53 protein-coding genes and 1 pseudogene (1 of these 54 cut by a window edge) are annotated in these 55,846 nt (G+C 72.9%); 25 read left to right on the plus strand and 29 right to left on the minus strand.

Features of this window, described 5'->3' with window-relative positions; genetic code table 11:
- Positions 1–727: 727 nt before the first annotated feature.
- The 16 genes from AB0D29_RS02485 to AB0D29_RS02560 form a co-directional block, all read right to left on the minus strand.
- A complete protein-coding gene (locus AB0D29_RS02485) occupies positions 728–1,300 on the minus strand; it encodes a phage tail protein (protein ID WP_362851807.1) in 573 nt (190 codons plus the stop codon).
- Positions 1,297–3,267, minus strand: coding sequence for a putative baseplate assembly protein (locus AB0D29_RS02490; protein ID WP_362851808.1), 1,971 nt, complete (start codon positions 3,265–3,267; stop codon positions 1,297–1,299). The genes AB0D29_RS02485 and AB0D29_RS02490 overlap by 4 nt, the downstream gene beginning before the upstream one ends.
- On the minus strand, positions 3,267–3,689 hold the full coding sequence (locus AB0D29_RS02495) for a GPW/gp25 family protein (protein WP_030388067.1): 423 nt from the start codon (positions 3,687–3,689) through the stop codon (positions 3,267–3,269). The genes AB0D29_RS02490 and AB0D29_RS02495 overlap by 1 nt, the downstream gene beginning before the upstream one ends.
- Positions 3,689–4,006 (minus strand): PAAR domain-containing protein, encoded by a 318-nt coding sequence (locus AB0D29_RS02500; RefSeq protein WP_362851809.1) that lies wholly within the window; start codon positions 4,004–4,006, stop codon positions 3,689–3,691. The genes AB0D29_RS02495 and AB0D29_RS02500 overlap by 1 nt, the downstream gene beginning before the upstream one ends.
- Positions 4,007–4,070: 64 nt before the next feature.
- Complete coding sequence (locus AB0D29_RS02505) at positions 4,071–5,888, minus strand: VgrG-related protein (RefSeq protein WP_362851810.1); 1,818 nt, start codon at positions 5,886–5,888, stop codon at positions 4,071–4,073.
- Positions 5,885–6,610: a LysM peptidoglycan-binding domain-containing protein gene (locus AB0D29_RS02510; protein ID WP_362851811.1), complete on the minus strand. Its 726-nt coding sequence runs from the start codon at positions 6,608–6,610 to the stop codon at positions 5,885–5,887. Before AB0D29_RS02510 ends, AB0D29_RS02505 begins: the two co-directional genes overlap by 4 nt.
- Positions 6,611–6,707: 97 nt before the next feature.
- On the minus strand, positions 6,708–7,133 hold the full coding sequence (locus AB0D29_RS02515) for a phage tail protein (protein ID WP_362851812.1): 426 nt from the start codon (positions 7,131–7,133) through the stop codon (positions 6,708–6,710).
- Positions 7,134–7,167: 34 nt separating this feature from the next.
- Positions 7,168–10,545: a hypothetical protein gene (locus AB0D29_RS02520; protein ID WP_362851813.1), complete on the minus strand. Its 3,378-nt coding sequence runs from the start codon at positions 10,543–10,545 to the stop codon at positions 7,168–7,170.
- Positions 10,546–10,549: 4 nt separating this feature from the next.
- Entirely contained in the window at positions 10,550–10,708 is a 159-nt protein-coding gene (locus tag AB0D29_RS02525; protein WP_167739575.1) for a DUF6760 family protein, read from the minus strand.
- The gene (locus AB0D29_RS02530) at positions 10,705–11,202 is read right to left on the minus strand and encodes a hypothetical protein (RefSeq protein ID WP_362807430.1); all 498 of its coding nucleotides are present in this window, start codon (positions 11,200–11,202) and stop codon (positions 10,705–10,707) included. The genes AB0D29_RS02525 and AB0D29_RS02530 overlap by 4 nt, the downstream gene beginning before the upstream one ends.
- A complete protein-coding gene (locus tag AB0D29_RS02535) occupies positions 11,199–11,639 on the minus strand; it encodes a phage tail protein (RefSeq protein ID WP_030031999.1) in 441 nt (146 codons plus the stop codon). The genes AB0D29_RS02530 and AB0D29_RS02535 overlap by 4 nt, the downstream gene beginning before the upstream one ends.
- Before the next feature lie 55 nt (positions 11,640–11,694).
- The gene (locus AB0D29_RS02540; protein ID WP_362851814.1) at positions 11,695–13,254 is read right to left on the minus strand and encodes a phage tail sheath family protein; all 1,560 of its coding nucleotides are present in this window, start codon (positions 13,252–13,254) and stop codon (positions 11,695–11,697) included.
- A gap of 157 nt (positions 13,255–13,411) precedes the next feature.
- Entirely contained in the window at positions 13,412–15,505 is a 2,094-nt protein-coding gene (locus AB0D29_RS02545; RefSeq protein WP_362851815.1) for an ATP-binding protein, read from the minus strand.
- Positions 15,502–16,266 (minus strand): DUF4255 domain-containing protein, encoded by a 765-nt coding sequence (locus AB0D29_RS02550; RefSeq protein WP_362851816.1) that lies wholly within the window; start codon positions 16,264–16,266, stop codon positions 15,502–15,504. The genes AB0D29_RS02545 and AB0D29_RS02550 overlap by 4 nt, the downstream gene beginning before the upstream one ends.
- Positions 16,263–19,445 (minus strand): hypothetical protein, encoded by a 3,183-nt coding sequence (locus AB0D29_RS02555; RefSeq protein ID WP_362851817.1) that lies wholly within the window; start codon positions 19,443–19,445, stop codon positions 16,263–16,265. The genes AB0D29_RS02550 and AB0D29_RS02555 overlap by 4 nt, the downstream gene beginning before the upstream one ends.
- Positions 19,446–19,622: 177 nt before the next feature.
- Complete coding sequence (locus AB0D29_RS02560) at positions 19,623–20,294, minus strand: response regulator transcription factor (protein WP_362851818.1); 672 nt, start codon at positions 20,292–20,294, stop codon at positions 19,623–19,625.
- Between the two features lie 170 nt (positions 20,295–20,464).
- On the opposite strand from AB0D29_RS02560, the gene AB0D29_RS02565 reads away from it, so the two are divergent.
- Positions 20,465–21,862, plus strand: coding sequence for a hydrolytic protein (locus AB0D29_RS02565; protein WP_362851819.1), 1,398 nt, complete (start codon positions 20,465–20,467; stop codon positions 21,860–21,862).
- 1,712 nt (positions 21,863–23,574) lie between these two features.
- Here AB0D29_RS02565 and AB0D29_RS02570 read toward each other — a convergent pair.
- Positions 23,575–23,983: pseudogene (locus tag AB0D29_RS02570) on the minus strand (DUF4157 domain-containing protein); the annotation flags it as partial.
- 445 nt (positions 23,984–24,428) lie between these two features.
- Here AB0D29_RS02570 and AB0D29_RS02575 point away from each other — a divergent pair.
- Positions 24,429–25,310 (plus strand): helix-turn-helix transcriptional regulator, encoded by an 882-nt coding sequence (locus AB0D29_RS02575; protein ID WP_362851820.1) that lies wholly within the window; start codon positions 24,429–24,431, stop codon positions 25,308–25,310.
- Between the two features lie 76 nt (positions 25,311–25,386).
- Here AB0D29_RS02575 and AB0D29_RS02580 read toward each other — a convergent pair whose 3' ends face one another.
- On the minus strand, positions 25,387–27,132 hold the full coding sequence (locus tag AB0D29_RS02580; protein WP_362851821.1) for an ice-binding family protein: 1,746 nt from the start codon (positions 27,130–27,132) through the stop codon (positions 25,387–25,389).
- 412 nt (positions 27,133–27,544) lie between these two features.
- Positions 27,545–28,153, minus strand: a complete 609-nt coding sequence (locus AB0D29_RS02585) for a hypothetical protein (protein ID WP_362851822.1) — start codon at positions 28,151–28,153, stop codon at positions 27,545–27,547.
- A 134-nt stretch (positions 28,154–28,287) separates the two neighbouring features.
- On the opposite strand from AB0D29_RS02585, the gene hemL reads away from it, so the two are divergent.
- The 8 genes from hemL to AB0D29_RS02625 all read left to right on the plus strand — a co-directional run bounded on the left by hemL (position 28,288) and on the right by AB0D29_RS02625 (position 36,621).
- Complete coding sequence (hemL, locus tag AB0D29_RS02590; protein ID WP_078892852.1) at positions 28,288–29,610, plus strand: glutamate-1-semialdehyde 2,1-aminomutase; 1,323 nt, start codon at positions 28,288–28,290, stop codon at positions 29,608–29,610.
- Positions 29,607–30,287, plus strand: a complete 681-nt coding sequence (locus AB0D29_RS02595) for a histidine phosphatase family protein (protein ID WP_362851823.1) — start codon at positions 29,607–29,609, stop codon at positions 30,285–30,287. Before hemL ends, AB0D29_RS02595 begins: the two co-directional genes overlap by 4 nt.
- A 173-nt stretch (positions 30,288–30,460) precedes the next feature.
- Positions 30,461–31,687: a hypothetical protein gene (locus AB0D29_RS02600; RefSeq protein WP_362851824.1), complete on the plus strand. Its 1,227-nt coding sequence runs from the start codon at positions 30,461–30,463 to the stop codon at positions 31,685–31,687.
- 132 nt (positions 31,688–31,819) lie between these two features.
- Positions 31,820–32,458: a TlpA disulfide reductase family protein gene (locus AB0D29_RS02605; protein WP_362851825.1), complete on the plus strand. Its 639-nt coding sequence runs from the start codon at positions 31,820–31,822 to the stop codon at positions 32,456–32,458.
- A 4-nt stretch (positions 32,459–32,462) separates the two neighbouring features.
- Complete coding sequence (locus AB0D29_RS02610; protein ID WP_362851826.1) at positions 32,463–33,236, plus strand: cytochrome c biogenesis protein CcdA; 774 nt, start codon at positions 32,463–32,465, stop codon at positions 33,234–33,236.
- Positions 33,237–33,249: 13 nt separating this feature from the next.
- The gene (locus AB0D29_RS02615; RefSeq protein WP_362851827.1) at positions 33,250–35,004 is read left to right on the plus strand and encodes a cytochrome c biogenesis protein ResB; all 1,755 of its coding nucleotides are present in this window, start codon (positions 33,250–33,252) and stop codon (positions 35,002–35,004) included.
- A complete protein-coding gene (gene ccsB, locus AB0D29_RS02620; protein WP_362851828.1) occupies positions 35,001–36,092 on the plus strand; it encodes a c-type cytochrome biogenesis protein CcsB in 1,092 nt (363 codons plus the stop codon). Before AB0D29_RS02615 ends, ccsB begins: the two co-directional genes overlap by 4 nt.
- A 25-nt stretch (positions 36,093–36,117) precedes the next feature.
- Positions 36,118–36,621, plus strand: a complete 504-nt coding sequence (locus tag AB0D29_RS02625) for an SRPBCC domain-containing protein (RefSeq protein ID WP_362851829.1) — start codon at positions 36,118–36,120, stop codon at positions 36,619–36,621.
- Positions 36,622–36,681: 60 nt separating this feature from the next.
- Here AB0D29_RS02625 and AB0D29_RS02630 read toward each other — a convergent pair whose 3' ends face one another.
- On the minus strand, positions 36,682–37,146 hold the full coding sequence (locus tag AB0D29_RS02630) for a MarR family transcriptional regulator (protein ID WP_362851830.1): 465 nt from the start codon (positions 37,144–37,146) through the stop codon (positions 36,682–36,684).
- Between the two features lie 95 nt (positions 37,147–37,241).
- On the opposite strand from AB0D29_RS02630, the gene AB0D29_RS02635 reads away from it, so the two are divergent.
- Entirely contained in the window at positions 37,242–37,610 is a 369-nt protein-coding gene (locus AB0D29_RS02635) for a cupin (protein ID WP_362851831.1), read from the plus strand.
- A gap of 10 nt (positions 37,611–37,620) precedes the next feature.
- Here AB0D29_RS02635 and AB0D29_RS02640 read toward each other — a convergent pair whose 3' ends face one another.
- The gene (locus tag AB0D29_RS02640; protein ID WP_362851832.1) at positions 37,621–39,075 is read right to left on the minus strand and encodes an MFS transporter; all 1,455 of its coding nucleotides are present in this window, start codon (positions 39,073–39,075) and stop codon (positions 37,621–37,623) included.
- 64 nt (positions 39,076–39,139) lie between these two features.
- On the opposite strand from AB0D29_RS02640, the gene AB0D29_RS02645 reads away from it, so the two are divergent.
- Entirely contained in the window at positions 39,140–40,054 is a 915-nt protein-coding gene (locus AB0D29_RS02645; protein WP_362851833.1) for a LysR family transcriptional regulator, read from the plus strand.
- Positions 40,055–40,096: 42 nt separating this feature from the next.
- On the opposite strand, the gene AB0D29_RS02650 is transcribed toward AB0D29_RS02645, so the two are convergent.
- A complete protein-coding gene (locus AB0D29_RS02650; RefSeq protein ID WP_362851834.1) occupies positions 40,097–40,420 on the minus strand; it encodes a PLD nuclease N-terminal domain-containing protein in 324 nt (107 codons plus the stop codon).
- A gap of 89 nt (positions 40,421–40,509) precedes the next feature.
- On the opposite strand from AB0D29_RS02650, the gene AB0D29_RS02655 reads away from it, so the two are divergent.
- The 3 genes from AB0D29_RS02655 to mqnP are packed head-to-tail and all read left to right on the plus strand — an operon-like array spanning position 40,510 to position 43,366.
- On the plus strand, positions 40,510–41,967 hold the full coding sequence (locus AB0D29_RS02655; RefSeq protein WP_362851835.1) for a menaquinone biosynthesis decarboxylase: 1,458 nt from the start codon (positions 40,510–40,512) through the stop codon (positions 41,965–41,967).
- Positions 41,964–42,446 carry a hypothetical protein gene (locus AB0D29_RS02660; RefSeq protein ID WP_362851836.1) on the plus strand — a complete coding sequence of 161 codons (483 nt, stop codon included), beginning with the start codon at positions 41,964–41,966 and terminating at the stop codon, positions 42,444–42,446. Before AB0D29_RS02655 ends, AB0D29_RS02660 begins: the two co-directional genes overlap by 4 nt.
- Entirely contained in the window at positions 42,446–43,366 is a 921-nt protein-coding gene (gene mqnP, locus AB0D29_RS02665) for a menaquinone biosynthesis prenyltransferase MqnP (protein ID WP_362852141.1), read from the plus strand. Before AB0D29_RS02660 ends, mqnP begins: the two co-directional genes overlap by 1 nt.
- A gap of 22 nt (positions 43,367–43,388) precedes the next feature.
- On the opposite strand, the gene AB0D29_RS02670 is transcribed toward mqnP, so the two are convergent.
- Complete coding sequence (locus tag AB0D29_RS02670; protein ID WP_362851837.1) at positions 43,389–44,009, minus strand: rhomboid family intramembrane serine protease; 621 nt, start codon at positions 44,007–44,009, stop codon at positions 43,389–43,391.
- A 90-nt stretch (positions 44,010–44,099) separates the two neighbouring features.
- On the opposite strand from AB0D29_RS02670, the gene AB0D29_RS02675 reads away from it, so the two are divergent.
- Positions 44,100–44,789: a UbiX family flavin prenyltransferase gene (locus AB0D29_RS02675; RefSeq protein WP_362851838.1), complete on the plus strand. Its 690-nt coding sequence runs from the start codon at positions 44,100–44,102 to the stop codon at positions 44,787–44,789.
- Here the strand turns inward: AB0D29_RS02675 and AB0D29_RS02680 are convergent.
- Positions 44,786–44,920: a hypothetical protein gene (locus tag AB0D29_RS02680; RefSeq protein WP_267884487.1), complete on the minus strand. Its 135-nt coding sequence runs from the start codon at positions 44,918–44,920 to the stop codon at positions 44,786–44,788. The two genes, AB0D29_RS02675 and AB0D29_RS02680, sit on opposite strands and share 4 nt — an antisense overlap.
- A 122-nt stretch (positions 44,921–45,042) precedes the next feature.
- Between AB0D29_RS02680 and AB0D29_RS02685 the strand changes: the two genes are divergently transcribed.
- From AB0D29_RS02685 to AB0D29_RS02705, 5 genes are all read left to right on the plus strand, one after another.
- The gene (locus AB0D29_RS02685) at positions 45,043–45,498 is read left to right on the plus strand and encodes an Lrp/AsnC family transcriptional regulator (protein WP_030710106.1); all 456 of its coding nucleotides are present in this window, start codon (positions 45,043–45,045) and stop codon (positions 45,496–45,498) included.
- A gap of 60 nt (positions 45,499–45,558) precedes the next feature.
- Positions 45,559–46,722, plus strand: a complete 1,164-nt coding sequence (gene mqnE, locus AB0D29_RS02690; RefSeq protein ID WP_030710107.1) for an aminofutalosine synthase MqnE — start codon at positions 45,559–45,561, stop codon at positions 46,720–46,722.
- 109 nt (positions 46,723–46,831) lie between these two features.
- Positions 46,832–47,356 carry a GNAT family N-acetyltransferase gene (locus AB0D29_RS02695; RefSeq protein ID WP_362851839.1) on the plus strand — a complete coding sequence of 175 codons (525 nt, stop codon included), beginning with the start codon at positions 46,832–46,834 and terminating at the stop codon, positions 47,354–47,356.
- Positions 47,357–47,450: 94 nt separating this feature from the next.
- Positions 47,451–47,762 carry a DUF4229 domain-containing protein gene (locus AB0D29_RS02700; protein ID WP_362851840.1) on the plus strand — a complete coding sequence of 104 codons (312 nt, stop codon included), beginning with the start codon at positions 47,451–47,453 and terminating at the stop codon, positions 47,760–47,762.
- A 372-nt stretch (positions 47,763–48,134) separates the two neighbouring features.
- On the plus strand, positions 48,135–49,457 hold the full coding sequence (locus tag AB0D29_RS02705; RefSeq protein ID WP_362851841.1) for a dicarboxylate/amino acid:cation symporter: 1,323 nt from the start codon (positions 48,135–48,137) through the stop codon (positions 49,455–49,457).
- A gap of 112 nt (positions 49,458–49,569) precedes the next feature.
- Here the strand turns inward: AB0D29_RS02705 and AB0D29_RS02710 are convergent, their stop codons facing one another.
- The 4 genes from AB0D29_RS02710 to AB0D29_RS02725 are packed head-to-tail and all read right to left on the minus strand — an operon-like array spanning position 49,570 to position 52,023.
- On the minus strand, positions 49,570–49,884 hold the full coding sequence (locus AB0D29_RS02710; RefSeq protein ID WP_362851842.1) for a hypothetical protein: 315 nt from the start codon (positions 49,882–49,884) through the stop codon (positions 49,570–49,572).
- Positions 49,881–50,201 carry a hypothetical protein gene (locus AB0D29_RS02715; RefSeq protein ID WP_362851843.1) on the minus strand — a complete coding sequence of 107 codons (321 nt, stop codon included), beginning with the start codon at positions 50,199–50,201 and terminating at the stop codon, positions 49,881–49,883. The genes AB0D29_RS02710 and AB0D29_RS02715 overlap by 4 nt, the downstream gene beginning before the upstream one ends.
- The gene (locus tag AB0D29_RS02720; RefSeq protein ID WP_362851844.1) at positions 50,198–51,586 is read right to left on the minus strand and encodes a hypothetical protein; all 1,389 of its coding nucleotides are present in this window, start codon (positions 51,584–51,586) and stop codon (positions 50,198–50,200) included. Before AB0D29_RS02720 ends, AB0D29_RS02715 begins: the two co-directional genes overlap by 4 nt.
- Positions 51,583–52,023: a hypothetical protein gene (locus AB0D29_RS02725; protein ID WP_362851845.1), complete on the minus strand. Its 441-nt coding sequence runs from the start codon at positions 52,021–52,023 to the stop codon at positions 51,583–51,585. The genes AB0D29_RS02720 and AB0D29_RS02725 overlap by 4 nt, the downstream gene beginning before the upstream one ends.
- A 494-nt stretch (positions 52,024–52,517) precedes the next feature.
- On the opposite strand from AB0D29_RS02725, the gene AB0D29_RS02730 reads away from it, so the two are divergent.
- Entirely contained in the window at positions 52,518–53,117 is a 600-nt protein-coding gene (locus AB0D29_RS02730; protein WP_362851846.1) for a helix-turn-helix domain-containing protein, read from the plus strand.
- 3 nt (positions 53,118–53,120) lie between these two features.
- Here AB0D29_RS02730 and AB0D29_RS02735 read toward each other — a convergent pair whose 3' ends face one another.
- Positions 53,121–53,549, minus strand: a complete 429-nt coding sequence (locus tag AB0D29_RS02735) for a MarR family transcriptional regulator (protein ID WP_362851847.1) — start codon at positions 53,547–53,549, stop codon at positions 53,121–53,123.
- 134 nt (positions 53,550–53,683) lie between these two features.
- Here AB0D29_RS02735 and AB0D29_RS02740 point away from each other — a divergent pair, with 134 nt between their 5' ends.
- The 3 genes in view from AB0D29_RS02740 to AB0D29_RS02750 are tightly spaced (at most 53 nt apart) and all read left to right on the plus strand, a layout consistent with a single transcriptional unit that may run on beyond the window.
- Positions 53,684–54,574 carry an MBL fold metallo-hydrolase gene (locus tag AB0D29_RS02740; protein ID WP_362851848.1) on the plus strand — a complete coding sequence of 297 codons (891 nt, stop codon included), beginning with the start codon at positions 53,684–53,686 and terminating at the stop codon, positions 54,572–54,574.
- Between the two features lie 43 nt (positions 54,575–54,617).
- Positions 54,618–54,965, plus strand: a complete 348-nt coding sequence (locus AB0D29_RS02745; protein WP_362851849.1) for a GntR family transcriptional regulator — start codon at positions 54,618–54,620, stop codon at positions 54,963–54,965.
- A 53-nt stretch (positions 54,966–55,018) separates the two neighbouring features.
- A protein-coding gene (locus AB0D29_RS02750) for a DUF1648 domain-containing protein (RefSeq protein ID WP_362851850.1) crosses the window boundary here: on the plus strand, positions 55,019–55,846 show its 5' portion. It continues 96 nt past the right edge of the window; only the first 828 of its 924 coding nucleotides appear in the window; its start codon is at positions 55,019–55,021; the stop codon falls past the right edge of the window.

Raw genomic sequence — 55,846 nt, forward strand, 5'->3', positions numbered from 1 at the left:
AGCGGACCGGCGCCCGCACCGGCGGTCCGTCCCGCCCGATGACCGCGGTCCGTACGTACGGGTGGGTGGGACTGCGCACCGGTGGGCGCGGAAGGGGCCGGCCCCGCCCTGGTGGGCGTGGGCGCGCCGGGCTCCATCCCGGCGGGCGGGCCGGACTCCGTACGTACGGGCGGGTGGGACTGCGCACCGGTGGGCGCAGAAGGGGCCGGCCCCGCCCTGGTGGGCGTGGGCGCGCCGGGCTCCATCCCGGCGGGCGGGCCGGACTCCGTACGTACGGGTGGGTGGGACTGCGCACCGGTGGGCGCAGAAGGGGCCGGCTCCGCCCTGGTGGGCGTGGGCGCGCCGGGCTCCATCCCGGCGGGCGGGCCGGACTCCGTACGTACGGGCGGGCGGGACTGCGCACCGGTGGGCGCAGAAGGGGCCGGCTCCGCCCTGGTGGGCGTGGGCGCGCCGGACTCCGCGCCGGCTGGCGGGCGGGACTCCGTACCGGCGGGCGCGCCGGACTCCGCACCGGTGGGCGGGTGCGACTCGGCGCCGGTGGGCGCGGGTTCCGGGCCTGCGGGTGGGTGTGGCTCCGCGTCGGGCGGTGGACCGGACTCTGTGCCCGCCGGTGCCGGGCGTCGGGGTGGGGTGGGGTCCGACCAGCCGAGGTAGGCGCCGCAGTTGCCGCAGAAGTCGTCCGTCGCGCCGTTGGACGCTCCGCACACGGGACACGCACGCATCGTCGTCACCTTCCTTCACCCGCGGGCGGCCCCGGCAGGACCTCGACGCGGCAGACCGTGTGGACGGGGCACAGGGTGCGGACGAGGGCGCGGACCCGGTCCGCGTCGACCTCGTACGCCGCTCCCTCGCGCTGCGGCCACACCCGGATCAGGACCTCGTCGGCCGGCGGCGGGGGCAGGTCCGCGCCCGCCGTACGGGACCAGGTGGCCCCGCCGTCCCCGCTGACCTCGGCGGACACGCCCAGGACCAGCCGCAGGGCCTCGGTCAGGCCGCGCTTGGTGCCGCGCCAGCGGTGCAGTTCCACCGCGCGCGCCACCGCCTCGCGCCGCAGCGCGGTCGGCCACCGGGGGTCGTCGATGCCGCCCACCCAGGAGGCCAGCCAGGGCAGGAAGTCGGCCGGGGCGAGCCGGGGGTCGAAGTAGGAGGGCAGGTTGTCGAGGGTGGTGAACACCGGGGCCAGGACCGTGTCCAGGCCCGCCGTGAACCGCTGGGCGAAGTCGTCGTCGGCGTACAGCGCGGGCAGCTGTTCGCCGATCGGGTGCGGGCTGGGCAGCCCGGGGACGGCGGCCCGGCTCATCCGCGCACCCCCGGCTCCGGCTCGGTCACGACGACCTGGTGCTGGTAGGAGAAGACGAGCGCGCCCGCGCCGATGTCGAGCCGGTCGACGGGGGCGCCGCGCCGCCCGGTGATCGGGTCGGCGGCGAACATGCGGATGTCCTCCACCAGGACGTCCCCGATGGCGCGTTGCACCACGCCGAACACCTCGCCGTACTGCACGGGCCGCCCGAACGGCCAGCCGGCGCCGTCGGGTCCGCCGTGCAGCGGGTTGAGGTGGCGGAACAGCGCGGCGAGCGCCGCCTCGCGCACGCGGTCGGCGTCCGCGGCGGGCGCCGACAGCCGGGCGACGACGGTGACGCCCTGGTAGACGGGCGGTTCGACGACGAGGCGCGTGCCGATCAGGCGCCGTTCGTCGAGGGTGGTGGTGATCGCGGTGAGCACCTGGTCGGAGGGGATCAGCTGCTCGAAGCGGAGCCGGTCGTCGCCCTCGTCGGCCACCGCGTCCGGCACCACCAGGACGCGCACCGCGCCCGCGCCGGCGGAGCCGTCCGCGGCGGGCAGGCAGCGGACCCGGCGTACCGAGGGCGCCGCCTGGCGGGCGATGATCTCGTAGTCCTCGGCGGTCACCGCGCGCTCCTGCATGCGCAGGGTCTCCGGTGCCCGCAGCTTGGCGTTGTCGATGGTCTCCCCGGCGACGCCGCCGCGCGCGGCCTCCCGGTTGGTGACGCGGGCGACGTAGGGGACGGAGCTGCGCAGTACGGAGATCGCGCCGCGGGAGACGTTGCCCGCGGGGCCGCCGCCGGTGCGGTAGTGGGCCACGCGGACCTGGGAGCCCTTGGGCGGTACGGCGCCGCAGGCGCGCAGGGTGCCGTCGGCCTCGCGGAGCACCGGCGGGAAGCCGAACTCGCCGGTGGTGGCGTTCACGCGGACGTGCCGGTCGTCGGGGGCGGAGCGGCCGAAGTGGTCCACCACCTCCCAGCGCTGCCATCCCTCGGGCGAGGACACCTCCACCACCGGGGGTTCCCCGTCGAGGAGTACGGGCGGGCGGCCGAGCCGGAAGGTCTGCCCCGCCACCCCCTCCGAGGCGCCGAGCGGTACGTCGGTCACGCGCTCGGCGTGTTCCACGGTCATCGTGCCGCCGACGGTGAAGACGGCGGCCTCGCGCACGGTCGGGGACTCCGAGTAGAACGGCTGGCCGGGCTCGGGCTCGGTGACCCGGCAGCGCAGCCAGCCCGCGCGGGTGCCGCTGATCAGCGACGCGGTGTGTCCGGCCGGTACGTACACGATGATCTCGCCGGGCCGGTTGAGGCCGCCGGTGCTGTCGGAGTCGGTCTCGCAGTGCTGCCAGCGGCCGCCGTCCCACGCCTCCCACACCAGCGGGGGCTGGCGGGGGTCGACGCCGACGCCTTCGACGCGGCTGTCGAGGCGGACCGCGACCACGCAGCGCGGTACCGCCGTCGGCAGGCCGAACAGCAGGGCGTCGCCGGGTTCGGGCGTCGCCTGGAAGCACGGTATGTCGCGGCCCTCGGCGAGGGCGCCGGTGCGGTCGGTCTGGTCGCCGGTGCGCGGTGCGGTGACCAGGCGGGTCAACTCGCTGGGCACGATGCGCAGATCGTCGGTGGTCGCGAAGACCACGGCTTCCTCGGTCTCGCCGGCGGCGGTCGTCACCTCGGTGCCCGCGGGCAGCGTGAGCGTCTCGGGCTGTGGGGCGGACAGCCAGAAGTCGACGTCTGCGACGGCGGCCGAGGGCGGGTACAGCTGGATGTCCAACAGGTCCAGGAACGCCAGGTAGTTCTTGTCCGGGACCCGGTTCAGCCGGTACAGCAGCTGGTCCACGAGGTAGGCGAACGTCTCGATCAGGGTGACGCCCGGGTCGGAGACGTTGTGGTCGGTCCATTCCGGGGCGCGCTGCTGCACGTAGCGCTTCGCCTCGTCGACGAGTTGCTGGAACCGGCGGTCGTCCAGGTTGGGGGAGGGCAGGGCCATCAGTCCGCGACCATTTCCTCGGCCCCCTCCTCGGAGGGGATCGTGTAGAAGGGGAAGACCAGGTTGCGCCGGTCGTTGGTGGTGCGCACCGTGTAGTGCACATCGATGTAGAGGGTGCCCGCGTCGACGGCGTCGAAGGCCACGACGACCTCGTCGACCGCGATCCGGGGCTCCCAGCGCTCCAGGGCCTCGCGCACCTGCTGGGCGACCCGCCCGGCGGTGTCGCCGTCGCCGGGGGCGAAGACGTACTCGTGGATGCCGCAGCCGAATTCGGGGCGCATGGGCCGTTCGCCGGGGGCGGTGCCGAGGACCAGCCGGATGGCTTCTTCGAGCTCCCGTTCCCGTTCGACCATGGCGATCCCGCCGGTGGGTCCGACCCGCAGGGGGAACGCCCAGCCGCGTCCGATGAACCGTTCGCTCATCACACACCGCCGATCAGGACGGTGGGGGCGCCGGTGAGGATCATCGCGCCGCACGTGGTCTGGTCGCGGGCCCGGGCGGCGGGCAGCCCGCCGATGAGCACCGTGCCCGCGGCGAGCGCGGCCGGGTTCGGCATGATGACGTTGCCCGGGCCCAGCGCGGCGTGCGGCGGGACCACGCAGACGTGCAGGCTGCCGACGACGGCGGCGGGTTGGCCGCCGATCAGCACCGTCGCCACCGACGCGGCGGCGCCGGGTGGTGGCGTGGCGATCCGGCCACCGTGGTTGGTGGGGTCGCCGGTACGGGCTGCGGCTGGCATCGGTTCCTCCTCGGGAAGCGGTCGTGGTCCACGTGGCCGTGGTTCAAGCGGCTGTCGATGTACGTCAGTTGAGGCGGATGAGCCGGGCCTTGAGGGTGGCGAGCAGGCCGCCGTTGACGGTGACGTCCGCGGTTCCGTTCACCTTCACCGAGCGGCCGCCGATGCTGACCCCGGCGGTGCCGTCGATGTCCACCTGGCGGCCGGACACCTTCACCGTGCCCCGCCGGGCGTCCAGCGTGATGCCGGTCTTGTCCAGCAGGACCGAGGTCAGCGGGCGCCCCCGCCCCGCGTACACGGTGAGCTCGATGCGGTCCCGGCGGTCGTCCATGCGTACTTCGAGCCGTTCGTCCCCGGTCACCAGCCGCAGCCCGGAGGGGCCGGGCGCCGCCGCGTCGAGCAGCTCCACCCGGTGGCCCGAGCGCGACACGACCGACCGGCGGTTGACCTTCCCGCTGGTCTTGTCGATCAGCGGCACGTCGTGCGGGGAGGGCTGGTCCACACCGTTGTAGAGCCCGCCGATGACGTACGGGCTGTCGAGCAGACCCTGCTCGAAGCCGACGAGCACCTCGTCGTTGACCTCGGGGCTCACCACGCCGCCGCCGCCCTTGCCGCCCCACTGGACGGTGCGCACCCAGTCGGTGACGTACGTGTCGTCGAGCCAGGGGAACTTCAGCCGCACCGCCCCGCGCTGGGAGCCGTTCGGTTCGCGCACGTCGGTGACCACGCCGATCGCGAGACCCGGGATGCGCGGGCCGCGCCCCGGCGCGTTGGCGCCGGTCACCAGGCCGGCCAGGGAACGGTCGGGGCTGGAGCTGACCCACACGGTGGTGCGGTAGCCGCCGTGCGGCTCCAGGACGTGCTGTACGGCCGTCGCCGTGTAGCGGCCGGAGAACGCCTGCCCCACGTTGCCGAGCGCGATGGCCTTGCCGGCGCGCAGCAGCGGGTTCCCCTCGGCGACGGCCTCCAGCTCGCCGAAGCCGGAGCTGACCTCGTCCGCCGCCGCCTTCGCGACCGCGGTGGTCTCGGCCTGCGTACGGTACGGAGTGTCGGTGACGGCCACGGTCGACTTGCCGAAGCGGGCGGCGAGCTGGGGGCTGAGGCCCGGCACCACCGTGTCGCTGACCACGGACGGCTGCTCGGCGACCAGCGGCCGCTTGGTGGTCACGTCCCAGCCGCGCACCTGCACCTTGGAGGCGCCGTCGGCGGCCGACAGCGCGGCCCGCAGGGCGAGGAGGTTCCTCCCGTACTCCAGGACCATCGGATTGCGCACGGCCGACGTCGACGGGGCGGGCGCCCCGGACGCCTTCACGGGCCGGGTGAACTGGAGCAGCCCCTTGTCGTCGACGCGCACCTGCGCGCCGCTCTCGCCCGCGAGGAACTGGAGGAAGTCCCAGTCGGAGACGTTCGCCTGGGACAGCTGCTTGTACGTCACCGGCGCCGCCTCCACCTTCCCCACGGCGAGGCCCGCTCCGGCGGCCACCTTGCGGACGATGGCGGCGGCCGTCATGTTCCGGTACGCCACGACCTTGCGGCCGCGCTGGAGCCGGTGCGCCTTGGAGTAGGCGCGCACGACGGTGAACGAGCCGGTGCGGTCCCGGTCGATCTCCAGGGCCGTGACCTCGCCGTTGAACAGCCGTTCCCGCGCCTGCCCCTTCACGGTCATCACCGACACCCGCAGCGGGGAGCCGATGGTGATGCCGGTGGCGCGCAGGAACTCGTGGTCGGGGTCGCGGTAGGTGAGCACCGCGGTGTCCGGCAGGCCCACGTTCTCGTCGACCACGCAGTTCACCAGCTGAGCCGCCCAGATCTGCGGCAGTTCGCCGGGCGCTTCCACGATCGGGTCGGCCGCGAACGACCGGCCTCCGGATTCTGATCCGCTCACCGCTGCTCCTCCTCGCCGTGCTGGTCCTGCAGGGCCGGCACCACGAGTTCGGTGCCGGGGACGAGCGCGATCGGGTCGTCGATCCGGTTGGCCTCCGCGATGGCCCGCCAGGCCGTCGCGTCGCCGTACTCGCGCCAGGCGAGCATCGCCAGGCTGTCGCCCGCCACGACGATGTGCGTGCTGCGGGCGGTGCGTGCGCCGGAGGTCGGGTTCTGGCCCGGCGGGTCGACGCTCGCCTCCTCGATGGACAGCGAGCAGGTGGCCCGTAGCGGCTTGCCGTCCACGTCGAAGAGCGTGTACGACACCGACAGGTTCGACAGGACCCCGTCGAACGACGTCGTCCGCGCGCTGCCCCACTCGAAGCGCACCCAGGGGCTCGCCGGCTTCTTGCGGCCGAGGCTGGCCGGGGTCGGCACGCACGCCTTCATCAGCTTCTCCACCGCCTGCTCGACGGAGTTGTCGTGGGTGGCGGTGGCGTCCAGGAACACCTCCAGGCTCAGCGTGCGCGGACCGCTGCCCACGAACTCGGGCAGCGCCGACTGCCCGGCCATCCGGGACGGGGAGCGCCGCCACTCGGTGGTCTTGCCCAGTTGCAGGGTCGACGGGTTGAACTGGAGGTCGAGCTTCGCGATCGTCCCGCCCGGCTTGGCGCCGACCGAGGTCGGCGGCTCCTTGAGGGTGAGCTGGGCCCTGGCGCGGCTGGCGCGTGCCGATGAGGCCATGGCGTGGGCTCCCTTCCGGAGCGGGGACGAAGGACGGGACGGATACGGGCGGGCGGGTGCGGGTCGGTGCGGACGGGGGCGGGGCGGGGCGGGGCGGTCAGGAGGGCAGCAGGCCCTGGTGGGCGATCTCCAACGTCTCCACCGCGGCCGCGGAGTTGGCGGGGTCGAAGGAGGGCCCCTGCCACCGCACCGGGACGATCCCGAACACCTGCCAGCTGATGATCCGGCTCAGGTCGGGCCGCAGGGCCACGATCTCCCCGTCCTTCGGCTCGACCTTGCGCAGCGTCTCGTCCAGCCAGCGGCCGATCTTCGCCGTGTCGGCGGTGACGGGCCGGGTGAGGGTGATGTTCGACCAGGTCACGCGGCCCGGCAGCTGCCACGTGAAGCCGTTGTTGCCGCCCTCGGCGTAGCTCTCCATCTCGACTTCGGCGCCCATGCCGGAGCAGGTGTGGAAGGCGCCCAGGTCGTTGCCGCCGATCGCCAGCCGGAAGAACACGCTGGTCGCGAAGATGTTGTCGGTCATCGGTCCGTCGTCCGTTTCTCGTGCGTACGTGTTCTCAGCGACGGCCGTCGAAGGGCCGGCCCGCGCGTTCCCGGCCGCGCCGCAACTCGGTGCGCAGCAGGCGGGAGACCGGATCCAGCAGACGGCGCGCGAGATCGTCCAGATCGGCGTCGGGGACCTGCGGGGCGGTGTGCCGGTCGGCCGGGGCGGACCGGGAGCCGCCGCCACTGCCGCCCGGGCCGGAGCTGGTCGGCCCGGGGCCGGTCCGGGTGCCGCCCGGGGCGCGCTGCACCGGCGGCGGGCCCGCCGGCGCGGGGCCGGGCGGTGCCGGGGTGGGGGCGGCGGGGGCCGGTGTCCTCGGGCGTACGACGGGTACGGGCTGCGCCGGAGAAGCGGCCGGGGCCGGCTGCACCACGACCGGCGGTGCCTGCGGGCTCGTCACGGGGAGCGGAGTCGCCGCGGCGCGGGCGGGCGCCGAAGCGGGCGCGGGACGCGGGCCGGGCTCCGGGCGCACGACGTGCGGCGGGCGCGGGCCGTGGCCGCCGCGCGGCCCGTCCACCGCGGCGCGCTGGACCTGCTGCGGTGCGCCGGACGGGGCGGGCCAGCGCGCCGCCACCACGGGACGGCTCGCCGGGCGGGGAGCGGGCGCGGCCGCGCTCCCCATGTCACGGGTTCCGAGGGGCAGGGGCCGCGCCGCCAGGAGCTGGAGGGTCCGGGGCGCGGAGGGCGCTGCCGCGGCTTCGCCCGCGGTCTTGCCGGTGACCGAGCGGGCGACGACCAGCGGAACCGGGGCTGCCGCGGACCCGGAGGGCGCGGCGGGCGTGCCGCGCGTGGCGGATGTGGCAGTACGGCGCTGTACGGCGCCCGCCCCCAGCACGGGCGCCTGGCCGGCCGGAGCCGAGGCCGCCCCTTGCGCGAGTACGCGCTGGATGTCGGCGTTGGACATGGGCCGAGCCGCCGCCCGGGCCCGGGACGAGGGAGACACGGGCGGAGCCGCGCTCGGCGGCAGCGCGGCCAGCGGCGCGCCCAGCCCGGTGCGTACCCGCCGCGCGGAACGCCCCGCGGGCTCGGCGCCGGCCGAGGGCTCGGCCTGGCGCTGGACCATGGGCAAGGCCGGGGCGGGCGCGGGAGCCGGCGCGGGTCGGCCCGACGGGGTGGCCGTGGGCGGCAGCTCGGTGAGGGGAGCGCCGAGCGGCGCGCGGCTGCGCGCCCGCTGCACGGGCGTGTCGGGGCCGGCTGCGGGCTCCGCCTGGCGCTGCGGGGCGGGCCTCGGCCCTGCGCCGTCGGGCTCGGCCTGGCGCTGGACGATGGGCATCGCCGGGGCGGGCGCGGGGGTCTCCGACGGAGTGGCGGTGGGCGGGAGTTCCGTGCGCGGGGCGCCGAGCGGCGGGCGGGTTCCTGCACGCTGCACGGGCGTGTCCGAGGTGGCCGTGGGCTCGGCCTGCTTCGTCCCCGCGCTGTCGGAATCGGCCTGGCGCTGGACGATGGGCAGGGCCGGGGCAGGCGCAGGCGCCTGAGCTGCCGCCGGACGGTCCGACAGGGACGCCGTGGAGGGGAGTTCGGCGCGCGGGGCGCCGAGCGGCGAGCGGCTCTCCGCACGCTGCACGCCGGGCTTCGCCGGGGCGCCGGCCTTCTCCGGGCGGTGCTGCGGGGCGGGCGACGGCCGCGCGCTGTCGGGCTCGGCCTGGCGCTGGACCATGGGCATCGCTCGGGCAGGCGTGGGGGCCGCTGCGGGGCGGTCCGACGGCGTGGCCGTGGGCGGGAGTTCGGCGTGGGGGGCGCCGAGCGGCGGGCGGCTTCCCGCACGCTGCGCGGGCGCGTCCGAGGTGGCCGTGGGCTCGGCCCGGCGCTGCACGTTGGGCTTCGCCGGGGCGGCGGCCTTCTCCGTACGCTGCGCGGGCGTGTCCGAGGTGGCCGTGGCCTCGGCCTGGCGCTGCACCATCGGCATCCCCGGGGCGGGCGCGGGGGCCGTTGCCGGGCGCTCCGACGGGCGGGCCGTGGGCGGGAGTTCGGTGAGCGGGGCGCCGAGCGGCGGGCGGCTTCCCGTGCGCTGCACGGGCGTGTCGGGGCCGGCTGTGGGCTCCGTCTGGCGTTGCGCGCCGGGCTTCGGTCCTGCGCTGTCGGGCTCGGCCTGGCGCTGGACGATGGGCATGGCCGGGGTGGGCGCGGGGGCCGCTCCGGGGCGGTCCGACGGGCTTGCAGTGGGCGGGAGTTCGGCGTGGCGCTCACCGAGCGGCGCGCGGCTTCCCGCGCGCTGCACGGGCGTGTCGGGGCCGGCTGTGGGCTCCGTCTGGCGTTGCGCGCCGGGCTTCGGTCCTGCGCTGTCGGGCTCCGCCTGGCGCTGGACCATGGGCATCGCCGGGGTGGGCGCGGGGGACGCTCCGGGGCGGTCCGACGGGCTTGCAGTGGGCGGGAGTTCGGCGTGGGGGGCGCCGAGCGGCGCGCGGCCTCCCGCGCGCTGTACGGGCGTGTCCGAGGCGGCCGCAGCCGTGACCGGGGTCGGGGCCGGGGCCGTGGGTACGGGGGCCGGGAGGACGGCGGGCACGCGGCGCCTGGGTGTGGCGGGGACCCGGGCGACGGTCAGCGTGCGGCCGACGGCGCGCGGCCGGACCGCGGCGGGCGGCTCCTCGCCGGTGCGGCCGGGACGGGCCCCCGCGGCCGCCGGGGCGGACACGGACCGCTGGACGGGCGGACCCGACGGGGCCGGGGACGGGGCGGCACCTGCGGCCGACGCTCCCCGGGTCGCCGATGCGGCGGGGACCACCGCGATACGGCGGATCAGCGGGAACCGAGGGGGCGTCGGCGCACGATCGGGCGCGGCCGGGGGAACGGCCGCGCCGCCGCCCGTCGCCGCGGCCCGCTGTACGGCGGGAGCGGGCGTGCCGAGTGCGGCTGCGGAGTGCGCGGACGCGCCGCGCGTGCCGCGGCCGCCCGGACGGGACGACGTGGCACCGGACGGCGACGGGGCGTCGGGTCGGACGCGGCGCGCGATCCGCGGGGTGTCGCCCGCAGCGGGCGGCTCCGTTTCCTGCGGCTGCCGCAGCGCCCGCAGCAGCAGCGGGCCGCCGCCACTGGCGGTGGGCGCGGGGCCGGCTCCGGCCGGGCGGGTGACCCCGCGTACGAGACCGGCCGGGGCGGACGGCAGCACGGCGTGGCCGAGCCCGGTGTCGAACGACGGGTCGCGCCACGCGGCCAGGCCGGACCGGAAGGCCATCCCGTCGCTGACGCCGATGGCCGCGCGGGACACGGTCAGTACGGGCTGCGCCGTCATGCGCCAGCCGCCGTCCCAGTCGCCGGGTACACCGGTCTCCGGTGCGCCGCCGGCGTCCGGTGCGGCGGCCGCGCCGCCGGAGGGCGTGGACGGCTCCGCTGCCCGGCCGCTCGCGGCCTCCGGCACGGCGGTGCGCCGACGCAGCCTGTCCCGCCATGCCATGCGTTCAACCGCCTTCGTTCACACGGGTGTTGATTCGAGCTATCTCGGTGACCCATTCCTGGCGCTCGCCGTGGGTCAGGTCGAGGATCTCGTCGCGTTGCCAGTGGAAGTGGTAGGCGATGTACGCGATCTCCTCCCTGAGCCGGGGGAGGGCGTACGTCACGATTCCCCCAGGCGCCCACCGGACAGGTCGACCTCGAAGCCGCCTTCGCAGTGCGGGCAGGTGACCGCCGCGCGGGTGTGCCCCTCGCTGTTGACGCGCCGGTAGAAGTCCTGGAGGAACGCGACGTCGGTCGCGTACATCCGCTCGACGATCCCGGCGTGCACGTCGGTGATGGTGCCGAGCCGGGTGATCACCTGGCTGAGCAGCACCACGCTCAGGTACGCCGGGTTCTCCTTGACCCGCAGGTCGATCTGCGGGCGCAGTTCGTCGCGGGCGGTGGCCAGGCGCATCGAGCCGTGCCGGTGCACCGTGCCCGCTTCGTCCACGTACCCGCGCGGCAGCTCGAACTCGAACTCCGTCCGCAGGCCGTGGTCCTCGCGCGCCGCCGGAGCGGCGGCGGCCGGGGGCGCCGCCGCCTGCTCCGGGGCCGTCGTGGGCGCCGTGACCTGGAGGATCTCCTCCAGGCTTCCTGCCGTCACCGTACGACGTCTCATTCGACGATGATCTCCTCGAACACGATGGTCACGGACTCGGTGGCCGCGGCGGACTCGCCGGCCTTGAGGGAGGGGCCCTCCCACTTGGAGGCCCAGCCCTGCATCAGCTGGATGCGGCGGATGGTCGCGCCCGTGGAGTCCTTGATCTCGATGGTGAGGTTCTGCCGCGCGGTGTCGACGGCCCCGTTGTTCAGGGTCTCCTTGATCCACTTGGTGAACTCGCTGCTCTTGTCGAGTCCCCGGGTGATCGTGACCTCGCCGGCCTGGCGGGCGCCGGGCTGCTTGCGGATGATCTGCTTGCCCTCCGCGCTGACCTGGCGGACCTCGACGACCTCTTCCTCGACGGTCAGGCCGCTGATCTCCTGGATCGATTCGACCAGGTAACCACCGAGCTGGACGCCGAAGATATGGGTGGAAAGAGCATCGCCCTCTGCCATGACTGTCCTTCACCTTTCCTTGCTGCTGCGCTGCTGGTGCCGCTGACCGGCAGGGTCACTCGTCGACGAGGCTGGTGCTGTCGGAGAACTGGGCCAGCCGGAAGACCACGAACTCGGCGGGCTTGACCGGCGACACGCCGATCTCGCAGACCACGCGGCCCTGGTCGATCGACTCCTGCGGGTTGTTGTCGCGGTCGCACTTGACGTAGAACGCCTCCGCGGCCGTGCGGCCGAACAGCGCGCCGCGGCGCCACTCCTCGGTGAGGAACGCGGTGACGTTGCGCCGGATGCTGGACCAGAGCCGGTCGTCGTTGGGCTCGAAGACCACCCACTGGGTACCCAGGAGGATGGACTCCTCCAGGTAGTTGAAGAGGCGGCGCACGTTCAGGTAGCGCCAGGCCGGGTCGGAGGAGAGGGTGCGGGCGCCCCAGATCCGGATGCCCCGGCCGGGGAAGGCCCGTACGCAGTTCACGCCGATCGGGTTGAGCAGGTCCTGCTCGCCCTTGCTCAGGCGCAGTTCCAGGTCCACGGCGCCGCGGATCACCTCGTTGGCGGGGGCCTTGTGCACGCCGCGCTCGGCGTCGCTGCGCGCCCACACACCGGCGACGTGGCCGCTCGGCGGGACCGTCGTGTTGCGCCCGGCGGCCGGGTCGAAGACCTTCACCCACGGGTAGTAGAGGGTGGCGTAGCGGGAGTCGTAGCCCGCCTCGTCGTTGCGCCAGGTGCGCACCTGCTGGGCGGAGAGCCCGGGCGGGGTGTCCAGGACCGCCACGCGGTCGCCCATCTGCTCGCAGTGCGAGATCACCGCGAGCTGTACGGTGCGCACGCCCTCGGAGTCGATGTCGCCGCGCTGGTAGGCGCTCATCAGGTCCGGGACCGCGACCATGGTGATCTCGTCGATGGTCTCCAGGCCGGCGAACCCGGTGCGGGCGGCGGAGTCGCCGACGTACTCGGCGGGGTCGAGCCGGGCCACGCCGCCGCGGCCGGCCGGAGCGGGCGAGGTGGCGGGGGCGTCGGGCACGGCGACGGTCTGCCCGGCGGGCCGGGTCTGGGCCGCGCCCCGCTGCTCGGTGACCTCGATCAGCTTCGAGGCGCGGGCCTGGGTGACGAGGTAGCCCTTGACGTTCTTGCGGGCGGACACCTCGTAGGTCTCGGCCACCTGATCGCCCTGGCGGACCAGGACCTTGAAGCGGTCCTCGGGCGGGTTCTCGCCGTCCGAGTCGGTGATCTCCACGGACACGCCGGTGATGCCCGGCCGGGCGGTGATGACGAAGCCGCCGAGCTCGACGGGCTCCACGGCGCGGGGCTGGGGGGCGGAGCCCGCGGCGGCCGGTGCGGAGGAGTCCTGGGCCTGCCCGCCGATGCGGACGACGTAGGCGGCGCCGCCGCCGTTGGCGAAGTACCCGTAGACGGCGTGGGGCAGGTAGGTGCCCTCGGAGAAGCCGCCGAACCGCTGGGAGTACTGGTCCCAGCTGGTGACCAGAGTCGGCTCGTGGAACGGGCCGCTCTGGGCGAAGCCCACGAACGCGGCGACGGCGGTGCCGACCCCTTCGATCGGGCGAGCACCGGACTGCACCTCCTCCACGTACACGCCCGGGGTGAGGTACGTCGGCATGCTCGCTCCTTCGGGTTACGGCTCTGTGATCAGGCCTGATCAGGTCTGTCCACAGCCTTTCCGGAGGTCGCCCTCGTGGGCAGAGACGTTCGGCCCTGGCCGGGGGCAAGTGCGCTGCCCTCCTGGTCGCCCCCGCCGGACCGGCCAGGCAGCGCGCTCACACCTCCGTGATCTGCCCCAGGTACGGACCGAATTCGCTCTCCAGGACCAGGCGGCCGAGCTTGCGGTACTCCTGGGCGACCGCCGTCACCACCTGGCCCATGGTCAGCGGTTCGCCCGACGCGGCCGCGAAATAGGCGGCCGTCACGGCGCAGGCCCGGATCGAGCCTCCGGCCAGTTCGAAGCGGTCGGCGCAGAAGGCGAGGTCGAGGTCGCCGGCCCGGGGCAGCCGCCCGCCCAGGCACCGCTCCCAGAGGGCCAGGCGCTGGGCGGCGTCGGGCACGGGGAAGTCCGCGACCACGTCGAGGCGGCGGGTGAACGCCTCGTCGAGGTTGGCGCGCAGGTTGGTGGTGAGGATGGCGATGCCGTCGAAGGACTCCATCCGCTGGAGCAGGTACGCCGACTCCATGTTGGCGTGCTTGTCGTGGGCGTCCTTCACCTCCGAGCGCTTGCCGAAGATCGCGTCGGCCTCGTCGAACAGCAGGACCGCGTTGACGGCCGACGCCTCGGTGAAGATCCGCTCCAGGTTCTTCTCGGTCTCGCCGACGTACTTGTCCACAACGGTGGACAGGTCCACCACGTACAGGTCCATGCCCAGGTCGGCGGCCACCACCTCGGCGGACATGGTCTTGCCGGTGCCGGAGGACCCGGCGAACAGCGCGATCACCCCGCGGCCGCGCCCGCCGCCGGGCCGCATGCCCCACTGGCCGAGGACCTGGTCGCGGTGGCGGGCGCGCACCGCGAGTTCCCGCAGCCGGCGGTGGGTGGGGGCGGGCAGCACCAGGTCGTCCCAGCCGACCGCGGGCTCCACCCGGCGGGCGAGGCGGGCGAGCCCCGCGCCGTTCTGGGCCCGTACGGCGGTGCGCAGGTCGTCGGGGGAGACCGGGCGGCCGTCGAGTGCGGCGGTGCGTACCGCGGTGTCGGCGGCGCGCCGCAGCTGCCCGGCGTCGAGGCGGTGCGCGGACACGGACCGGGCGAGCGCGTCGGCGTCGCCGCCCGCGCCGTGTTCTCCGGCGGCCCGCTCCAGCGCGTGCCGCCAGCGGGTGGCGTGCCGGTCGGGGGTGGGGGCCGCCACCGTCAGGGTGACGGGGGTGGCGGCCGCCCAGGCGGGTTCCCAGCCGCTCGTTCCGTACGTGAACAGCGGGATGCCGCGCAGCACGGTGCACAGGGTGCGCAGCACGCGGGCCCGCTCGTCGGGTGGGTCGGGCAGTTCCTCCAGCGGCCCGAGCAGCACACCGGCGCCCGTCAGGCGGGCCTCGCGGGCTACGGCGCGGGCGAGTTCGGGCAGGGCGCGGGCGTGGTGGGCCAGTGCCCCCGCGTCCAGGGCCAGGGGGTTGCGCCCGCAGGCGTGCAGTGCGGCGACCGCGAGGCCCGCGGGATCGCCGCCGCGGGCCCGCAGGTGGACGTGGCGGGTGCCGTTGCCGGCCGCGGCGACGGCCCGGTCCAGCTCGGCCGGTTCGACGGCCGGGTCGTCGGCGGCCACGGCGAGCACGTCGGCGAGCCGCGGGTCGGGCGAGGCGTCGCCGAGCAGGTGGGCGGTGACCCGGTCCGGGACGGCCAGCACCCGTGACAGGGGCGGCCGTTCGGGTTCGGTGACCTCCAGCAGGCCGCCCGCGACGAGGGGTGCGGTGGGGGAGAGGCGGAACCGTGCGGTCGCCACGCCGGCACGGCCGCACAGTTCGAGGGCGAGGCCGACGGTGGGCCGGCGGCGCGTCAGGTCGTCGTTGAGGTAGCCGTAGAGCCGTTCGAAGCGGGCGTCCAGGTCGGGCGCCATGGCCACCAGGAGCAGGTCCACGTCGAGGGGCTCCAGCGCGAAGCGGGTGGCGAGGACGTCGAGCGGCGAGCCGGGTGGCGGCGTGTCCGGGGCGAGCGCGGGCAGGCCGGGGCCGTGCGGGCCGTCCAGGACGCGGGCGGCCGCGTCGGGCGTGAGGTACTGGCCCAGGTAGGGGTCGTCGGGGTCGGGATCGACGGCCCGGCGAAGCTCCACGGCCCGCCGTACCCGCTCCTCGACGAGCTGGAGCCGGGTCCACAGGTGGGGGGTGGTGTCGGCCGGGGCCGCGGGCGCGGCCTCCGGCGGGACGGTGTGCGTCACGGCTGGCGTTCTCCCCGTCGGCGGCGCGCGGGTACGTTCGGCCGGGGCCGGGAGCCGCCGAAGCCCTCCGGTCCCGGCTCGTTCAGCCCGACGTAGCGCAGGCGGCGCCGGCCCTCGGTCCCGTCCGGGTCGGACGTGTCCGCTGCGGTCCCCTCCGCCGCGGTCCCGTCCGCTTCGGACCGGTCCGGATCGACCTGCGGTACGGAATTCACGACGAGCCCCTCGGTGACCGGCGGGGCCGTGATCGTGCTGATGCCGGCCAGCGGCGCCTTCACGCGCAGCCCGAGGGACGGCTTCAGGTCGCCGCCCAGCGCCGACCACACGTCGGAGGCGGCGGGTGCGTCCATGCCGGTGCCGCCCGCGTCCACGTCGATGATGTGGCCGAGTTCGGCGAGCGTGCCGGTGAGCAGGCGCGGGGGCAGCGTGTCGGTGTTCACGAGGCAGGAGAGCACCTGGGAGAGCAGCCGGTGCTCGTCCTGCGGCCTGCTCGCCCACGCGGTGACCAGGTACGTCAGCTCGAACCAGCGCGGCGGGGTGCGGCGCGCGACGACGAAACCGTCCGCGTCGTACACCTCGCCCGCGCCGCTGCCGCGCCGGGTGTGGTCCTCGCGGATGTCGTACAGGAACACGCAGACCGTGGGCGCGCTGCGGCGGGCCGCCCAGTCGCTCGTGGGGGCGTCGAACACCACCTCGATGCCCGACGCCTCCAGGCCGGACTCCGCCAGCAGCCGGCGCAGCCCCTCGTCGACTTCGTGGATCATCGGCGGGTCACCTCGTCGGGCGGCTGCACCGAGCCGCTGACCACGAGGAAGTCGGTCTGCACCGGCGAGAAGCCGGGGCCGCTCGCGGTGATGGTGCGGGGGCCCGTCTGGTCCTTGGCCAGGATCAGCAGCTGGCCGATGAACGTGCCGTCGCGCTGCGGGAACGTCGGTGCCGCGGCCGCCGTGATGCCCGGCTTCCACGCGAACCGCACCGGCACGCCGGGCGGGAAGTCCTCGCCGCGCACCGAGGTGACGAAGCCGGGCTTGCCGATCGGCGGCACGGCGACGATGCGCGGCTGGAGGATGCGCAGTTGCTGCTGGGCGGTGTTGTCGCCGGGGTCGGCGTCCGTGCCCGTCGTGGTCAGGTTGCCGGTCACCTGGGCGGTGAGCGCCTTGTCGGGGTTGAGGACGACCCGCAGGACGGTCCGGGCGCCCGGAGCCAGGTCGGGCAGGGAGCAGTCCCCGTTCGCGTTGCAGCCCGGCGGCATCCCGGCGCTCGGTATGCCCTGCGGGAGGCCGATGCGCAGCCGCAGGCCGGTGGCCAGGGCGTTGCGGCCGTTGCGGACGGTGTACGTGACGACGACGCGGCCGCCTACGTAGCCGGGGTTCGGCTGCGCCGTGATGCTCAGCCCGGGGCCGGCCGGGGGCGCGGGCGGCTCCGGCTGCGGCGCGGGCGTCGTCGGCGGGGCCGGGGTCGGCGGTGCCGGGGTGGGAGTCGGCGGGGTGGGGGTCGGCTTCGGGGGTACGGGTGCCTCGCGCACCGGCACCACGGTCCGTCCGGAGTTGTCGCTGGGGCGGGGGTCGATCACGGTGCCGGTGACCGACCAGTCCACCGGCTGGTCCCCGGGGGTGACGCCGGTGAGGGTGACGGTCACCGGGACGGTGGTGCCGGGTCGGACCACGCCCAGGGCGCAGGTCAGCGCGGCCGCGTCACAGGTGGCGCCGGGCGCGGTGAGCGCGGTGACGCTCACGCCGAGCGGGGGCGAGACGGTCAGCCGGGTTCCGGGCGAGGCCGCGGGGCCCTGGTTGACGACGTCCACGCGGACGGTGGCGGAGCCGCCGACGGTGAGCGGCGCGCCCTTCTCGGGTGCCCGTACCGCGAGGTCGACGGACTGCTGGACGCCGGGTTCCTTCTGGCGGCCCGGGAGGCCGGTGACGAGCAGGGTGTGGTCGCCGGAGGCCACGTCGACGAGCTTCAGCTTCTCCGGGCTGTTGGGGGCCCGGGAGCCGCGGGCGCTGAGCACCAGGCTCTTGCCGTCGGCGGTCCACGCGGCGTCGCGGGGCTGGAACGGTCCCTTGGCCGTGGGCTCGGGCAGTTCCCGGCCGCAGGCCCCCGGCACGTCGCGGGCGGCGTCGGGCAGCAGGACCCGGCAGGATCCGCCGGCCGCGGAGGCGAGCAGGATGCCGCTGCGCTCGTCGACGCGGCCGCCGCCGTTCTTGCGGTTGAAGGCGATGGTGGTGCCGTCGGGTGAGAACGCCGGGCTGTCGTCGATGACTTCGCAGGCGCCGAAGCAGATCGTGGCGCTCAGGTCGCGCTGCCGGTCCAGGTGGTCCACGGGCACGGTCCAGACGTGCTTGTTGCCGCCGTTGCCGTTGATCACGAGGTTGCGGGTGAAGGCCAGGGTCGTGCCGTCGGAGGACCAGCTGGGCTGGGCGTCGCCGCCCGCGGCCTGGCCGGCGGGCGGGGCGATCTCGCCGCGGATCGCGCCGGTGGCGGCGTCCGCGATGAGGATGCGCGCGGGGCCCGCGGCGCCGCCGACCCCGCCGGGCGAGGTCCGGGTGAAGGCCAGGAGCTTGCCGTCGGGGGAGAACGTCGGGTCGGTGTCCCAGTCCTTGGGGCCGCGGCCGGCGAGCGGCAGGGCCGCCTCGTTGGTGCCGTCGGCGTCCGCCATCCAGATCCGCTGGATCCGGGCCTCGGGCTTGCCCTCGAAGCGGGTCAGCACGATCCGGCGCCCGTCGGGCGTGTAGTTCTGCCGCTCGGTCCACGGGTCGGAGCCGGGGGCGGGCTGGAACAGCGGGTCCTTGGCCGGGTCGGTGTTGGTGTCGGCCGCCGGATCCTCCTTGAGGATTTCCAGGCCGAGGTCGCGGGGATCGGAGCCGTCCATCCGGGCGTCCTGCAGGGTCGCCACGTGCGGTCCGGCGGCCGAGGTCCGCTCGACCACGACGCCGCCGCCGGTCAGCGGACCGATCCAGGTGGGCGAGCCGACCTCGCGGTCCTCGCTGAGCACCAGCTGGGGCGTGTCCGCCGAGTGCGCGGGCACCCGGAAGACGTGGTCCCAGTCGCCCTTGCAGTCACAGGTGCGGTCGGGGCTGAGGAAGAGCACACCGTTCCCGTCGGGCAGCCACGCTGCCCCGCGGGTACGCCAGTTCGCCTGGGCGCCCGCCAGCAGCGGACCGCCGCCGCGCCCGTCGGTCCAGCGCAGGCGGGGCCCGGCCGAGTCGCCGGTGGTCGGGGTGGCGGTGTAGGCGATCACGTCCCGGTTCGCCTTGTCGTCCACCGGGTTCCACACGGGCTCGGTGGACGTGCCGTTCGCGGGGTCGGTGACGCGGGTGGCGGCGCCGCCCCGCAGGGGACGTACGTAGACCTGCCGGCCGGCGGCCCCGTCGCTGTCGGAGGAGTACGCCAGGCGGCCGCCCTCCGGCGAGACCGTCGGGTGCTCCTCGTTCGCGGGGGAGTCGGTCAGCCGGGTGAGGCCGGTGCCGTCGGTGCGCACCAGCCACAGGTCGCGCTGGATGCCGCCGGCGGGGGCGGGCTGGGCCGAGTCGAAGACGACGGAGCGGCCGTCCGGGGTCAGCCGGGGGTTCGCCGCGTCGAGGCCGCTGGTCAGGCGCCGTACCGAGCCGTCCGCGGCGCGCAGGTAGACCTGCGGGGTCTTCTCGTCGCGGCGGCCGGCGAAGACCAACTGGTCGCCCAGCGCGGAGGGCTGGGTGTCCAGGTGGGCCGGGCCCTCACCGAACAGCGGTGTGCTGGACGCGTCGGAAGCCACCCGGCCCAGGCTCCGGTGGCGCGTACCGGCGTACACGACCCGGCCGTCACCGGCGTCGGCCGCCAGGGGGCGCGCCTCGGCGTCGCCCGGGCCGGTGGCCGCCGTCACCGCGAGCAAGGGCACCAGCAGCAGCAGCGGCGCGCCGGCCCTCCCCCAGCGGCGTCGACGACTGCCGGAGCCACCCGTGCCCATCACGGTCCACCTCACAGTCCGGTACAGCATTCACGTATGACCTCGTCACCCTGGTGCCCGGCGGGTGCGGCCGGCAGGGCCGCGGGGCCGCACCCGGGGGAAGCGCGCGGTGCGCTTTCGGGCAGTGGGGGGTGCGGCCCGCCCGGGCCGCAGGGCCGCCGGCTCCCGTGCACGGGGTCAGATCAGCCCGTTGCGCAGGGCGTAGCCGACCGCATGGGTGCGGTTGCGCAGGTGCAGCCGCGTGATGATCTCGTGCAGCACGTTCTTGACGGTCCGTTCGGAGTACGAGGTCTTGCGCGCGATCTCCGAGGTGTCCAGGCCCTCCGACACCAGGCGCAGCATGTCGGCCTCGCGCGAGGTCAGGGTGGACAGGGACACGGCGTGCGGGTCGAGCGTGGAACGCTGCAGGCTGCCCACGTGGTCGAGGAGTTTCGCGAGCAGGTCGCCGGGCAGTACTCCCTCGCCGTTGGCTATCGCCAGGACCAGGCGCAGGAGCCGGTCCTGGTCGGCCTCGGTGCGCCGCAGCACCGCGGTGACCCCGCATTCGATGGCGCGCTGCAGGGCGTCCCCCGATTCGAACGTGCCGACCACGAGGCCCGTGCGGGTGCCGGAGTTGTGCCGCAGCCGGTACAGCAGGGCGGCCGTCTCGTCGTCCACGCTGTCCACGGCGACGAGGGACACCTGTGCGTCGTCGGCGTCGGCGAGGTCGACGAGTTCGATCTCGGGTCGCTGGCGCAGCTGGTGGACGACTCCGACGTGCAGGACCGGGTCCGGTGCATACACGGCCACGGTGACCCGTTCGCCGGCGCCGGATGAGGAGGCGGATCGGTTGTTCTCAGGCTCGGTCATGTGTGTCGTACCTGTTCCGTGATGCGTATGTGGGGTTACGGATGGATGGGAAGGGTCAACGAGTGATTCGGTGCGGGGAGTTGGTGGGCGTCCGCGGGGGCACCGGGGCTGCCCGGGGCGTTGCCCTCGCGTCCGTGGAAGTGGCCGGAGCGGCGCCGTAGCGTCGTGGCGTGATATCCCCAGCAGCCTCTTCCAGCCCTGGCGCGCCCGGCCTCGACATCCCGCCGGTTTCCGTGACGCCTGGCGGTACCGCATCCACGAGCCTGACCGTCCGCAACGACAGCGACATCGTCGAGGCGTACCGCCTGGAGGTCGTCGGCGACTGCGCTGCCTGGGCCACGGTGGAGCCCGAGCGCGTCTCCCTCTACCCCGGTACCTCGGAAACGGTGACGATCCGGCTGGCGCCGCCCCGTTCGCCGCAGGTGCGGGCGGGCGACGTGCCGCTCGCCGTGCGCGTGCTGCCCACCGAGCAGCCCGAGGCCGTGCGGGTCCCCGAGACCACCGTGCACGTCGAGGAGTTCCGGGAGCTCAGGGCTGAGAGCGCTCCCAAACGGCGCCGCGGCTGGCTGCGCGGACGCTATCGACTGGCCGTGCGCAACGAGGGCAACTGCCCGGTACAGCTGGGCTTCACGCCCGCCCAGCCGGGCGAGGAGCTGAAGTTCGCCTTCGCCCCCGCGACGCAGAAGCTGGAGCCGGGGGAGTCGGCCGAGGTGGGACTGCGGGTCCGCACCGGCAAGCCGGTGTGGTTCGGGACCCCGGTGACCTGGCCCTTCACCGTGGACGTGGCCGAGGTCGAAGCCGTAGCGGAAGCCCGTGACGGAGACAGTGGCAGCGGCAGTGGCGGTGCCCGTGAGGAGGGCGCGGAGCGGCCGGAGTCGGAGCGCGTCCGGGTGACGCTGGACGCGGAGTTCGTCCAGATCCCGATCTTCCCGAGGTGGCTGCTCGCGGTACTGGCCGCACTGCTCGCCCTGCTGCTGGCCTGGTTCCTGCTGGTCCGCCCGGCCGTGCGCAGTACGGCGAAGGAGGCCGCCGAGGCGGTCCAGAAGAAGCCCACGCCCAGTGCGGACCTGAACGGGCAGACCCCGGTGACCGGCGACGGCAAGCAGCCGGCCGGCGGGGGCAAGGGCACCCAGCCCGGTGCGGGCGGAGCCGGTACGGGAACCGGCACCGGTACGGGAACGGGCGGCGGCGGGGGCGGTACGGGAGGCGGAGGCCAGCAGAGCTCGGCCACCATCGACCTGCAGACCGGCGCCGGACAGTCCAAGACCGGCACCTACACGGTGCCCGCGGGCAAGGCCTTCGGCATCACGGACATCGTCGTCGCGAACTTCCAGGGCGACGAAGGAGTGGTGACCATCGACTTCGGCGACCGCAAGATCACGACGATCGCGCTGGAGACGTTCCGCAACCAGGACTACCACTGGGTCACCCCCATCAGCATCACCGAGAGCCAGACTGTGACCGTGCAGGTGACCTGTGCGAAGCCGGGCACCCCGGCCACCGGCCGTCAGGCGCAGGAATGTCACGAGGTGCTCAACGTGAGCGGTGTGTTGAGCGACCTCCGGTGACCCGAGCGGCACGGCCATAGTCGGTCAGGTTGCACGCCGGGGCAAAGGGGGCCTTTGCCCCGGCGTCCGGAAATCGATACTTCCGAGTGCCGATCAAGTGTTTTTCGTACGACTGCGCGCTTTCGTTTCCACAGTGCCTGGAACGGTTAACCCCGGTACGCACGGCATGAGTTGACGGAGCGCCAAAGATGGCTTGATTTCGACTCTGTCTTTTGGTCCGATCAGTGCGTGGGGACCCCCACCTGCTGACCGGACTCCAGGACCACCGTGGCCGCGCCGAGGTCGACCGTATTCGGCAGCATCGCCTGCGGCCGCAGCAGGTCCTTCAGGAGAAAACGCATCAGATCGGCGCCGGACATCGCCTTGAGCCGGTCCGCGAGCCGAGGGTTCACCGCTTCGAGGCGCTGGATCTCCACGACGGCCCGCTCCACCAGACCCGGCACGATGTCCCGCCCCATCAGGGTGTTGGACCGCAGCCGCTCCGAATGGACCTGCTCCTGCGCACCGCCTCCGTAGGTCATGGTGCTGTGCTCGTCCGACAGCGCCTGGGTCGTGGAGAACATGATCTGGCCCCGGCGCTCCTGGTCCGGCTCGTTGCCCATCGCCCCGATGACCGCCTCCATGTCCAGCTGGTCGGCCGCGGCCCGCGCGCCGATGTCGAACTTCCTTACCGGCAGCGTGAATCCGGGGGAGAAGTCCTCCTCGCGGGTGTTCAGCTTGCTCTCCGTCCGCGCCGGGTCCTCGGGCCTCGCCCGTACGGTGGGGTACTCGCGCTGCGCGAAGTCGCTGAGCATCAGCCAGCCCTGGCTCATCAAGGGGGACTGTGCGAGCGGGATCTGGATGCGGGCCGGTTCGTCGTCGCCGCTGAACCGCGTCCCCCGGAACGGGCTGTCCTCCACCTCCAGGAAGAAGAAGACGAAGCCCTCGTCGGCCAGGACGTGCTTGTCGTACGCCTCCGAGTTGTTCGGCGCGTCCGGGTCCGCCCTGAGCAGCTCGGTCTTCGACTTCATCTGCCCCTGGGCGACCATCGCCTCGGCCCGGGCCCTGCCCGTGTAGTGGCACAGCACGCTCCGCTGGAGCGCGTTCGTCAGCTTCGTCCGGACGTCGGGCACCCAGTTTCGGCCACCCTGGCCCCCGGCGATCTCCTTGGCCATCCCCGCCCGGTTGAGCTCCGACAGCTCGCGGAAGTAGCTGGGCCCGTGCATGCGGAAGGCGGCCGCGCTGTCGGCCCACTGCGCCTGCTGCCACAGCATGCCGTTCCGGGTCATCGCGCTGAACGGCTCCCCCGCCTCCTCGGGGAACTCGGCGTCGCGGACGAGCTGGTCGTTCACCAGCAGCAGTTCGGCCTTGACGATCTCCAGCGCGGCGGTCAGCCAGGGCTTGACGGCCGGCGGCGCGTCCTCCGCCGCCGGGGCGACGTCCTGCGTCAGGCGCGACAGCGTGATCATGCAGTGCATGGGGTCGCGGACGGGATCGCTGTCGTACGCGGCGATGGCCGACCGCGCCCGCGCCACCGACGGGTCCGCCGGCGGCGGGTTGCGCGCCATCAGCCGGCCCAGCAGCCCTCCGGGGCGCGGCGGGTCGGCCGGCAGCGTGGGACCGAGTTCCTCGGGCCCCTTGCGCTGGACGACGGCCCGCCCGCCGGCTCCCGGCGCGTGCGCGCCCTGCCCGCCGTGTTCCGCACGGGCGGCGCGCTGGACGGGCGCCGGACCGGCCATGGCCCGGCTCGCGTTGGCCTCGGCCTCCCGCTCGAAGCGGTCGCCCGGGTCGCTGACCCGCAGCCCGTGGCCCGTGTCCGTCCCCGAGACCGACCCCTGCCGCTGCTGGATCACATGGGTGAGCTCGTGGGCGGAGGGTGTGCCGGTCAGCGCCACCGGCCCCGAGGACGACGTCCCTGCCGGAGGTGTACGCCCGGGCCCCGATCTCGGCCGCGGACCGCTGCGCCAGGGGACCGGAGTGCACCCGTACGTCGGAGAAGTCGGCGCCGAGCCGGCTCTCCATCTCCTCGCGCAGCGGCCCGTCGAGGGGCCGTCCGGGCGAGCGGAGCACCTCGTGCGCGGCCGCCGGCCGGCCCGCCGCGTCCTCGCGCCCGGTGCCGGCGCCGTGGCTCGCCGCGAGCATGCGCGTCACCGCCGCGTTGCCCACGGTCCGCTGGAGCGCCGTCAGTGTTTGCGGGGCGGGAGGGGCGGGAGCGGGGGCCGGACCGACGCCGTCCTTGGCGGCATCGGCTGCTGCCTTGTCACGAGCGGGGATACGCATGGGGCGTGCCTCTCGGGAGGTGTCGCGGGACGTGCACCTGCCTATCCGGGGCGATCCACCGGGCGGGATGCCCCTTCGGGCACACCCGGGGGAAGCCCACCTGTTCCCGGGCGCCCGGACAGGACCTGGCGCCTGGCATATTGCGCAGAAACCTGCACCGGATCGCGGCGGTCACACGGATGTGGAGCCGTTCTCCGCCCGGCTCGAATGACCGTGCACGACACGGCGCGAAGGCCGGTCCGGCAGCGCCCGGCCGTGACAATCTGCTGGCCAGCACAAGGCTTTGGAGCGGAAGAGAGCACGTCCCGTGGGTGTCACTGTCAATCCCACCGTCAGCAGGCGCCGACTGGGTTCGGAGCTGCGCCGGCTCCGGGAGGTCAGCGGTATGACGACGCAGCAGGTGGCGGCGAGCCTGCTGATTTCCCAGCCCAAGATCAGTCTGCTGGAGAACGGCCGGCGCCTCATCAAGCCGCGTGACGTCCGGGACCTCTGCGGGCTGTACGGGGTCCGGGACCAGCGGCGCGTCGACCAACTGATGCAACTGGCCCGCGAATCGGGCCGGCAGGGCTGGTGGAACGCCTACGACGACATCCCGTACGGCGCCTACATCGGCCTGGAGGCCGAGGCCGCCACGATCCGTGTCTACGAGCCCTTGGTGATCCCCGGACTGCTCCAGACCGCCGCCTACGCGCGGGCGGTCATCGCAGGAACGATCCCTCAAGCGACTGCCGAACAGGCCGCCACACGCCTCCGGGTGCGGATGCGGCGCCAGGACCGGCTGTGCGAGCCGGGCAACCCGCTGCGCTTATGGGTCGTGCTGGACGAATCGGCGCTGCGGCGCGTGGTGGGCGGCCGCGAGGTCATGTGCGAGCAGTTGGACCACGTGACCCGCCTCGGCGCCCAGCCGCACGTCACCGTTCAGGTTCTCCCCCACTGCGCGGGTGCGCACCCGGGCGTCTCGGGACCGTTCTCGCTGATCGAGTTCGCCGATTCCACGGACGCGACCGTGGTGTACCTGGAGAGGTTCACCAGTGACCTTTATCTGGAAAAACGATCCGACGTGCGGCGCTACAGCGACATGTACGCGCACTTGCAGGCCCGGGCGCTGAGCCCGGACAGCACCCGGAGCTTCCTCGAGGAAGTCATCGAGGCGCATGCGGGCACGGAGTTCCCGGCCGGGCGCCGATGAGCCCCTGGACGGCGCGTCCAGGGGCTCGGTCACCGAGGGGCGGACCGGATGGGGAAACGGTCACGCCTGCGGCGGGTTAGTCCTGTCGGGTTGTCGCACTCCGGCGGTTCCGCTTCATGGCGAAGAAGGCCGAGCCTCCGATGAAGGCCAGCGCGACCGCGGTCGCGGCGGCGATGCTCGTCTCGCTGCCTGAATCGGTCGTGGCGAGGTTCTGCGACGCCGGCTTCGGCTGCCGGTCGGTGGCGGCGCTCACGGGAGCGAAGTTGACGGTCTTGGCGGTGTGGCCGGGGCGGAACTGACCCAGCGCGTCGTCGAGGCCGCCGGGCAGGAAGTCGGCCCACGGGGGCTTGCCCTGGTCGGGACCGCCCTGGTCGTGGTCGGGCTTGCCGTGGTCGGGCTTGCCGTGGTCGTCGGGACCGTCGTGACCGTGGCCGGGCTTGCCGTGGTCGTCGTCGCGACCGTGCTCGCCCTCGTGGCCCTCGTCGTCCTCGTCCTCGTCGTCGTGACCGTGGTCGTGGTCGTGATCGCCCGAGTCACCCTTTTCGCCCTTGTCACCGCGGGGACCCTTGGGACCGGCGGGTCCTGCCGGTCCTGCGGGTCCGGCGGGTCCGGCAGGTCCGGCCGGTCCAGCGGGTCCCGCGGGTCCTACGGGTCCGGCAGAACCGGTGGGTCCGGCGGGGCCGGGGCTGCCGTCGGGGCCGGGTGCGCCGGGGGCGCCGGGGGCGCCGGGAGCACCGGGTGCACCGGGGCTGCCGGACGGGCCGGGAGCGCCGGGGCTGCCATCGGGGCCGGGTGCGCCGGGGGCGCCGGGAGCACCGGGGGCACCAGGGCTACCGGACGGGCCAGGAGCGCCGGGGGCACCAGGGGCGCCCGGGCTGCCGTCAGGACCGGGGGCGCCGGGTGCACCAGGGGCGCCGGGGCTGCCGGACGGGCCGGGGGCGCCGGGTGCACCGGGGGCGCCAGGCGCGCCGGGGCTACCGGACGGGCCAGGGGGGCCGGGCTCACCCGTCGGGCCGGGCGAGCCGGTCGGGCCGGGCGAGCCGGTGGGGCCGGGCGAGCCGGTGGGGCCGGGCGAGCCCGTCGGTCCGGGAGGTCCGGGCGGACCGGCGGCGCAGCTCGGCACCGTGATGGTGTTGTTGTCCATCGTGACCGCGGCCTCACGCGCCAGGGCGCGGCCTTCGATCACGGCGCTGTTGTTCAGCGTGATGGACTGCATGGCCAGGATGGTGCCCTTGAACTGGGTGGTCGTGCCGAGGGTGGCGGAGCTGCCCACCTGCCAGAACACGTTGCAGGCGTTTGCTCCGTTGATGAAGGCCACGGCACTCGCCGAAGCCGTGGTCAGGGTCGAGGGGATCCGGAAGATGAAGACCGAGTTGGGGTCGCCCTGGCCGTCGAGGGTGACCGTCCCGGTGAGTTGCAGGGACGGCGGGGACGCCGGGGCCGTGTAGACGCCGGGCCCCAGCGTCAGTCCGCCGATCTCGTCCGAAGCGAGAATGGTGCCGGGCCCCCGGCCTGCCGCGTCGTCGTAGGCGACGACGAGGTCGGACTTCGCCTGGGCGGCGGCGGCGTTGGGGGCTACGCGAATCACCCCGTTGACGGTGCCGGGCGGGAAGCCGGTCACCGACGTGCCCGGATAGAGGCCCAGGTCGCCGTTGATGACGGTGGGGTTCGTGTTGGTGACCGTCGAACCGGCCAGGACCCCGTAACTGGCGGTGGTCCCCAGCAACACGGGGGCTTCCGCGGCGTGGGCGAGGGTCGGGACCAGGGAGGCCGACGCCACGAGCGCTGCGGGGAGGAGGGCGAAGGCTCCCCGTTTGAGCATGGTGCGGTGAGGTCTTCTGTCGGATGGACCCGACCGGATGACATCTGGTGCCATAGCAGGACCTTTCTTGTTGCTTCGGGTCTCAGACCTCCCGAAGGAGGATCCCGAGCGCCCGCGACGATGGCGACTCAGGGCCGCGAGCCCCCCTGCCCGCGCCGGCGTGCAGGCTTCCCCTGAGCGGGGACCGAGAGCGATTGCCTGCCCGAGGTAGTGATACGCCGTCACGCATGCGTAGTCACGCATATTTCACAGCAATAGGCCGCAAATCGGAAAAAATGGTCTATGTGAGGGACGTGACGTCAGGAATCGCCGATCCGGCAGGACAGCAAGAAGCCGGACAGCCCGCGCAGGGGCTGTCCGGCTTCGGCGAAGATCAGGTCAAGTCAGATCAAGTCAGGTCGGATCGGTCACGTCAGGGCCAGACCAGGCAGTACGGCTGGTGGCCCGCCTCGTGCAGGCGGTGGGAGAAGTCCTGCCACTCGTGGAGCAGCTGGTAGACGTTGAAGGCGTCGCTCGGGCCGCCGCGGTCCGGGACCGTGGACCAGATGAAGGCCGCCGCGCCCACCGATTCCTCGCCGATGCCGCGCAGCGGGTCGACCACCGTCATGGGGAGCTTGACCACCGCGTAGTCGGGGTGGAGGACGACCAGCTCCAGGGGCGGGACCTTGTGGAGGGGTATGCCCTCGATGCCGGTCAGGACCATCGCGGCCACCGTCTCCGGCTTGATCTTGGTGAAGAGGCCGCCCATGCCGAGCTCGTCGCCGCCCAGCTCCTCGGGCCGCATCGTGACCGGGACGCGGGCGGCCGTGGCGCCGTCGGGGGCGCCGAAGTACTTGTACGTCACTCCCATGCCGCGACCCTTGGGCAGATCCTCCGCCGGCGTCGTGGGTCCCGGAACGGCGTCGGCCGCCTCGGTGGCACGCCGGCGGTGCTTGCCCCGGCGGCGGGCCTCGCGGGCTTCGCGGGCGCGCTGCGGATCGAGGCCGTCCGTACCCTCGCCCGGTCCACCACCGCGTTGCATATCTCCACCCGACTGGTCTTGCTTGCCCCGGCCCCGCGGCCCCCGCCACGCAGCCTGATCATCATGGCAGTGACCTCCCCCGCGGCGACGCGGTGAAACGCCCGTCCGCAAGTCTGTCGCGGCCCTCTGAGACCATGGCTGGTGTGAGCTACCCGTACCCGTATGAAGCCCCAGTTTCGCAGACGCTCTTCGAGCGCGCCTCCCTCGTGACCCCCGGCGGCGTGAACTCTCCCGTGCGCGCCTTCCGCGCCGTGGGCGGTACGCCCCGGTTCATGGTGTCCGGCACCGGTCCGTACCTCACCGATGCCGACGGGCGCGAGTACGTCGACCTCGTGTGCTCGTGGGGACCGATGATCCTCGGCCATTCCCACCCCGAGGTGATCGCGGCCGTCCAGGCGGCCGTGGCCCGCGGCACCTCCTTCGGCACGCCCGGCGAGGGCGAGGTGGCGCTCGCCGAGGAGATCGTGGCGCGCATCGAGCCCGTCGAGCAGGTGCGGCTCGTCTCCTCGGGGACGGAGGCCACGATGTCGGCGATCCGGCTGGCGCGCGGTTTCACCGGCCGTGCCAAGGTCGTCAAGTTCGCCGGCTGCTACCACGGCCATGTGGACGCGCTGCTGGCCGCGGCCGGTTCCGGCCTCGCGACCTTCGCGCTGCCGGACACCCCCGGTGTGACGGGCGCGCAGGCCGGCGACACGATCGTGCTCCCCTACAACGACCTGGAAGCGGTCCGGGCGGCCTTCGCCGCGCACCCCGGCGAGATCGCCTGCGTGATCACCGAGGCCGCGCCCGGCAACATGGGCGTCGTGACCCCGGCCGAGGGCTTCAACCAGGGGCTCGCGGACCTCTGCCGCGAGAACGGCGCCCTGTACATCTCCGACGAGGTCATGACCGGCTTCCGTACCTCCCGCGCCGGCTGGTACGGCGTCGACGGGGTCAAGCCCGACCTGATGACCTTCGGCAAGGTCATGGGCGGCGGCTTCCCGGCCGCGGCCTTCGGCGGCCGCGCCGACGTCATGGGCCACCTCGCGCCCGCCGGCCCGGTCTACCAGGCCGGCACCCTCTCCGGTAACCCGATCGCCACCGCCGCCGGCCTCGCGCAGCTGCGCCTGCTCGACGCGGCCGCGTACGAGAAGGTCGACGCGGTCTCGAAGGAGATCCAGGGCCTGGTCAGCGGGGCGCTGGCCAAGGAGGGCGTGGCGCACCGGCTGCAGACCGCGTCAAACATGTTCTCCGTCTTCTTCACCGAGGACGAGGTGCGCAACTACGACGACGCCAAGAAGCAGGAGAGCTTCCGCTTCAACGGCTTCTTCCACTCGATGCTGGCGCAGGGCGTCTACCTGCCGCCGTCCGCCTTCGAGTCCTGGTTCGTGTCCACCGCCCACGACGAGCGGGCGATCGAGCGCATCGCGGCAGCGCTGCCCGCCGCCGCCCGAGCCGCCGCGGAGGCCACCGCATGAGCAGCAGCGAGATCACCGTCGTGCACCTGGTGCGCCACGGAGAGGTGCACAACCCGGACGGGGTCCTGTACGGGCGCCGGGAGGGGTACCACCTCTCCGAGCTGGGCCGGCAGATGGCGGACCGGGTCGCCGAGCACTTGAAGGGCCGGGACATCTCCTACGTGGTGTCCTCCCCGCTGGAGCGGGCGCAGGAGACGGCGGAGCCGATCGCCAAGGCCCACGGCCTGGGCCTGGCGACCGACGCCCGGCTGCTGGAGGCGGAGAACGTCTTCGAGGGCAAGACCTTCGGCGTCGGGGACGGCGCGCTGCGCAAGCCCGGCAACTGGAAGCACCTGACGAACCCGTTCAAGCCCTCCTGGGGCGAGCCGTACGTCGACCAGGTGGTCCGGATGATGAGCGCGCTGGAGGCCGCGCGCGACGCGGCCCGCGGCCACGAGGCGGTGGCGGTCAGCCACCAGCTGCCGATCTGGATCGTGCGCAGCTTCGCGGAGAAGCGCCGGCTGTGGCACGACCCGCGCCGCCGCCAGTGCACCCTCGCCTCGCTGACGTCCTTCACGTTCCAGGGCGACAAGCTGGTGTCGGTGGGCTACAGCGAGCCGGCCCGGGACCTGGTCCCGGCGCACCTGCTGGCCGGGGCGAAGCCGGTGAAGGGCGCGTCCAAGGCCTTCGGTGCCTGACGGATCGTTACGCCGATCCGTCCTCGGCCGACGCTCTGTTACGAACCGTTACAGCTTTACCTAAATAAATACAAGTTGCGCCGGGAATCACCCTTCCAGTGTCGCAAGCAGCTCCGAATTGTCCGTTTATATGGATTCGGTGTGAGCTTGCGAGGGACGACGGGGAGGGTGGCGTGCGCGACTTCAGTCGAAGGGGAGTGCTCGGACTCGGACTTGGGGCTGCCGCCGCGGTGGGGATCGCGGGCTGCGGCGCGCCCGGCAAGGCCGGGCCCGGCACCCCCGGGCCGGTCAAGAATCCCAAGCCCGGCGGGAAGCCGGCGGCCAAGCTCATCGGTGACGGCTCCACCGCCGACACCGGTCCGCAGCCGAACCAGCCGGACCGGCCCGTCCCCCTGCAGCCGGGCGAGACCCCGCCGCAGTTCGTCGTCTTCAGCTGGGACGGCGCGGGCGAGATCGGCAACGGCCTCTTCCCGCGCTTCCTGAAGCTGGCCAAGGACCACGGCGCGGCCATGACCTTCTTCCTCTCCGGCATCTACCTGCTGCCCGAGGCGAAGCGGAGCCTCTACCAGCCGCCGAACAACCCGGTCGGGGCCTCGGACATCGGCTACCTCAAGGACGAGAACGTCCGCTCCACCCTGAAGTACGTCCGCGAGGCATGGCTCGACGGGCACGAGATCGGGACGCACTTCAACGGCCACTTCTGCGGCGGGTCCGGCTCCGTCGGCCGGTGGACCCCGGAGGACTGGCGCAGCGAGATCGACCAGGCCGTGTCGTTCGTCACCAACTGGCGCACCCACACCGGTTTCACCGATCTCGACCCGCTGCCCTTCGACTACCGCAAGGAGCTGGCCGGCGCCCGCACCCCCTGCCTCCTCGGCCGGGACAACCTGCTGCCGACCGCCCAGGGGCTGGGCTGGCGCTACGACTCCAGCTCGCCCGGCGGCCTCCAGGTCTGGCCGGTGCGCCGGTCCGGCATCTGGGACCTGCCCCTGCAGTCCCTGCCCTTCCCCGGGCACTCCTTCGAGGTGCTGTCGATGGACTACAACATCCTCGCCAACCAGTCGAAGAACACCACGAGGGGCGTGCCCGCCAACTACCCGGCCTGGCGCACCCAGGCCACGGCCACCTACCTCGGCGGCTTCCGGCGGGCCTACGAGACCAACCGCGCGCCGCTCTTCATCGGTAACCACTTCGAGGAATGGAACGGCGGCATCTACATGGACGCCGTCGAGGAAGCCCTCAAGGGCATGGCGGACAAAAGGGACGTACGGCTCGTATCCTTCCGGCAGTTCACCGACTGGCTGGACGTCCAGGACCCCAACGTGCTGGCCAGGCTCCGCGGTCTCGGCCCGGGCCAGTCGCCCGCCGGCGGCTGGAACACGTACCTGACCGCGGCCTGAGCGTGGCCCGACCGCGGCCCGGCTCGCGGCCCGACCGTGGCCGGTCTCCGCCCGTCCATTGCCTGACCAGGGCATTGACAGCCCCGCGGGGGGCGCGGTAGATCCGCGAATTGCTCATGCGAAACTTTTCACATGAGCCTTAGCCGAGCCCGTGCCCGTCGAAACAGCCGCCGCTCGACCGGCGGCCGTGCCACCCTGCTGACCGCGGTGGCCGTCGCGGGCGTCATGACCCTGACGTCCTGCACCGGCTCGGACGGCGGCAAGGCGACCTCCACCGGTGGCAACTACGTCACGGGCGCGACCGGGATCACCACCGCTGCCAAGGGGGAGCGCGACGAGGCCCCCAAGCTCGACGGCGAGACCGTCGACGGCAAGACGCTGGACACCACCACCCTCAAGGGCAAGGTCGTCGTCCTCAACATCTGGGGCTCCTGGTGCCCGCCGTGCCGCGCCGAGGCCCCCGACTTCGCGAAGGTCTCCAAGGAGCTGGCCGACGCCGGCAAGGACGTCGCCTTCGTCGGCATCAACACCCGGGACTTGAGCGTGCAGAACGCGGTCTCCTTCGAGGAGTCCTTCGGGATCACCTACCCGAGCCTCTACGACCCCGCCGGGAAGCTGATGCTCCGCTTCCCCAAGGGCACGCTCAACCCGAACGCGATCCCCTCCACGATCATCCTCGACCGGGAGGGCAAGATCGCCGCCCGCACCCTGGCCCCGCTGGGCGAGGAGAGACTGCGCTCGATGATCGACCCGATCCTCGCGGAGCAGTGACCTCGTGGTCGAGTACGTGCTGGCCGCCGAGGCGACCGGGGTGAACACCACCGTCCTGAACGGGGCGCTGCTGCTGGCGCTGCCCATCTCGGTCCTCGCCGGGCTGGTCTCCTTCTTCTCGCCCTGCGTCCTCCCGCTGGTCCCCGGCTACCTCTCCTACGTGACCGGCGTCAGCGGCGCCGACCTCGCCGAGGCGCGGCGCGGGCGGATGCTGGCGGGCGCGGCCCTGTTCATCACGGGCTTCACCGTCGTCTTCGTCTCCACCGGCGCGCTCTTCGGCTACTTCGGGGAGACCCTCCGGGAGAACAACGAGATCATCTCCCGGGTCCTGGGCGGCCTGGTGATCGTTCTCGGCCTGTTCTTCATGGGCGCGATCCCGGGTCTGACGATGCGGGAGTTCCGCTTCCACAAGAAGCCGACGGCGGGCCTGATCGGCGCCCCGCTGCTCGGCGTGCTCTTCGGTGTCGGCTGGACCCCCTGCATGGGCCCGACCCTCGCGGCCGTCACCACGCTCTCCCTCGACCAGGCGAGCGCAGGCCGGGGCGCGCTGCTGACCGTCGCCTACTGCCTCGGGCTCGGACTGCCGTTCATCCTCACCGCGATCGCGTTCCGCAAGGCGCTCGGTGCGTTCGGCTGGGTGAAGAAGCACTATGCGTGGGTGATGCGCATCGGCGGAGGCATGCTGATCCTGACCGGCCTGCTGCTCGTCACAGGAATGTGGGCCAGCATCGTCAGCGACATGCAGAGCTGGACCCAAAGCTTCACGGTGGGGATCTGAGGACTACACGGACATGAGTACGACTGACAAGGCACCCACCGGGGCGTCGCCCGAGTCCGCCGCGGCGGACACCACCGACGCCACCGACTCCGCCGCAGCGGACCCCGCGGAGGCCGTGGCCGGAGCCCAGCTCTCCACCGCCCCGCTGGAGGACAGCCCGAGCGGGCCGGCCGTCGGCATCGGCGTGATCGGCTGGGCCCGCTGGTTCTGGCGGCAGCTCACCTCCATGCGGGTGGCGCTGATCCTGCTCTTCCTGCTCTCCCTGGGCGCCATCCCCGGCTCCCTCATCCCGCAGAGCAACGTCGACGAGATGAAGGTCGCCGCGTGGAAGCAGACCCACGCCTCGTGGGTGACCGTCGCCGAGAAGCTCCAGCTCTTCGACGTCTACAGCTCGGTGTGGTTCTCCGCGATCTACCTGCTGCTGTTCATCTCGCTGGTCGGCTGCATCCTGCCGCGCTCCTGGCAATTCGTCGGCCAGCTCCGCGGCCGTCCGCCGGGCGCCCCCAAGCGGCTCGACCGGCTCCCCGCCCACACCACCTGGCGCACCGGCAAGACCCCGGACGAGGTCCTCTCGTACGCCACGGCCGTGCTGCGCGGGCGCCGCTTCCGCACCGAGGCCGGCAAGGGGCACGTCGCGGCGGAGAAGGGCTACCTCCGCGAGGCCGGCAACCTGATCTTCCACGTCGCACTGATCGTGATGCTGGTGGCCTTCGCCTGGGGCCAGTACTTCAAGTCCGAGGGCGGCAAGCTGGTCCTGCGCGGCAGCGGCTTCTCGAACACCCTCACCCAGTACGACGACTTCAAGGCCGGCACCCTCTTCCACCCCGACGACCTGCCGCCGTTCAGCTTCACGCTGGACCGGTTCGACGCGACGTACGAGATGAGCGGCCCGCAGAAGGGCACCCCGCGCGACTTCAAGGCGTACGTCACCTTCAGCGAGGGCGCCGACGGCAAGCCGCAGAAGCGCGAGATCCAGGTCAACAAGCCGCTCCAGGTCGACGGCTCCAAGGTCTACCTGCTGGGCCACGGCTACGCGCCGATCCTCTCGGTGACGGACCCCACCGGCAAGGTGATCTACAAGGACGCCGTGCCGATGCTCCCGCAGGACTCCAACCTCACCTCGACCGGAGCCGTCAAGGTCACCGACGGCTACAAGGACAAGGACGGCAAGGCGGAGCAGCTCGGCTTCAACGCCGTCTTCGTGCCGACCTACGCCGGCGAGGGCATGGGCACGATGTTCTCGCAGTTCCCGGCCCTGCTCCAGCCGCGCCTCATGCTCAACGCCTGGCACGGCAGCCTCGGCGTGGACTCGGGCCTGCCGCAGAACGTGTACGTGCTCAAGACGGACAAGATGCAGTCCTTCAAGGACGAGTCCGGCGAGCCGTTCAAGCAGAAGCTCAAGGTCGGCGACACGATGACCCTGCCGAACGGCGCGGGCACCGTGAAGTTCGAGGGCATCGAGCGGTGGGCCACCTTCTCCGTCACCCACCAGCCCGGCAGCGGCCTCGCCCTCGCCGGCGCGATCGCCGCCATCGCGGGCCTGGCCGGGTCCCTGTTCATCCAGCGCCGCCGGATCTGGGTCCGCGCGGTGGCCGGCCCGGACGGCGTGACCGTCGTCGAGATGGCGGGCCTGGGCCGCAGCGAGTCCACCAGGCTCCCGCAGGAGCTGGCGGCCCTCGCCGCCGCGCTGCACCAGCAGGCGCCGACCGCGCCCGCCGCACTTGCCGAACCACGTGTCGAAGAAACCCCTGAAGGAGAGCGCGGATGACGCCGCTCGCAGCCGCAGCCAATGAGAACCTGGCTCAGATCAGCAACTACCTGATCTATTCGTCGATGGCGGTCTACACGCTCGCCTTCTTCGCGCACATCGCCGAGTGGACCTTCGGCAGCCGCAGCAAGGTGGCCCGTACGGCCGCCGCGCTGACCGGGGCCGAGCAGGACGGGGCCGGCGCCGCGCCCGCCGTGCAGGTCCGCGGCAAGGGCGGCAGCACGGCCGTCCTCGATCAGCCGAAGGTCGTCACCCGCTCGGCCGCTGGCACCCGTGACGTGCCGGACGGCCCCGGCGCCGGCGGCGGCACCGTGCAGGGCGACCTGTACGGGCGGATCGCGATCTCGCTGACCGCGCTCGCCTTCCTCATCGAGGCGGGCGGCGTCCTCGCCCGTGCGATGTCGGTGCAGCGGGCCCCGTGGGGCAACATGTACGAGTTCTCGATCACCTTCTCCACGGTGGCCGTCGGCACGTACCTGGCGCTGCTCGCCCTGAAGAAGAACGTCCGCTGGCTCGGTCTGATCCTGGTCACCAGCGTGCTGCTGGACCTCGGCATCGCCGTCAAGATCCTCTACACCGACAGCGACCAGCTGGTCCCGGCCCTGCACTCGTACTGGCTGTGGATCCACGTCTCCACCGCGATCTTCTGCGGCGCGGTCTTCTACATCGGCGCGGCCGGCGCGGTCCTCTACCTCTTCCGCGACGCCTACGAGGGCCGGATCGCGAACGGCGGGACCGCGGGGAAGTTCTACGCGTCGGTCATGGAGCGGCTGCCCTCCGCGGCCTCGCTCGACAAGTTCTCGTACCGGATCAACGCGGCCGTCTTCCCGCTGTGGACCTTCACGATCATCGCGGGCGCGATCTGGGCGGGCGACGCCTGGGGCCGCTACTGGAACTGGGACCCCAAGGAGGTCTGGTCCTTCGTGACCTGGGTGGCGTACGCCTGCTACCTGCACGCCCGGGCCACCGCCGGCTGGAAGGGCCGCAAGGCCGCGTACCTCGCGCTCTTCGCCTTCGCCTGCTGGATCTGGAACTACTACGGCGTGAACATGTTCCTCAACGGCCTGCACTCCTACTCGGGCGTCTGACCGGCGGGAGTGGGACGCTGGTGGCATGTCTCTCGTGAGCCACGCCACCAGCGAGCGCCGCGGCGAGGACCGCTGGCTGCTCCGTTTCGAGCTGCACCTGCCGTACTCCTACGCGGCGCTCTGGCCCGCCCTGACCACGCCCGAGGGGCTGCGCGGCTGGCTGGCCGCGGCGGACGTCCTGGAGCGCAGGCTCGGCGGGGCGGTCACGCTGCGCTGGCTGAACACCGGGACCGTGGTGACCGGGCGGGTCACCGCCTGGGACGTGGAGCGGGTCGTGGAGTACACGGTCGCCGAGCACGGGCGGATCCGCTTCCACCTGGAGGCGGTCGGCACCGATTCGACGGTGATCCGGTTCGTGAACGAGCGGGGCGGGCCGGAGGACGAGCGCCTCGACTGCCTGGCCGGCTGGCACGAGCACTTCGAGCTGCTGGAAGCCGCCCTGTCCGGGCGGCCGGCGAACTGGGCGGCCTGGACGGACGCCCGCTGGTCGCAGCTGCGCGAGGCCTACGCCTCCTTCACCAGGGCCTGAGCCGACCGGGCCTGGGCCGACCGGCCTGATCCGCCGGGGCCCGAGCCGACCGGGCCGCCCTCACCACACCGGGCGCAGGGGCGGCAGCCCGCCCTCCCCGTGGAGTGCGCGCACGAGGTGCCCGAGCTCCCGGCGCAGGACCGGGAGGTCGGCGCTGCCGGCCAGCTCGGCCTCCAGCTCGTGCAGGATCCGCCCGGCGACGGCGAGGTGGGCATGGGCCGCCCCCGTCAGCACGACCAGCTTGCGGCGGCCGCCCCCGGGATGCGGCTCGCGCCGGACGTAGCCGCGCTTCTCCAGGTCGTCGACGATCTGACCGGCGGCCTGCTTGGTCACCCCGAGCCGTTCGGCGAGCTCGGTGGCGGTGGCGCCGGGCCCCTTCAGGACCTGGAAGGTCATGCCGTGCAGGGGGCGCAGGTCCGCGTAGCCGGCCTCGCCGACGCGCCGGGTGAACTCTCCCAGCATCAGTTGGAAGCCCAGGCCGAGCAGGAAGGTCAGCTCGACGCCCTCGTTCTCTTCTCTCGTCACGCAAATATGGTGACACGACTGAGTCAAGCTGCTTTACTCACCCCTGTCGAGTAAAGCAGCTTGACTCAATCGCGCCCGAGAAGACGAGGACCGCCTTGCACGTCATCACCGTTTCGCCCGAGCACGTCACCGTCACCCCGAACGCCACCATGACCGGCCACGCCGCCCCCAGCCGCGGCAGCTCCGAGCTCAGCACCTGGCACGTCGACATGGCCGCCGGCAACACCGGCCCCGAGCACTGCGTCAACCGGCAGGTCTGGCTGCTCACCGCCGGCTCCCTGGAGGTCACCTGCGACGGCCGCACCGAGAAGGTCGCCGCCGGCCGGACCCTGGTCCTTCCGCCCGACGTACCGCGCCGGATCCACGCCCCCGAGCACTTCGAGGCGTACGTGGCCATGCGCGCCGACGGCGTGGTCACCGTCCCGGGCACCGAGGGCACCCGCGTCCTGCCCTGGGCGCAGTGACCCGGACGGCTCAGGAGCGCGCGGCCGCCGCGCCCGGGTTCTGGGCCGCCGGGTCCGGGGCCGGTGCCCCGGCCCCGGCGCCCGCCCCGGACACCACCCGGCCGGCGCCCGGCCGTCGCAGGCCCGCCGCGCTGACCGCCGCCGCCACGAGCACCGCCGCGAAGGGGACCAGCAGCGCGGCCCGGTACCCCTCCAGCGGGACGGCGAAGGAGGCCGACACCGCCGTCACCGCCGACAGCCCGAGCGCCGCCCCGAACTGGAAGGCCGTGTAGAGCAGCCCGCCCGCGAGCCCCTGCTCCGCCTCCTCCACGCCCTCGGTGGCCACGATCGTCAGCGGCCCGTAGACGAGCGCGAAGGCGAGCCCCAGCAGGACCAGGCTCGGCAGCATCGCCAGGTACGACCAGTCGGCGCCCAGCGGCAGGAACAGCCCGTACGACAGCGCCGCCAGCAGCAGCCCGCCGAAGATCAGCCGGCCGTTGCCGAACCGGGCCACCAGCTTCGGCACCACCGTCGGCGAGAGCACCGCGTCGATCCCGATCACGATCATCGCGAAGCTCGTCTGCAGCGTCGACCAGCCCCGCAGCTCCTGGAGGTAGAGCACCACCAGGAACTGGAAGCCGAAGAACGCGCCCGCGAACAGCAGCCCGGCGGCATTGGCCCGCCGTAGCGGCCCGGAGCGCAGGATCCCGAGCCGCACCAGCGGCTCGGCGGCCCGCCGCTCCACGGCGGCGAACACCCCCAGCAGCGCCAGCCCCGCCGCCACCGTGGCGGCCGTCGCCCAGGCCCCGGCGTGCGCCGCCCGCTCGACGCCGAGCACCAGCAGCACCACGGCGGCGGTGACCAGCAGCCCGCCCGCCAGGTCCAGGCGCTGCCCCGGTGCCCGCCGGGGCCGGGGCGACTTCGGTACGAGGACCAGCGCCGCCGACAGGATCAGCACGGCCAGCGCCACCGGCGCGAAGAACACCCAGCGCCAGTCGGCCGAGGCCAGCAGCCCGCCCGCGACCAGGCCGACGGAGAACCCGCCGGCCGCCGTGCCCGAGTAGACGAGCAGCGCCTTGTCCCGCTGCGGCCCCTCGTCGAAGCCGGTGGTGATGACCGACAGGCCCGCCGGGGTCATGAAGGCCGCCGCGACCCCCGTCACGAACCGGGCGGCGATCAGCTGCCACCCCTCGGTGGCGAGCCCGCCGAGGCCGGAGAAGAGGAGGAAGACGGTGAGCCAGCCGACGAACATCTGCCGCCGCCCGAACAGGTCGGCCGCCCGGCCGCCCAGCAGCATGAAGCCGCCGTAGCCGAGGACGTAGGCGCTCATCACCCACTGCAGTTCGCCGGTGCCGAGCCCGAGATCGGCGCGGATGGACGGCAGGGCGACGTTCAGCATCGCGACGTCGATGCCTTCCAGGAAGATCGCGCCGCACAGGACAAGCAGCACGCCGAGACGGCGTCCGCGGATTCTCTCTTCGGTCATGACCACCACCCTCGTCCGCGGCCCGAGGAGGAACAACGCCGAAGAAGGCAACGTTCGTTCAGTCATGCTGACCGATCGCGACGAGCTGGACTGCTTCCTGATCCTCGCCGAGAAACTGCACTTCGGCCGCACCGCCGAGCGCATGCTGCTCTCCCGCGCCCGCGTCAGCCAGCTCGTCCAGCGCCTGGAGCGCCGCGTCGGCGCCCCGCTCTTCCTGCGCACCAGCCGCAGGGTCGCCCTCACCGCCCTCGGCCGGCAGCTGCGGGACGACCTCGAACCCCACCACCGGGGCATCGCCGCCGCCCTGGAACGCGCCGCGGCCACCGCCCGCGCCGCCGACGGCGTCCTGCACGTCGGCTTCACCACCCCGCCCACCGGGGAGCTCGTCCTCAAGGCGGCCGAGGCCCTGCGCGCCACCCACCCCGGGCTTGCGGTCGAGGTGTGCGAGGTGCCGCTCTCCGATCCGTACGGGCAGCTGCGCAGCGGCGACTTCGACGTGCAGGTGGCCGAATTCCCGGTCCGGGAGGACGATTTGGGGGAGGGGCCCGCGCTGCTCACCGAGGCCCGGGTACTGGCCGTGGCCGCCGGGCACCCGCTGGCCGGGCGGGACTCGGTGTCGCTGGAGGAGCTGGCCGGGGTTCCGCTGCTGACCATCGCCGGGGACCTGCCGCCGTACCGCCGGGAGGCCCAGAGCCCGGCGCGCACCCCGGCCGGGCGGCCCATCCGGCGCGGACCGGAGGTGACCAACATGCAGGAGGCGCTGATGCTGGTCGCGGCCGGCCGTGGCGCCCTGCTGACGGCGGCCCACACGGCCACGTACTACGCCCGCCCGGGCGTCTCCTACGTCCCCTTCACCGACGCCGAGCCGGTCGGCTACGGCCTGGTCTGGCGGGCGGCCGACAACTCGGGCGCCGTCCGGGCCTTCGCCCGCGCCGCCCTCGCGGCGGCGGCCGCGAAACCCGGGCCGCCGGTCGCCTAGGTCCGGGCAGGACCCGGGACCGCCCGGCCGGAGGGGCGGCTTCTAGTCCTCGTTCTGGTCCCGGCCCTTGTCCTTCTTGTCCTTGTTCTCCTGCTCCTCGCGCAGGGACTTCAGGAACTCCGGATTGTCGTCCGGCGCGACCCACTGGGTCCGCCCCCGGGCCCCGCGGCCGCCCCCTCCGACGGCCGAGCGCTTCTTGCCCGCGAACAGCCACACCACCGGCCCGACGATCGAGAAGAGCAGGATGATGATCACCCAGACCACCTTGGGGAGGTGCTTGACCTCTTCCTCGGGCGTGTTCAGGCAGTCGATGAAGGCATAGATGGTCAGCGCGAGGATCAGCAGGAACGGCAGATAGCGCAGCACGGTGTGGAACCGACTCCCCGGCAGTGACGGCAGGCCCGCTCGGGCCCCGGTGACACCTCCAGAGTAGTTGGTGACGGATACTTGCCCCTATGGCTTACGACGATCTCCGCTCGCTGCTCCGGGCTCTGGAGCGGGAGGGCGACCTCAAGCGCATCAAGGCCGAAGTCGACCCGTACCTGGAGGTCGGGGAGATCGTCGACAGAGTGAACAAGGCGGGCGGCCCGGCGCTCCTCTTCGAGAACGTCAAGGGCTCGGCCATGCCGCTGGCCATGAACGTCTTCGGGACCGACCGCCGCCTCCTGAAGGCCCTCGGCCTCAAGTCGTACGGCGAGATCAGCGAGAAGATCGGCGGCCTGCTCAAGCCGGAGCTGCCGCAGGGCTTCATCGGGGTCCGCGAGGCCTTCGGCAAGCTCGGCTCGATGGTGCACGTGCCGCCGAAGAAGGTGAAGGGCGACTCCGCGCCCGTCCAGGAGGTCGTCCTCACCGGCGACGACGTGGACCTGGACCAGCTGCCGGCGCTCTTCACCTGGCCCAAGGACGGCGGGTCCTTCTTCAACCTGGGCCTGACCCACACCAAGCACCCCGAGACGGGCGTGCGCAACCTCGGCCTCTACCGCCTCCAGCGCCACGACAAGCGCACCATCGGCATGCACTGGCAGATCCACAAGGACAGCCGCAACCACTACGCGGTGGCCGCCAAGCGCGGCGAGCGGCTGCCCGTCGCGATCGCCTTCGGCTGCCCGCCCGCAGTGACGTACGCGTCCACCGCGCCGCTGCCGGGCGACATCGACGAGTACCTCTTCGCCGGCTTCGTCGCCGGCAAGCGGATCGAGATGGTCGACTGCAAGACCGTCCCGCTCCAGGTCCCGGCCAACGCGGAGGTCGTGATCGAGGGCTGGCTGGAGCCCGGCGAGATGCTTCCGGAGGGTCCCTTCGGCGACCACACCGGCTTCTACACCCCGCAGGAGCCCTTCCCGGCGCTGAAGATCGACTGCGTGACGATGCGCAAGCGTCCGCTGCTCCAGTCGATCGTCGTCGGCCGCCCGCCGACGGAGGACGGCCCGCTGGGCCGCGCGACGGAGCGCTTCTTCCTGCCGCTCCTGAAGATCATCGTGCCGGACATCGTGGACTACCACCTGCCCGAGTCGGGCGGCTTCCACAACTGCGCGATCGTCTCGATCGACAAGAAGTACCCGAAGCACGCGCAGAAGGTCATGCACGCCATCTGGGGCGCGCACATGATGTCGCTGACCAAGCTGATCATCGTGGTGGACGCCGACTGCGACGTGCACGACCTGCACGAGGTGTCCTGGCGGGCCCTCGGCAACACGGACTACTCCCGCGACCTCACCGTCGTGGAAGGCCCGGTGGACCACCTGGACCACGCCTCGTACCAGCAGTTCTGGGGCGGCAAGGCGGGCATCGACGCGACGAAGAAGCTGCCCGAGGAGGGCTACACCCGCGACGGCGGCTGGCCCGACATGGTCGAGTCCGACCCCGCGACCGCCGCCCTCGTGGACTCTCGCTGGAAGGAATACGGCCTGTGAGTTCCGAATTCGGCGGACCGGCGCTGTTCATCGGCGAGGACACGACCTTCATGCTCCTCATGCGCCCGCGGCTCGACCCCGCGGACCCGGGGGTCCGGGCCGCCGCCGAGCAGGCGGGCGTCTCGGCCGAGGAGTTCGCGGGCCCGGGCAACGTGTGGGCCCTGGTGCTGGACGACAGCTTCGAGTGCGACGGCGGCTTCGAGCTGCCCGGCCTGCGCGACGCCGAGGCCGACGACTTCGCGGAGCGGCTGCAGGCCGCGCTGGGCACCGGCGAGCCGTTCACCGTCGAGGCCGGCGCGGTGCTGCGGCTCGACGGCCGCCCGAACACCGACGCCCGCACGGGCGAGGGCTACGTGTTCACGGTCCACGCCACCCCGCCCGAGCCCGAGGGCGCCCCCACGGTCTCCCTGGAGACGGGCACGATCTCCCGCGCGAGCCTGCTGGCCGACCTCGAAGACTTCCGGAGAGCCCTCGCATGATGACGACCGCCGACGGGGTGATCGGGCGCGGCCCGGCGCCGCAGCAGACCGGCAAGGTGAAGGCGTTCCTGCGGCTCGTGATGATCGAGCACTCGGTCTTCGCGCTGCCCTTCGCCTACATCGCGGCGCTCACCGCCATGTTCCAGCTCGACCGGCGCGTGGACTGGGTCAAGCTGCTGCTCGTCACCGTCTGCATGGTGGGGCTGCGGACCTTCGCGATGGCGGCCAACCGGATCATCGACCGCGAGATCGACGCCCGCAACCCGCGCACGGCCGGCCGCGAGCTGGTCACCGGCGCGGTGTCGGTCCGCTCGGCCTGGACCGGCGCCGGGATCGCGCTCCTCGTCTTCCTCGGCTCGGCGGCGCTGCTGAACCCGCTCTGCCTGATGCTGGCGCCCGTCGCGGTGATCCCGATGGTGGTGTACCCGTACGGCAAGCGGTTCACGAACTTCCCGCACGCCATCCTGGGCCTGGCCCAGGCCATAGGGCCGATCGGGGCCTGGCTGGCCGTCACCGGCGAGTGGTCCTGGGACGCGGTGGTCCTGGGCCTGGCGGTGGGCGTGTGGATCGGCGGCTTCGACCTGATCTTCGCCTCCCAGGACGTGGCCTCGGACCGCGCGGACGGCGTCAAGTCCGTCCCGGCCCGCTTCGGCGTCCCCGCCGCCCTGTGGGGCGCCCGCGGCGCGCACGTCGTGACCACGGCCCTGCTGGCCTGGTACGCCCTCGCCACCGACGCGGGTCCGCTGTTCTGGGTGGGCCTGGCGATCGTCGTCGCCGCCTTCTTCTACGAGCACAGCATCGTGACCCCGCACGACCTGTCCCGCCTGAACCGCGCCTTCTTCACGGTCAACGGCTTCATCGGCATCGCCCTGTTCGTGTGCGCCCTGGCCGATCTCGTGGTGCGCGGCCTGACCTTCTGAGCAGCCCGGACCGGGCAGGTCGTCAGCCCGTGAGGGCGGGGCGCCGGCGGGGCGGGCGGCGGTGGAACAGGGCCGTCAGCACTCCGCCGACCAGGCCGCAGAGGTGGCCCTGCCAGCTGACGCCCGCGTCCGTCGGGAGGACGCCCGTCACGATCGTGCCGCCCCAGACGGCCGCGATGCCCACGGCCACGGCGACGCCCAGCACCTTGCGCTCCACGAAGCCGCGGACCAGCAGGTAGCCGAAGAGCCCGAAGACGACGCCCGAGGCGCCCAGGGTCATGGTGTTCGGCGGGGAGATCAGCCAGGTGCCGATGCCGTCCGCCAGCATGATCAGCCCGCACACCGCGAGGAAGTGCCGGATCCCGGACAGGGCCGCTATGAAACCGAGGACCAGCAGCGGAACGCTGTTGGAGGCGACGTGGTCGAAGCCGAGGTGGAGGAAGGACCCGGTGACGACGCCCGTCAGGCTGTCCGGGTCGCGGGCCACGATCCCGTACGCGTCCAGCGCGTGCCCGGTGGCGTAGTCGACGGCCTCCAGGACCCACAGCAGGGCCACCCAGCCCAGCATGAGCTTCGCGGCCGTCTTCGCGCGGTCGCTCTGGCTCCACTCGCCCTGATGCACCGTCGTGCTCGTCGTGCTCATCGTGTCCGTCCCCCTCGTAGCGCCCCAAGTACGGAACGTCCGGGCACCTTACCGAGTGCCCGCCCGGGGTGGCCGGATAGTCTCGGAGGTATGACTGAGCGCAAGCGCACCCCGTGGGTGGTCGGGGTTTCCGGGGCGTCCGGGACGCCGTACGCGGCGGCGGTGCTCCGCGGACTGCTGGCGGCGGGGGAGAGCGTCGACCTGGTGGTCAGCCGGGCCTCGCGGCTCACCCTGTTGGACGAGACCGGGATCGCCTTCCGCGACGCGCACTGGCGGGACGATCTGGGGGAGTGGCTGCAGCGGGGGGCCGACGGGAAGCCCGGGACCTTCGCGAGGCCGGCACTGGACGACGTCCGGTACTGGGGCGCCGGGGACCTGGCCGCAGGCCCGAGTTCGGGCTCGTACCCGGCCAAGGGGATGCTGATCGTCCCCGCGTCCACGGCCTGCGTGGCGGGGGTGGCGCTCGGACTGTCGAAGGACCTGCTCCAGCGCGTGGCGAGCGTGACGCTCAAGGAGCGGCGCCGGCTGGTGGTCGCGGTGCGGGAGACCCCGCTGAACGGACAGACGCTCAAGGCCCTGGTGGCGCTGGACGAGGCGGGCGCGGTCGTGCTGCCCGCCTCTCCGGCGTTCTACGCGGGTGCGACGCACATCCAGGATCTGGTGGACTTCGTCGCGGGGCGGGTGCTGGACGCGGCAGGGGTGCCGCACCGGCTGTACCGCCGTTGGGAGGGGGAGCTGGGAGGGTCCCGAACTCCCCGGGGGGCGAACGGTGGTGACTAGGCCTTCTTGCCGGACAGCGGCTTGCGGGCCTTGTCGACGCGGTAGGCGGCGGCGGGCTGGTGGGCACGGGATCGGTTGGCCAGCTCCTGGAGCTGTCGCATGTGTGCGTGTGCCATCTCGATCGTGAACACGGTGTACCACTCCTGAAGATCGTTATTGATCTGCTGAAAGATTTCACAGGGTGTTGACCCTGTGTGCCTTAGATTCTATACCTAGACTTGCAGGATCGCCGAATAATGGAAGGCTCCACGTAATGGACACGGTGGACAGGCAGCTCATCCAGGCACTCCGGGAGAACGGTCGTGCCTCGTACGCGGAGCTGGGCCGTCTCGTGGGCCTCTCCGGCCCCAGCGTCACCGACCGCATCAACCGTCTGGAGACGGCCGGTGTCATCACCGGCTACCGCGCGACCGTGGACTCGCGCTCGCTCGGCCTCGGCGTCACGGCGCTGATCGGACTCTCCATGTCCGATGCCGCCGACCACGAGGACGTGGCCCGGCGGCTGCGCGACCTCAACGAGATCGAGGACTGCTGGTTCATCGCGGGCGACGACTCCTTCATGCTCAAGGTGCGCGCCAACGACGTGGACGGCCTCGAGAAGATCATCCGCAGGCTGTCCGGCACCAAGGGCGTCTCGCGCACCCGCACCACCATCGTGCTCTCCACGAAGTGGGAGAACCGGGTCGGGGAGCTGCCCGAGGAAGCCTGAGAGTACGGTTGGGCAGGGTTCGCAGGACAGGCAGAGGCATCTAGAGGAGGCGACCGGTACATGGACGCTGGGCTCAAGCGTGAGCTGGAGGAGAAGGTCCGCTCCGGCGAGCGGCTGACCCGTGAGGACGGCATCGCCCTCTACGAGTCGGACGACCTGGCCTGGCTCGGTGGCCTCGCCCACGAGGTGCGCACGCGCAAGAACGGTGACGTCGTCCACTTCAACGTCAACCGGCACCTCAACATGACGAACGTGTGCACCGCCTCGTGCGCGTACTGCTCGTTCCAGCGCAAGCCGGGCGAGAAGGACGCGTACACGATGCGCATCGAGGAGGCCGTGCGCCTGGCCAAGGCCATGGAGAACGACAACCTCACCGAGCTGCACATCGTCAACGGCCTGCACCCGAACCTGCCGTGGCGCTACTACCCGCGCTCGCTCTCGGAGCTGAAGAAGGCGCTGCCGAACGTCTCGCTGAAGGCGTTCACGGCGACCGAGATCCACCACTTCGAGACGATCTCCGGCATGTCGGCCTCCGACATCCTGGACGAGCTGATCGAGGCCGGCCTGGAGTCGCTCACCGGCGGCGGCGCGGAGATCTTCGACTGGGAGGTGCGTCAGCACATCGTCGACCACCGCACCCACTGGGAGGACTGGTCGCGCATCCACCGGCTGGCGCACTCGAAGGGCCTCAAGACCCCCTCGACGATGCTGTACGGGCACATCGAGGAGCCGCGCCACCGCGTGGACCACGTGCTGCGGCTGCGCGAGCTCCAGGACGAGACCGGCGGTTTCCAGGTCTTCATCCCGCTGCGCTACCAGCACGACTTCGTGGACATGCAGGACGGCAAGGTGCGCAACAAGCTCCAGGCGCGCACCACGATGGCGACCGGCGCCGAGGCGCTGAAGACCTTCGCCGTCTCCCGCCTGCTGTTCGACAACGTGCCGCACGTCAAGGTCTTCTGGGTGATGCACGGTGTGCAGACCGCCCAGCTCGCGCTCCAGCACGGCGCGGACGACATGGACGGTTCGGTCGTCGAGTACAAGATCACGCACGACGCGGACAACTACGGCACCCCGAACAAGCTGGGCCGTGACGACCTGCTGGAGCTGATCCGGGAAGCGGGCTTCCGCCCGGTCGAGCGCAACACGCGCTACGAGATCATCCGCGAGTACCCTGGTCCGGACGCGGGTCTGCGCGAGACCCCGCAGGCCATGCGCGTCTGACGCGCCGTCGGCCCCGTCCGACACCTCTCACGGCGAGTTAACCCCGGCCCATGGGCCGGGGTTTAACTTTTCCTGGACGGGCCGATGAGGTAATGGGTAAACTTGCAAAATGACCCTTACTTTCACCCTGGACCCGGTCGTCGACCCTTCCCTGCGTGATGGAATCCTCGGGCTGTGGGCCGACGTCTCGAACGCGGGCGGCGCCGTGGGCTTCGTACCGCCGGTCACCTTCGACGACATCCGCCCCGCACTCGACAAGCACTTCGTCGGCGTCGCCGACGGGAGCTGCCGCCTGCTCGTCGGGCACGACGAGGACGGCTCGGTCGCCGCGACCGCCTTCCTCACCCGCAACGCCCACCGGCTCCAGCTCCACTGGCTGTGGGCGTACACGGTCATGGTCCATCCCCGTCACCAGGGCAAGGGCTACGGGCGCGAGCTGATGGCCGCGACGGAGGCCGCGGCCCGCTCCCTCGGGGGCGTCGACGCGATCCGCCTCACCTGCCGCGGCGGCCACGGCCTGGAGCACTTCTACGCGGCCTGCGGCTACAAGGAGGTCGGCCGCGTCCCCGGCGCCGTCCGGGTGGCCCCGGGCGACGACCGCGACGACATCACGATGCTGCTGCCGCTGTACTGACCCGGCACCCCGGAGGGCCGCGGCGCGGTCCGGGCGTGCTTCACTGGACGGGCACCAGCCGACGTACGACCACGACGAGAGAGAAGGGGTCACCGTGTCCCTCAAGCCGAGCGCAGCGATCCGATACACCGCGATGCGCCTGGGCATCTTCGTCGGATGCCTCGTCGTCGTCGCCGGCCTCGTCCGGCTCGGCTGGGTGCCCGCCGGCCTCGGCGACGCCAACGTGGCCTGGATCGTGCTGCTCGCCCTCGTCCTCTCCGCGCCGCTCTCCTTCGTCCTCCTGCGCAAGCAGCGCGACGAGATGTCCCAGCAGATCTCCGGGCGCGTCGCGGGTGCGAAGGAGAAGCTCGCCGCGAACCGCAGCCAGGAGGACGAGGTCGACGACGCGGCGCGCGTGCGCTCGTAACGGCACAGTTGGCTTCATCACACACCGAACCGCCCCAGCACCGGGTATACCGCCCGTAACGCTGGGGCGGTGGTGTTTTCCGGGTCGGCGCAAGAGGGCCTCGTGCGCCGTTGTCTCAAAGGGCCCCTTTGAGATTCCCAAAGGAGAAGTGTTAGCGTGTTGAACATGTTGACCACAGCCGCGCACCCGATGACCACGAGCGTCCCGCTCGTGATGCGCCTGCACGTCGACCTCTGCCGCCGCGCGTCCGCGGCCTGTTGCTGTTGAGCTGAATCGATACAGCAGCGGTCCCGGCCGGCTCCTTCCGGCTGCTGCCGCACCGCATCACCACCGCAGCACTTCCCCCCTGTCTTTGTGCGCCACCTCCGGAGAGTGTCCGTGTCCGCGACCCCCCAGGCCCCTGCCAAGGCCTCGTTCAAGTTCCCCTTCTGGGCCCAGATCGTCGCCGGTCTCGCCCTCGGTGTCCTCTTCGGCTGGATAGCCCGCAGCCAGGACATCAGCTGGCTCGCCACCACCCTGGAGAAGACCGGCGACATCTTCGTCCAGCTGCTGAAGCTGGCCATCGCCCCGCTCGTCTTCTTCGCGATCCTGGTGTCGATCACCAACCTGCGGAAGGTGAACAACGCCGCGCGGCTCGCCACCCGCACGCTGCTCTGGTTCATGATCACCTCGCTGATCGCGGTCGGCATCGGCCTCGCGATCGGCCTGCTGACCGACCCGGGTTCGGGCACCGGCCTCACCGCGGCCGACGGCAAGGAGCCCAAGAAGACCGGCTCCTGGATCGACTTCCTGACCGGGATCGTGCCGACGGACATCGTCACGCCGTTCACCGACCTGAAGGTCCTTCAGATCGTCTTCCTGGCCGTCGTCGCCGGTATCGCCGCGCTCCAGCTGGGCAGCAAGGCCAAGCCCGTCCTGGACCTCGCCGAGTCCGCCCTGGAACTGCTCCAGAAGGCCCTGTGGTGGGTCATCCGCCTCGCCCCGATCGGCACCATCGGCCTCATCGGCACCGCGATCGCCACGTACGGCTGGGACCTGATCGGCAAGTACGCGACCTTCACCGCCGACATCTACATCGGCTGCGCCCTCGTGATGTTCGGCGTCTACCCGCTGCTGCTCGCCACGGTCGCCAAGGTCAACCCGATCCAGTTCTTCAAGGGCGCCTGGCCCGCGATCCAGCTGGCCTTCGTCTCCCGCTCCTCGGTCGGCACCATGCCGGTCACCCAGAAGGTCACCGAACGCCTCGGCGTCCCGAAGGAGTACGCCTCCTTCGCCGTCCCGTTCGGCGCCACGACCAAGATGGACGGCTGCGCCGCGATCTACCCGGCGCTCGCCGCGATCTTCATCGCGCAGATCTTCGACGTGCAGCTGGGCATCAAGGAGTACCTGCTCATCGTCTTCGTCTCGGTCATCGGCTCGGCCGCCACGGCCGGTCTGACGGGCGCGACGGTCATGCTGACGCTGACCCTCTCCACGCTGGGCCTGCCGCTCGCGGGCGTCGGCCTGCTGATGGCGATCGACCCGATCCTGGACATGATCCGCACCGCCACGAACGTGGCCGGCCAGGCCCTGGTCCCGGTCATCGTCTCGGCCCGCGAGGGGATCCTGGACAAGGAGGCCTACGCCTCCGCCTCGGCCTCCCCGCTGGACGAGGAGCCCGCCTCCGCCCCGGCCCAGGTCGCCGTCGCGGCCTGATCCCCGCTCTCGCCGCAGCCCCCGCCCCCGTCCGGGCGGGGGCTGCGGCGTGTCCGCACCCAGGTGCCCGGGCCCGGGCCCGGACCCCGGACCCGAGCCCGGTTCCGGACCGTCAGACGGTCCGGGCGCGGAAGTACGCGACCGTCGCGAGCAGGACCGGCACGGCGAACCACCACCGGCCCATCGTCCGCCGGAACACGGGGGTGATGGTGATCAGCAGCCCGAGCAGACACAGCACGACGGAGCAGTCGCCCATGAACCGCGCGTCGTCGCGGACCTGGTCGTACGGCGACTCGGGCCGCAGGGCCAGGGCGACGTAACACGCGAACGCGGCGGGCACGTAGAGCAGCACGAGCGGGACGCCCAGCACCCACTGCAGACAGCCCCGGTCCTCGGGCAGGTCGATGTTCTCGCGGGGGAGCCTCATGACAGCGTCACCATCCGGATCCAGGCGATCGCCCCGAGGACGACCGGCGGGGCGAGCCACCACGGGCCCAGCATCCGGCGGACGGGCGGGACGAGGGTGAGGAGGAAGCCGGTCAGGCTGAGGCCGAGGGCGAGGAGACAGACCGCCGTCGTCCCCGCGTACCCCTGGTCGTCCCACTCGGCCGCCGGCCCGTAGCGCACCGCCGAGTAGACGAAGAAGGCGTCGAGCAGGTTGACGAGGGCGAGCGGGACCCCGACGACCCACCTGAGCCGGCCCTGGTCCTCGGGCAGGTCGACGCCCGCGCGCGGGTGCGTCATCGCATCGCTTCCTTCACCTGGCCGAGTCCGTCGGTGAAATCATCGCCGTAGTTCTGGGCCTTCTGCGACTCCCAGTACGGGCCGCCGTTGTAGCGGGCGGCGATCTCGCGCATCTGGGCCTCGGTCAACTGGTCGGCCGGTACGTCCGCGTACGCGGTCTCCGCCTTGATCTGGGCCAGGTGGCCGGCGGCGATGAACGCGTTCTGCCGGTGGTCCTGGAGGGACTCCTCCACCAGGGCGCGCTGGGCCTCCGTGAGGTGCGCGGGGTCGTAGCCGAGGACCTCGGCACCGCGCCGCAGCTGGATGGCGATCGGCCCGAAGGAGGTCTGGTCGGGCACGCCGCCGAGCCGGTGGGGGAGGTGCTCGGGCGTGATCGGGCTCAGCGGGAAGGCGGCCGCGTGCCGCAGGTGGTCGGTGATGTCGTCGGCGTAGCCGGGCTGCCCGGAGATCTCGTTCCAGGCGATGCCCGCGACCAGCGCCTCGGGCAGTCCCGCGTGCTCGGCGGCGGCCCGCAGGACCTCCTTGTTGCGGGAGATCCACCGGGCCTTCTCCGCGTCGCTCTCCGGCGGGTTCCAGTACATGTCCTCGCCCTGCGGCAGCCCGGCGATGCGCGTGCGGATGTCCTTGAGCTCCGGCGACATGTACGTGTCCCCGACCGTCCCGTGCACCTCCCGCTTCGGGCCGCTGCCCGGCAGGTGCGTCAGCGGGCTGGTGCGCGCCCCCTCGCCCTCCCGGCGCAGGTCCGCCATGGCGGCGTACAGGTCGGGCCGTTCGCCGCCGCGGATCCGCAGCTCGGGCATCAGCTCGTACGCCTGCTCCATCGCGTGGACGCAAGCCCCGCGCGCCTCCTGCTCGACCGTCCGGGCCAGATGGAAGCTGCCGCCCGCGTCGTCGTGGAGCCGGTTCGCCTCGTCGCGGATGTCGTCCACGTCCAGGGTGACCTCGGCCAGGAAGTCGAAGACGCCGGTCGTGGCGCGCATGTCCTCCCACTGGCGCATCGGTTCCGCCTCCTGCGCGACCTTGGTGATCGCGACGCCCTTGGTGGCGATCAGCGCGGCGAGCGCCCGCTCCGACCGCGTGCCGTTGCCGTAGTGGGACTTGGCGGTGGTGAGGGCCAGGGCGTAGGCGTGCAGGGCGCTCGCGGCCTTGTCGAAGGCCTCGGCCATGTGCGTCACCAGCTCCCGGGCGTCGGTGAGGCGCGAGCGGTACGTCTCGCTCCCCTCGCTGTGCCACTGGGTGCGCCGCTCCGCCCGCAGGGCGGGTTCCTCGACCTGTACGAGGAGCTCGCGCAGCCGGCGGAACTCGTCGGCGTTGCGCTCGACGAGCGCGGGGTTGCACTCGGCGAGGAAGCGGACGTCCGCGTGGTGGCTCAGGCCGCTGCTCAACGGTCCTTGTCCTCCGGCTTCACGTACACGCCCGTGTCGACGACCATGCGGAGGAACGAGGCGGCGGTGTCGTCGTCGACCCGGGCGAAGCCGGTCCCGGCGGTCTTCAGGCGGGTGGCCAGGCCGGCGAACAGGGCCACCGTGTCCTTGAACTGGTCGTCGGCGAACCGCGCGAAGCGCAGGGCCTGCGCCGCGACATCGGGGTGAGCGCGGGGTGCGCGGGCCATCGTGCTCGCGTCACCGTCGGGACGGCCCTCGTGCAGGAGCGCGGCGATCTCGATCAGCAGGTTCGCGTTCCCGTTGATGGACGGGGCCCCGGCCACCAGGCTCCCGGCGGGCGCCGGCTGATGGACGCGCAGGGGAACGGGCTGCTCCCCGGCCTGCTGCCCGGCCTGCGCGGCGGCCTTGCACTCGGCCCACTCCGCGTCGAACGTCATGACTTCCCCCCGCTGTGGTGGTCATGCGCATGTTAAGTCGCACCACCTCCCTCGCGCCCCCACCGCCCCTCACCCCCCAAAGCCCCCAACCCCTCGCCCCCTGCCGGCCGGGCCAGTGCGCCGGTGGGGTGGTGGCCGGGTCGTGGGGGGCCGCGACGCGGTGGGGGCCGACGTCAAAGGACCAAAGAACCGGGGGGAAGAACCAACCAACCCCAGCAAACCCGGACCGTGTCGCTCGGATGGGTGAAACGTGCCAACTGGGCTGGATTTGGGGATGGTTGGCGGACATATGCTCGCCCCGACCACCACGGAAATGAGACGGCCCCCGACGGGACTGGCATCCCGGCCGAGGGCCTGACCAACAAGGAAGCACGACCTTCCCAATGGCTCTTCAGAACCTTAGCGCCCCGACGCGCGCAGCGGCCCGTGTTCGACCCGGGACCCCCCGATCCGGTGTCATTCACGTCAACACGCCGCACCGAAGTCACTTCACCGTGGTGGGCAACCACCTCCTCCAGCACGCCGATCTGTCGGCGACGGCGATCGGGGTCGCCGCCTACATCCAGTCGCTGCCCGACGGGGCCCCCGTCGGGATCGAGGCGCTCACGGACCGGTTCCGCGAGGGGGAGGTACGGATCGCCTCCGCCCTGCGGGAGTTGGAGCGGCACGGCTACCTGGAGCGCGAGCCGGCGCCGGTTCGGGCGCGGGCGTTGGACGCTCTGCCCGTGCCGCGGGCGTTGCACCACGGTGCGGCCGATCTGCTCGCCGGGCTGCGGCGCCACGATCCCCGGCTCCTGCTGGCCGAACGCGACGTACGGCGGCTCGTGCCGGGGGTGTCGGCCTGGCTGGAGCGCGGGGCCGACCCCGAGGCGGTCGCACGGGTGCTGTCCGGCGGCCTGCCCGAGCGCATGCGCGACCCGGCGTCCGTCCTCGCGTACCGGCTCGGCGCGCTGATCCCGCCGCACCTGCCGCCCGCCCCGGTGGTCCGGCGGCCCATACGGCCGGATCCCCTCCAGAACTGCGACAACTGCGATCGCGCCTTCCGGGTCCCGGCCCCGGGCCGTTGCCGCGGCTGTCCGCCGGCCGCCGCGTAGGGCTCAGGGGGAGGTGACGGCCTGTTCCAGGAGGGCGTGCAGGACGCGCTGGTCCTGGGGGGTGAGGCCGGACAGGGGGGAGTCCACGGCGAGGAGGGCGAGGAGGCGTTCGCGCAGCGCGGTGCCCTCGGCGGTGAGGACGAGGTGCTTGGCGCGGCGGTCGGTGGGGTGCGGATGGCGCTCCACCAGGCTCTGCTTCTCCAGCTTGTCGATGACGAAGGTCGTGTTGGAGGGCTCGCAGCTCATGCGTTCGGCGAGCTCCCGCATGGTCATCGGCCCGCTCATCTCCCGCAGCGCGGTCGCCTGCGGCGCGGTGAGGCCGAGGGTGGCGGCGCGCTCCCGTACGTGCTCGGCGATCCGCTGGGCCAGTCCGTTCACCAGGCCGCACAGCTGGCGCTCGGCGATGACCTGCTGCTCGGGGGACGTCGTCATGCCATCACCCTAGCAAGTCCGTCAAGGCTGAATATTTCCAGCTTGAATGATTCGAGCTTGATGCTTATGGTGACGTCGTCGCCGCGGGGAACGGACCCCGCGGCGGCCTGATGACGACTCACGGAAGAGGGCCCATGGCCGAGTTGACGGTGGACCACGACCAGGACGTAAGGCTGCGCCGGCCGGCGGGCATCCGCTCGATACGGCTCGGCGACACGAAGGTGTCGTACGTCCCGGACGGCGATGTGCGGCTCCGGCCGCTGAGCGTGCTCCCCGGCACCACCGACGAGGTGTGGGCCGCGCACCCGGAGTACCTGGACGCCACGGGCCACCTCGTCGGCAGCGTCGGCGCGCTGCTCGTGGAGCACGGCGACCGCGCGCTGTTGATCGACGCGGGCTTCGGCCCGCAGGCGCACGAGGCTCCGGACGGCCCCATCAGCGCGATCCACGGAGGCGCGCTCGCCGACGGCCTGGCCGAACTCGGCCGCCGCCCCGAGGGCATCGAGGCGGTGGCGTTCACCCACCTCCACGCCGACCACCTCGGCTGGGCCTGCCACCCCGCCCCCGGCGGCGACCAGCCGGTCTTCGCCCACGCCGACTACCTGATCTCCGAGCCGGAATGGGAGCGGCGCGACCTCCTGGAAGCCCAGGGCATGGGTGAGCAGGTCGCGGCCCTCGCGCCGCGGGTGCGTACCGTCACGGACGGGCAGGAGATCTTCCCCGGCGTGCACGTGCGGATCACCCCCGGCCACACCGTCGGGCACGCCGAGTACGTCATCACCGGCGGCGGACGGCGCCTGATCGCCTTCGGCGACGCCGTGCACTCCCCGATCCAGATCGACCACCCCGACTGGTCCTCGGCCTTCGACCACGACCGGGCCCGGACCGCCGACCACCGCCACCGCCTCGTCGCCGAGCTGGCGGAGCCCGACACGATCGGCTTCGGCGTCCACTTCGCCGACGTCGTCTTCGGGCGCGTCCAGCGGGACGGGGAGGGCCCGGCCTGGCGCCCCCTGGACGCCTGACCACTGGAGCGGTGATCTGCATGGTGCTATCGTCATTAGCACCATGTTGCTGAAGCTGAACATCGCGGACGACCGGCCACTGCACGAGCAGGTGGCCGGGGCCGTGCGGCGGGCCGTCGCCGAGGGGGAATGCGCCCCCGGGGACCGGCTGCCGCCCGCGCGGGATCTCGCGCAGGCGCTCGGAGTGAACGCGAACACCGTCCTGCGCGGGCTGCGCGCCCTGCGCGACGAAGGGGTGCTGGAGTTCCGGCGGGGGCGCGGGGTGACCGTGGCCGTCGGGGCCGACACGCGCTCCGCGCTGCTGGAGCGCGTACGCGAGCTGGTGGCCGACGGGGCGCGCCTGGGCTACGGCAAGGAGGATCTCGTCGAAATGATCAAGGGGGCGCCGTGAACGGGGAAAGCAGGGGCAGGGGCGGGGGCGGGGCGTTAGGACCGGCCGGCTGGGTGGCCGGGGTCGGGGCGGTGCTGGTGGCGCTGCCCCTGGCGGCGAGCGCACGGCTGCCGGACCGGATGGCCACCCACTGGGGCGGTGGTGTCGGTGGCTCCGGCGCGCCCGACGGCTCGATGTCGTTCGGGGCCTCGCTGGCCTTCCCGCCGGCGCTCTGGGCCGTACTGGTCCTGGGGGTCGCCGTGTTCGCCGCGGCCCGCGCCCGGGCCGCGACCGTACTGCTGCCCGGCGGTGTGTTCCTGGCCGGTGCGCAGGCCTCGATCGTACGGGCCAACCTGGACCACGAGGACTGGCGGCAGGCCGATCCGCTGGACGGCCGGGTGGTGGCGGCGGTGCTCGTCGCGGCGGTCCTGGCGGGCTTTGCCGGAGCGATGATCAACCGTCAGCAGCCGGTGGCGGCCGTGAAGCCGGCCGCCGGTGCCCCCGTCATGGACATCCCCGCAGGCGAGCGGCTCGTATGGCTCGCGCGGACGTCGAACCGGTGGCTCCTGCTGACCGCCGCCGCCCTCGGGGCCGCAGCGGCCGTCGCCGCGATCGCCGGGGTGGGCGGGCTGCTCGGGCCGGCGTGGCAGCTCGTCGTGCCGTTGGGCGTCGCCTCCCTCGCGCTCCTCGCCTTCTCCTCCGTACGGGCACGGGTCACCGGGCAGGGCCTGGAGGTCGGCTTCGGGCCGCTCGGATGGCCCGTACGGCGCTGGGCCGCCGCGGACATCGAGTCGGCCCGCGCCGAGCACCGGACGCCCGCCCAGGTCGGCGGCTGGGGCTACCGGCTCAGCGGGCTCGGCACGACGGTGATGCTGCGCGCCGGGGAATGCCTGGTCGTCCGC

The organism is Streptomyces sp. NPDC048424 (assembly GCF_040651555.1).
Lineage (GTDB): Bacteria > Actinomycetota > Actinomycetes > Streptomycetales > Streptomycetaceae > Streptomyces.

What these genes read in the sequence shown, in the direction of transcription:
- AB0D29_RS02675 (WP_362851838.1), top strand. Translation starts at nt 44,100, where the DNA reads ATGACTGAGCGCAAGCGCACCCCGTGGGTGGTCGGGGTTTCCGGGGCG.
- AB0D29_RS02740 (WP_362851848.1), top strand. Translation starts at nt 53,684, where the DNA reads ATGGCCGAGTTGACGGTGGACCACGACCAGGACGTAAGGCTGCGCCGG.
- AB0D29_RS02715 (WP_362851843.1), bottom strand. Translation starts at nt 50,201, where the DNA reads ATGACGCACCCGCGCGCGGGCGTCGACCTGCCCGAGGACCAGGGCCGG.
- AB0D29_RS02495 (WP_030388067.1), bottom strand. Translation starts at nt 3,689, where the DNA reads ATGAGCGAACGGTTCATCGGACGCGGCTGGGCGTTCCCCCTGCGGGTC.
- AB0D29_RS02670 (WP_362851837.1), bottom strand. Translation starts at nt 44,009, where the DNA reads ATGAGCACGACGAGCACGACGGTGCATCAGGGCGAGTGGAGCCAGAGC.
- AB0D29_RS02605 (WP_362851825.1), top strand. Translation starts at nt 31,820, where the DNA reads ATGAGCCTTAGCCGAGCCCGTGCCCGTCGAAACAGCCGCCGCTCGACC.
- AB0D29_RS02695 (WP_362851839.1), top strand. Translation starts at nt 46,832, where the DNA reads ATGACCCTTACTTTCACCCTGGACCCGGTCGTCGACCCTTCCCTGCGT.
- AB0D29_RS02735 (WP_362851847.1), bottom strand. Translation starts at nt 53,549, where the DNA reads ATGACGACGTCCCCCGAGCAGCAGGTCATCGCCGAGCGCCAGCTGTGC.
- AB0D29_RS02540 (WP_362851814.1), bottom strand. Translation starts at nt 13,254, where the DNA reads ATGCCGACGTACCTCACCCCGGGCGTGTACGTGGAGGAGGTGCAGTCC.
- AB0D29_RS02710 (WP_362851842.1), bottom strand. Translation starts at nt 49,884, where the DNA reads ATGAGGCTCCCCCGCGAGAACATCGACCTGCCCGAGGACCGGGGCTGT.
- AB0D29_RS02615 (WP_362851827.1), top strand. Translation starts at nt 33,250, where the DNA reads ATGAGTACGACTGACAAGGCACCCACCGGGGCGTCGCCCGAGTCCGCC.
- mqnP (WP_362852141.1), top strand. Translation starts at nt 42,446, where the DNA reads ATGACGACCGCCGACGGGGTGATCGGGCGCGGCCCGGCGCCGCAGCAG.
- AB0D29_RS02515 (WP_362851812.1), bottom strand. Translation starts at nt 7,133, where the DNA reads ATGACCGACAACATCTTCGCGACCAGCGTGTTCTTCCGGCTGGCGATC.
- mqnE (WP_030710107.1), top strand. Translation starts at nt 45,559, where the DNA reads ATGGACGCTGGGCTCAAGCGTGAGCTGGAGGAGAAGGTCCGCTCCGGC.
- AB0D29_RS02520 (WP_362851813.1), bottom strand. Translation starts at nt 10,545, where the DNA reads ATGGCATGGCGGGACAGGCTGCGTCGGCGCACCGCCGTGCCGGAGGCC.
- AB0D29_RS02550 (WP_362851816.1), bottom strand. Translation starts at nt 16,266, where the DNA reads ATGATCCACGAAGTCGACGAGGGGCTGCGCCGGCTGCTGGCGGAGTCC.
- AB0D29_RS02580 (WP_362851821.1), bottom strand. Translation starts at nt 27,132, where the DNA reads ATGCTCAAACGGGGAGCCTTCGCCCTCCTCCCCGCAGCGCTCGTGGCG.
- AB0D29_RS02640 (WP_362851832.1), bottom strand. Translation starts at nt 39,075, where the DNA reads ATGACCGAAGAGAGAATCCGCGGACGCCGTCTCGGCGTGCTGCTTGTC.
- AB0D29_RS02725 (WP_362851845.1), bottom strand. Translation starts at nt 52,023, where the DNA reads ATGACGTTCGACGCGGAGTGGGCCGAGTGCAAGGCCGCCGCGCAGGCC.
- AB0D29_RS02625 (WP_362851829.1), top strand. Translation starts at nt 36,118, where the DNA reads ATGTCTCTCGTGAGCCACGCCACCAGCGAGCGCCGCGGCGAGGACCGC.
- AB0D29_RS02585 (WP_362851822.1), bottom strand. Translation starts at nt 28,153, where the DNA reads ATGCAACGCGGTGGTGGACCGGGCGAGGGTACGGACGGCCTCGATCCG.
- AB0D29_RS02560 (WP_362851818.1), bottom strand. Translation starts at nt 20,294, where the DNA reads ATGACCGAGCCTGAGAACAACCGATCCGCCTCCTCATCCGGCGCCGGC.
- AB0D29_RS02745 (WP_362851849.1), top strand. Translation starts at nt 54,618, where the DNA reads ATGTTGCTGAAGCTGAACATCGCGGACGACCGGCCACTGCACGAGCAG.
- AB0D29_RS02595 (WP_362851823.1), top strand. Translation starts at nt 29,607, where the DNA reads ATGAGCAGCAGCGAGATCACCGTCGTGCACCTGGTGCGCCACGGAGAG.
- AB0D29_RS02535 (WP_030031999.1), bottom strand. Translation starts at nt 11,639, where the DNA reads ATGGCAGAGGGCGATGCTCTTTCCACCCATATCTTCGGCGTCCAGCTC.
- AB0D29_RS02555 (WP_362851817.1), bottom strand. Translation starts at nt 19,445, where the DNA reads ATGGGCACGGGTGGCTCCGGCAGTCGTCGACGCCGCTGGGGGAGGGCC.
- AB0D29_RS02645 (WP_362851833.1), top strand. Translation starts at nt 39,140, where the DNA reads ATGCTGACCGATCGCGACGAGCTGGACTGCTTCCTGATCCTCGCCGAG.
- AB0D29_RS02655 (WP_362851835.1), top strand. Translation starts at nt 40,510, where the DNA reads ATGGCTTACGACGATCTCCGCTCGCTGCTCCGGGCTCTGGAGCGGGAG.
- AB0D29_RS02490 (WP_362851808.1), bottom strand. Translation starts at nt 3,267, where the DNA reads ATGGCCCTGCCCTCCCCCAACCTGGACGACCGCCGGTTCCAGCAACTC.
- AB0D29_RS02500 (WP_362851809.1), bottom strand. Translation starts at nt 4,006, where the DNA reads ATGCCAGCCGCAGCCCGTACCGGCGACCCCACCAACCACGGTGGCCGG.
- ccsB (WP_362851828.1), top strand. Translation starts at nt 35,001, where the DNA reads ATGACGCCGCTCGCAGCCGCAGCCAATGAGAACCTGGCTCAGATCAGC.
- hemL (WP_078892852.1), top strand. Translation starts at nt 28,288, where the DNA reads ATGGCTGGTGTGAGCTACCCGTACCCGTATGAAGCCCCAGTTTCGCAG.
- AB0D29_RS02510 (WP_362851811.1), bottom strand. Translation starts at nt 6,610, where the DNA reads ATGGCCTCATCGGCACGCGCCAGCCGCGCCAGGGCCCAGCTCACCCTC.
- AB0D29_RS02485 (WP_362851807.1), bottom strand. Translation starts at nt 1,300, where the DNA reads ATGAGCCGGGCCGCCGTCCCCGGGCTGCCCAGCCCGCACCCGATCGGC.
- AB0D29_RS02530 (WP_362807430.1), bottom strand. Translation starts at nt 11,202, where the DNA reads ATGAGACGTCGTACGGTGACGGCAGGAAGCCTGGAGGAGATCCTCCAG.
- AB0D29_RS02685 (WP_030710106.1), top strand. Translation starts at nt 45,043, where the DNA reads ATGGACACGGTGGACAGGCAGCTCATCCAGGCACTCCGGGAGAACGGT.